The following is a 57,315-nucleotide window of genomic DNA, read 5'->3' as shown; positions in this document are numbered from 1 at the left end:
CAGGGCACCTTCACCTACGTGGGCCGCAAGGACGAAGCCACCGCGAAGTTCTATAGCGGCGACTGCGGCATCATGATGGGCTCGTCGGGGGCGCTCGCCAACGTGCAGCAATACGCGAAGTTCAAGTTCGGCACCGGCATGATGCCGTACGACCCGAGCGTGAAGGGCGCGCCGCAGAACGCGATCATCGGCGGCGCGAGTCTGTGGGTGCTGGGCGGCAAGAATCCCGAGGTTTATAAGGGCGTGGCAAAGTTCCTCGCGTATTTGAGTTCGCCGGCCGTTGCGGCGAAGTGGCACCAGGACACGGGCTATCTGCCTGTCACGAAAGCCGCGTACGAACTCACGCAGCAACAGGGCTTCTACTCGTCGCACCCCGGTGCCGATACGGCCACGAAGCAGATGCTCAACAAGCCGCCGCTGCCGTGGACCAAGGGTCTGCGTCTTGGCAACATGCCGCAGATCCGCACGATCGTGGACGAAGAACTCGAACAGGTGTGGACGGGCAGCAAGACGCCGCAGCAGGCGCTCGATTCGGCCAATTCGCGCGGCAATGAGCTGCTCAGGCGCTTCGAGCAGCAGGCGGCGCAATAACGCTCGCTCGCGCCCGCAACAAAATAGAGTGAAGTGAAGCGATGCCTCGCGAGGCATCGGGCAGCGCCCCAAAGACCTTGGTCCGGTCCTTGGGGCGCTGTGCTTTTTGGCGCGCCCCGGGTGTGTCGCGCCAATACGCGGTGAGGACTACGACGGTTTCGCGCCGCCGCCGTTGGCCGCCGCGGAGGCGGGCGGCGTCCAGCCATACCCCAGCGCCTTGTACAGGTTCACGATCTCCGCGAGTTCCTGATCCTGGAGCGCCGATTGCTGCAACTGCGCGGTGAAGAGGCTGCGTTCGGCGTCGAGCACTTCCAGATAGCTCGTGTAGCCGCCCTCGTAAAGGTCCCGCGCGAGCGACGCATATTCCGCGAGCGCTCGCACCTGGCGCGTGGTTGCGTCGAGCTGGTCGCGCGTGCGTGCCGCGCCCACGAGGGCGTTTTCGACATCGGCGAACGCCTGCTGGATCGTCTTCTGGTAGTTGAGCAGCACTTCCTGCTGCACCGCCTCGGCTTGATGCACCGAACCGGCAATCGCGCCGCCCTTGAAGATGGGTTGCGTGAGCGCGCCGGCGAACTGCCACACGCGCGCAGGCCCCAGCCACAGTCCGGAAAGCGCCGTGCTCGCCGCGCCAAACATGCCCGTGAGCGAGATATCGGGGAAATACTGCGCGCGCGCCGCGCCAATCGATGCATTGGCGGCGATCAGTGTTTGCTCGGCCTGAAGCACGTCGGGCCGGCGCTCCAGCAGCGCGGAAGGCAAGCCTGCCGGAATGGCCGGCGCGCTCAGTTCGGAAATCGTCTTGCCGCGCGCGATCGGCCCCGGATTCTGGCCGAGCAGCAGCGAAAGCGCATCCTCCTGTTGCGCGATCTGCTGCTGGATCGAATACACCGTGGCCTGCGCCGATTCGTACTCCGAACGTGCCTGGCTCAGTTGAACCTTCGACACGACGCCACCGGCGAAGCGCTCCTCGAACAGGCCCAGCGCGCCCTTGCGGCTTGCGAGCGTCGCCTGCGCGATCTGCAACTGGTTGTCGTAGTCGCGTAGTTGCAGGTAAGACGTCGCCACGTTCGCGATGATGGCGATGCGCGTCGCCTGCTGCGCGGCTTGCGTGCCGAGATACTCGGCGCGCGCGGCTTCGGTCATGCGCCGTAGCCGCCCGAACAGATCGAGCTCCCAGGAGACCATGCCGTTGAGCTGGAACTGGTTCGAGGTCACGGAAGGCAAGCCGGCATAGGGGGTGACGTGCCCGCGTGACGGATCGAAATTCGCGCTGATTTGTGGGAAGAGGCCCGTGCGCGTCACGACGTAGCGCCCGTAGAACTCCTCGACGCGCGCGGCCGCGATGGCGAGATCCTTGTTCTGCGCAATTGCCTTCTCGATGAGGTCGTTGAGCACTGGATCGTCGAACTGCGCCCACCAGTTCAGCGAGGCGTCCACCGCCTCGGCCTGCGGCGAGGCGTAGCGGTACGACGAAGGCGTTTCGACCGCCGGGCGCCGGTAGTCGGGCCCGACCGCGCAGGCGCCAAGGCATGCCGTCGCGACGAGCAGCGCGAGAGGACGCAGCGTGCAATGCAAGCGTGTGTTCATCGCTTAGCCCTCCTTTGAAGGCGTCGCGGCTTTCGCCTGTCTGCGCGCCGAAAGCGTTTCGAGGCCCCAGAAGAACATGGGGATAAAGAAGAGCGCGATCAGCGTGGCGCCGAGCATGCCGAACACCACCCCCGTGCCGAGCGAGCGGCGGCTCGCGGCCGAAGCGCCGGTAGCGACGGCAAGCGGCACGCAACCCAGGATGAACGCGAGCGAGGTCATGATGATCGGCCGCAGACGCAACTTCGCGGCATGCAGCGCCGCCTCATACGGCGACATGTTCTCCTTCTCGCGCATTTCCACGGCGAACTCGAAGATCAGAATGGCGTTCTTCGCCGCAAGCGCGATCAGCACGGTCAGGCCGATCTGGAAGTACACGTCGTCTTCCATGCCGCGCAGCAAGAGGCCTACCAGCGCGCCGAAGAGCGCGAACGGCACGGCCAGCAGCACGCCGATCGGCAGCGACCACTTCTCGTACTGCGCCGCGAGAATCAGGAACACCATGAGCAACGCGAAGCCGAACACGAGGCCCGCCGTTGATCCCGCCTTCTTCTCCTCGTAGGACTGGCCGCCCCACGAATAGCTGTAGCCTTCGCCGAGCGTTTCCTTCGCGATCTGCTCCATCGCCGCGATCGCCTCGCCCGAGCTGTGGCCCGGCGCCGCATCGCCGATGATCTTCGCCGCCGGGAAGTTGTTGAAGCGGGTCACGATGTCGGAGCCGGGCACGAAGCGGAAGGTCGTCACGGCCTTGATCGGCACCATGTCGCCGCTGCGGTTGCGAACGTAGAGCTGCTGAAGGTCGTCGGGGTTCGTGCGGTACTGCGGCTCCGCCTGCACGATCACCTGAAAGAGGCGGCTGCCCTTCGGAAACTGGCTCACGTACGAGGAACCGAACATCGTCTGGAGTGCGGAGTACACGTCCTGCACCGCCACGCCGAGCGATTCCGCGCGCTCGCGGTCCACTTCCACGAGCATCTGGCGCGAGCGCGCGTTGATGGTGGAGTTCACGCCGCGCAGCACCGGGTTCTGGCGCGCCTTGGCGATGAATTCGTGGACCTTGTCTTCGAGTTGCTGATAATTGCCGTCGCCCGTGCTTTGCAGCCAGAATTCGAAGCCGCCCGTGGTGCCGAGGCCCGGAATCGACGGCGGGTTCAGCGGCACGATCACGCCTTCCTTGAAGCCCGAGAAGGCCTTGTTGGCCGCGCGGATCAAGTCTTGCGCGCTGCCGTTCTCGCCGCGGTCCTTGAAGCTCTTGAGCGCGATGAAGAGCGTGCCGGCATTGGCCTTGTACTGCGAGTCGATCAGGCTGTAGCCAATCGGCGCGGCCACCGAACTCACGGCCGGCTGCTTCGCGAACCAGTCCTCCGCCTTCTTCGAAAGATCGCCGGTGCGGTCCAGACTCGCTGCATCGGGCAGCACGACCGCGCCGAGCAGATAGCCCTGATCCTCCACGGGCAGGAACGACGAAGGAATATGCTTGAAGAGGCCGCCCGTGGCGACGAGCATCACGGCAATCAGGCCGATGGAGAGCGCGACGCGCCGTATCGCCGTTTGCACCCAGCTTGCGTAGCCTTCGGTGAGTCGTTCGAACTTTTCGTTGAACCAGCGGAAAAAGCGGTTCTTTTTCTGCTCGCCGGGTTTGAGCAGGATGGCCGCAAGCGGGGGCGAAAGCGTGAGCGCGACGAGACCCGAGAGCACCACCGAAACCGCGATGGTCACGGCGAACTGCTTGTAAAGCTGCCCCGTGATGCCGGAAAGAAACGCCACCGGGATGAACACCGCGAGCAGCACGAGCACGATGGCGACGACCGGCCCGCTCACCTCGTCCATGGCGCGCTTGGCGGCCTCTTTGGGCGGCAGCTTGAACTCGGTCATGTTGCGCTCGACGTTCTCGAGCACGACGATCGCGTCGTCCACCACGATGCCGATGGCAAGCACCATGCCGAACAGCGTGAGCATGTTGATCGAGAAGCCGAATGCGGTCATGCCGATGAACGCGCCGATGATCGACACGGGCACGGCGAGAATCGGCACGAGCGTGGCGCGGAAGCTTTGCAGGAAGACAAAGACGACGATGATCACGAGGATCAGCGCGTCGCGCAGCGTCTTCACAACTTCCATGATCGACTCGTTCACGAACTCCGTGGTGTCGAGCGCGACTTCGTACTTGAGGCCCGGCGGGAAACTCTTGTTCAGCGACTCGAGCGTCTGTTTCACCTGCTTGGCCACTTGCAGCGCGTTCGCGCCCGGCTGCTGATACACCGCGATCAGCGTCGCCGTCCTGCCGTTGTAGCGCCCGCGCAGCGTGTAGTCCTTCGCGCCCAGCTCCGCGTGGCCGACGTCCTTCAGGCGCACGAGCGAGGCGTCGTCGGCCGTGCCCGCGCGCAGGATGATGTTGTCGAACTCGGCGGGCTCGGTGAGGTGCCCCTTCGTCGCAACCGGGAAGGTCTGGTTCACGGGCCCGTTGGTCGGCGCCTGGCCCAGGCGCCCTCCCGAGAACTGCTGGTTCTGCGCGTTGATCGCGTGCTGCACGTCGTCCACGGTGATGCCGAGCTTCGCCATGCGGTCGGGCTTGAGCCAGATGCGCATGGCGTAATCGGCCGAGCCGAGAATCGCTGACTGGTTGGCGCCGGGAATGCGCTTGAGCGCGTCGAGCACGTACACGTTCGCGTAGTTCGCCACATAGGCCTGGTTGTAGGCATTGGTGGGGGAATAAATCGCGATCACCATCATGAACGCCGACGAGCGCTGCTGCACCGACACGCCCTGCGATTTCACCGCTTCGGGCAGGCTCGGCAGCGCCAGGTTCACGCGGTTCTGCACGTCCACCTGCGCGAGCGACGGGTCGGTGCCGATGTCGAAATAGGCGGTGAGCGTCATGTCGCCCGTCGAGGAACTCGACGAGTTCATGTACATCATGTGGTCCGCGCCGTTGACCTGTTCTTCGATGGGCGCGGCCACGTTCTGCGCGACGACGTCGGCGTTCGCGCCGGGATAGGTCGTGCTGACGGTGATCTGCGGCGGCGAGATATCGGGGAACTGCGCGATTGGCAGATTGAACATCGCCACGAGACCGGCGACCACGAGGATGATCGAGATGACCGAGGCGAAGATCGGCCGGTCGATGAAGAAGTGAGAAAACTTCATCGCTCAGCCTCCCGCCGCGCGCGCGCCGGATACCGCGCTTGCCGCGCCGGCTTCCACGTTCGCCGCGGGTGCGGGCACGACATGCTCCTTCACCGGCGCGCCGGTCATGAGCCGTAGCGTGTTGTCGACGATCACGTGGTCGCCCGCGTTCAGGCCCGATTCGATCACCCACGCGTTGCCGTTCCACTGGCCCGTTTCCACGGAGCGTTGCTGCGCCCGGCCGTCCTTGTCCACGGTCCATACGAAGGGGCCACGCGGTCCTTGCTGCACGGCGTTCTGCGGCACCGCGATCGCGTTCGGGCGCACCGCGCCAATGAGCTTCACGCGCACGAACTCGCCCGGACGCAGCGACCCGGTGGCATTCGTCACCACCGCGCGAATCAGGTAGGTGCCGGTTTGCTGGCTCAGCGAGGCGTCGGTAAACGAAATATGGCCGCGCTGCGGATACACGCTGCCGTCGGCGAGCACGAGCTCCACCTCCAGTTGGCCGAGCGGGGGCAGCTTGAGCGTGCCGTTGCCCGTTTGCGTGCGCACGTTGAGCATCTCGTTTTCCGAGAGCGAGAAGTTGACCCACATGGGGTCGAGCTTTGCCACGTAGGTGAGCAGGCTGTTGGTGGCGTCGATATAGGAGCCGTCCTGCTTCTTCGCGAAGCTGGACAGGCCGGTGACGGGCGCGGTGATGGTGGTGTAGCCGAGGTTGAGCTTCGCGCTCGTGACGTTCGCGCGCGCCTGTTCGAGCGCGGCGGCGGCGGCCTGCTCCTGGCCGGTCGAGTCGTCGAGATCCTTCTGGCTCAATGCGTTTTTCGCGGCGAGCGGCCGCACGCGAGCGAGGTTGGCGCGCGCCGTGTCGAGGCGCGCCTTTTGCTGCGCGTATTCGGCCTGCGCGGCGTCGAGCGCCGCCTGGAACGGCTTGCGGTCCATCACGAACATCACGTCGCCCTGACGCACCATCGTGCCTTCCTGGTAGACGCGCTTTTCGAGGAATCCGCTCACACGCGAGCGGATTTCGACTTGCTGCGAACTCTCTGTCTGGCCGACATAGTCGAAGACCACGGGCACCTCGCGCAGCGCGACGGCCATGACATCGACGTTGGCCACGGGCAAGGCGGTTTCGGGCGCTTTTGCTTTATCGCATGCGCCAAGGCCGAGGCAGGTTGCGAGCGTGACACCGGCTAACACGTAATGAAATCGTCGGTACATTGTTTTGTTCTCGTAGGCGAAAGCCCGCGCATTGATTTCCATCCGTTCCATTGCCGGAGCGGAAGGAACGGAAACAATGCGTCGATCGCGGTGACAAGAAAAAGGAAAGGAAAAAAGCAGATCGAGAGTGCTACATCTTGAAATCAACTGCGGGACGAGTTTGTTGCGCGTCGTCATAAGCGCATCGCCATGACTGACAGGCGATGTTTAGAAAGGGCGTCATTCTGGCGGTGCCAAACCACAGTCCTTGTCGGAAATCCTTCTTTTCATCAAGAAAAGAAACGAAATGTGGCGATATGAAATCCAGCCGTGCAGGCGAGCCATTAGCCGGATTCATTGACTTCAATGGATGTGCCGGTTGATTCGAACAGATACCCCGAGGTCATTTCGTTGAACCAGTCCGCGAGTGCCCGCTTGCGAATGGTCTTGCGCAGTGCGCGAGCGGATTCTTGCGACGCGGCATCGCGTCCGTGTGCGGCAGACTCCACGCGCGCGCGGTCGTGGCAAGCAGCAACGCCGCCATCGCGTCCGGCTCCGATTCCGGGGCTCGTGGGGCTGGTAATTGCGGGTGCGCGTTCCTTTTCGAGGTCGACATGATGTGATGGGAGCTGAAAGTCGGGTTGGCGGGCCGGTATGGGTTGTCATCGAGCGCACCCCGCAGTCGATGGAGGGACCGGACGCCGCCGGAAAGGGCAGCGCCGCGTAGGGGTGCAGCGCTGCATGAAGGGGCGGCGGCCATGAACCGCCACCGCCCGCTCGCCGTGTTATTCCGGCGTCCAGAGTCTTGAAAGCGAGCCTGGAGGTGGGCTTAGAACCGGTGACGGATGCCCGCGCTCACGACCACCTGGCTCTTGCTCGACGACGGGGCGTCGGTGCCGTTGATCTGCACCGCGTTCGCGCCGACCGAGTTGTTGGCGCCGATTTGCGCGACGCTCGTGGCGTAGAGGTCGGTGCGTTTGGAGAGCGAGTAATCCGCCATCAGGCCGAACTGGTTCCAGTGCGACGAACGGTTGTTCGTGTCGCCGCTGGCCGGCGTATTGCGCAGGCCCTGCGTGTACGTGTACGACGCGCCCACGAAGAAGGCCGGCGAGAAGTTGTAGCGCCCGTTGACCTCATAGTTGTTGTAGCGCACGGAGACGTCCGCGACCTTGTCCTGAACGCGCGTTTGCGTGAACACCGTGCCGATGACGGCGGGTCCGAACGCGTAGTTCGCGCCGAGACCCCAGACACGCTGGTTCTGGAGGCCGAGAGCGCCGAGCACCACAGGCAGGCCGTTCTGCACCGCGCCGTTGGTGTTGCCCGAATTCAGACCTTGCAGTTGCAGGTACGCGGCCGCGACTTGCAAGCCGCCGTAGTTGTAGCCCGCGCCCACGCTATACGCACGGTTGTTGGCGAAGCCGCCCGCCTGATTCGAGAAGCCATACATGCCGCTCATCGAGAAGCCGGCGTAGTTCGCGCTTTGGTACTTGATCGAATTGTTGGTGCTGTAGGTGCTGTTCAGGTTGTCGGCGTCGCCGAAGTGGGCGAAGTAGGTGCCGCCCCACGAGCCCGTTGCGGAGATCGGCGCGAGGTAGTCGACCACCGAGTCGTACTGGCGGCCCAGCGTGACCGTGCCGTAGTCGGCGCTCGACAGACCGACCACGGCCTGACGATTGAAGAGCGAACTGGTGGCGGTCTTGCCGTTGGTCACATCGAAGCCGCTTTCCAGCGTGAACACGACCTTCAGGCCGCCGCCCAGGTCTTCGGCGCCACGCAGGCCCCAACGGCTTTGCTGAACGTTGCCGCCGGTCAGGCCGAACATGGCCTTGCCGTTGGCCAGACCGCCGGACGTGACGTCCGAAGCCTGGTTCGCTTCATTGCTCACATAGCTCAGTCCCGCGTCGATCAGCCCGTAGAGCGTCACGCTGCTCTGCGCGTGCGCAGCGCTGGCGAAGGCAGCGGAAGCGGCTGCGAAAATCAAGCTTGTCTTTTTCATCGGTTATTTCCCTACAGAATCTGATGGCTAATGTGAAAACTACGGCTGCGATCAGGTTGAATTCCGTTATTCCGCTGTCAGAATTCCGGTCAGAATCGCGGTATTGCCTGCGCGAACGGAATATAAAGTTTTACGGACTTCTGAACTACACCGGATAGGGAATAGGTATTTCAAATAAGCTGAAAAAAGACTGCGACATCGTAGGCAGCATGGGGGGCTGCCGGATAAATCCCTCGTATATCTCTTATTTATGACGTTTCTGATTGAAATTAACGTTGTCCTTTTGCAACATCGAATTTGTCCTAGGAGTTTTAAGTTGGTAGAAACCGCGATCGGCCAGAGTTATCTTATGCGTCTTCCGTATTTATTAAATCGTAAGTCAATAAATTTGAAGAATCATGTTGAATCAATTACAGGCAATGCGCGTTTTTCTCAAGGTTGCAGAGAACAATTCCTTCAGTCGCGCGGCGGCGAGTCTCGACTTGTCAAATGCCGCCGTGACGCGTTACGTCGCGCTTCTCGAAGCGCATCTCAATACACGCTTGATCAACCGGACCACGCGCAGCCTCTCGCTGACTGAAGACGGCCGGGCCTACGTGCAAGGCTGTCGCCAGATGCTCGAACTGATGGACTCGATCGAGTCGTCGGTGGGGGGCGGCTCGGGCGAGCCGAGCGGCACGCTCAAGCTGGTGGCGTCCGCTGCGTTTTCGCTGGTGGGATTGCCGCCGCTCGTCATGGACTACTGTCAGCGTTATCCGAAGGTGAAGCTGGATCTCACGCTGCTTCACCGTAATGTCGATCTGGTCGAGGACGGCTTCGATATCGGCATTCTGACGTCGCGTCAGGCGAGCAGCGGCTCGCTGGTGAGGCGCCCGCTCGCTTCGCTGCGCCCGGTCGTGGTGGCGTCGCCGGCGTATCTCGAAACTTACGGCGTACCCGCCGCGCCCGCGGACCTGGCGCTATGCGGGTTTCTCGCGCCGTCGCGTGAAATTCACGGGCGCGAGTGGTGCTTCGTCAATGCGCAGGGAGAGGAGGAGTCGATCAGCGTCGAGCCGCGCTGCACGGTCAACGACATGATCATGCTGCGCCAGTTGGCGCTCGTGCATATGGGACTCGCGATCCTGCCCGAGGCCTATGTGAAGGACGACCTCGAAAACCGCCTGCTTTCGCTCGTGCTGCGCGACTATGAGATCCGCGAAGGCGACAAGGAACTGGCGCTCGTTTATCCCGGAAGGCGGCACGTTTCGGCAAAGGTGCGCACGTTTGTCGACCTTGCGGTCGAGCATTTCCAGACGGCCTTCGGTTCCGCCCGCAACACCTGAAAGCGCGCCTGAAACCCGGATCTTTCGCATCGGCTTGCGCCCGCTCACGCTGTGCCGTGAGTCCATGGGCACGAGTCCCGCGTGTCGGGCATCGTGCCGCCAGGAACGAAGCGCGTGGTCAGCCAGGCGCCTTTTTAGAACCACGCATCCCGCATGTCGAGCGTCGTCCGGTCGAGCGAGGCGAGCAAATCGAATTGCGCGTTTGTCTTCGGAAGTTCCCACGCGAAAAAATACGCCGCTGCCGCCAGCTTGCCGCGGTAGAAGTCCGCCTCGTCGCCGCTGGCGTGTGCGAGCGCCGCGCGCGCGACGAGCGACTGTTCGAGCCATACCCACGCCATCACGACATGGCCGAACGCTTCCAGGTACACCGAAGCATTGGCGAGCGTCACCGCCGGATCGCCCGCGGCCCAAAGCTGCTTCGTGACCTCGGCAAGACGCCGCAGCGAGGCTTCGAGCGCACGCGCCTGGGTCGTGCATTCGGCGGCGTCATGCGCTGCGCCCGATGCATGCGCGCGTTCCAGCGTGCCCTGCACGCGTTCGACGAAGATGTTGAGCGCCGCGCCGTCCTTGATGACCACCTTGCGGCCGAGCAGGTCGAGCCCCTGAATGCCGTGCGTGCCTTCGTGAATCGGATTGAGACGGTTGTCGCGATAGAACTGCTCCACGTTGTACTCGCGCGTATAGCCGTAGCCGCCGTGCACCTGAATGGCGAGATCGTTGGCCGCGAGACACCATTGCGAGGGCCAGCTTTTCGCAATGGGCGTGAGCAGATCCAGCAGCAGCGTGAGCGACTCGCGCTCGGCGCCGCTTGCGGCGCTCGCTTCGTCCACGAGCTTCGCGCACCAGAGATTGAGCGCGAGCGCGCCTTCCACATAGCTCTTTTGCGCGAGCAGCATGCGGCGCACGTCGGCGTGTTCGACCAGCCTGACCTGTGGCGAAGCCGGGTCTTTGCCCGCCGCGCCCACGGGACGTCCTTGGGGGCGGTTGCGCGCGTAATCGAGCGCGTGCAGATAACCGGTATAGCCGAGCATCGTCGCGCCCAGCCCCACGCCAATGCGCGCCTCGTTCATCATGTGGAACATGTACGCGAGCCCGTGATGCGGCTCGCCCACGAGGTAGCCGACCGCGCCCGCGCGGCCGCCCGGCGTATGCTTCGTGCCCTCGCCGAAGTTGAGCAGGCAGTTCGTCGTGCCGCGATAGCCCATCTTGTGATTGAGGCCCGCGAGCACGACGTCGTTGTGCTCGCCGCGCGAACCGTCCTCATTCACGAGATATTTGGGCACGACGAAAAGCGAAATGCCTTTCACGCCCGCGATGAGCTTGCCGTCGGGACCGGGAATCTTGGCGAGCACGAGGTGGACGATGTTTTCGGAGAGATCGTGCTCGCCGCCCGAGATCCACATCTTGTTGCCGCGCAGCCGGTACTGCGCGCCAAGCGGCGAATCGCACTCGAAGTCGGCGCGCGTGGCGACATCCGAAAGCGACGATCCGGCCTGCGGCTCGGAAAGGCACATCGTGCCGAAATAACGGCCTTCCAGTTCGGGGCGCACGAAGGTGTCGATCTGCCTGGCGCTGCCGTGCGCGAGCAGGAGGTTCGCGTTGCCGATGGTGAGGAACGGGTAGGCGCTCGTGCCCACGTTCGCGCCCTTGAACCAGGCGAAGCCCGCTTTCTCCACGACGAGCGGCAACTGCATGCCGCCGTATGCGTAGTCCTGCCCGGCGGCCATGAGGCCGGCCTCGCTGAACGCCTTCAGCGCCGTCTTGACCTCGGGGATGATCGTGACCGTTTCGCCGTCGAAGTGCGGCTCGTGCTGGTCGTTCTTCTTGTTGTGCGGCGCGAACAGGTCGGTGGCGATTTTTTCGCAGGTGTCGAGCGCGGCGTCGAAGGTCTCGCGCGTATGGTCGGCGTAGCGGCCGATGCGCGTGAGGCTTTCGACATCGAGCCATTCGTACAGCAGGAAATTCAGATCGCGGCGGGAAAGGATCAACGACATGGCGGAACGGTCTCGCAACATGGGAAGAAGAGACGGATAGCCTACCCAAAATAGAACGAGCGTGCTATTGGTAATTTCTCCTGCCCGCGCGAGGCGCCCGGCTTTCGATTTTACGAAGAATCGCTCATGATCGGGCGTCACCCTTCCGGAAAGCGAGAATGCGATGGACCGTCTCGACGCCATGACCGTGCTGATCGCCGTGGTGGACGCCGGCAGCCTTTCGGCGGCGGCGCGCCGCCTCGGCATGCCGCTCGCCACGGTGAGCCGCAAGATCGGCGAGCTGGAGGGGCATCTCAAGACCCGCCTGCTCACGCGCACCACGCGCCAGCTCTCGCTGACCGAGGCGGGCCGGTCGTACGTGGCTGCGTGCCGGCGCATTCTCGAAGACGTGGGCGAGGCCGAGCGCGCCGCCACGGGCGAGTACAGCGAGCCGAAGGGCGAGCTGGCGATCACCGCGCCCGTGGTGTTCGGCCGCCTGCATGTGTTGCCGGTGGTGGCTGAATTCCTGGCGCGCTATCCCGAGATCGGCGTGCGGATCATGCTGGCGGACAGCATCGTGAACCTGCTGGAGGAGCATGTCGATCTGGCCGCGCGCATCGGCGAGTTGCCGGACAGCGCGCTCGTGGCGATGCGCGTGGGCGCGATACGCCGCGTGGTGTGCGCGAGCCCCGACTACCTTGCCGCGCATGGCGTGCCGGCGCATCCGCGCGATCTCGCGGCGCACGCGTGCATTACGTCGGACGGGCTCACGTCCGCGCGATCGTGGGCGTTCTGGCTGGGCAAGGAAGCGGTCTTGCTACCCGTGCGCTCGCGGCTCGTGCTCAACACGGCGGAAGCGGCCATCGACGCGGCCATGCTCGGCGTCGGGCTCACGCGCGTGCTGTCGTATCAGGTGGCGAGCGCCGTGCGCGAAGGCAAGCTCCAGGTCGTGCTCGAAGCCTTCGAGCCGCCGCCCTGGCCCGTGAGCCTCGTGCACGCGGGCCAGGCGCCGCTGCCGCTGAAGCTGCGCGCGTTTCTCGACTTCGCGGCGCCGCGCTTGGGCGCGCGCCTGGAGGGGGCGTGGCTCGCGAGTGCGAGTTCAGTCTGAGCCGCCCCAAAGCGTCACCCGTCCGGCTTCAGGGTTTGCCATTGACGTAGTGATGCGGCGACACGCCCATGACGCGCTTGAACATGGTCGAGAACGCCGTCGGGCTGCCGTAGCCCAGGTCGTACGCGACGCGCGTGACCGAGTCGCCCTGGGTCAGCCGGGCGACGGCCGCGAGCAGGCACGCCTGTTCGCGCCAGGCAACGAAGCTGGTTCCCAACTGCTCGCGGAACAGGCGCGTGAAGCTGCGCCGGCTCAGTCCCACGCGGCGGGCCGCCTCGTCGAGACCGAGTGCCGTCGAAGGCGCGGCGAGCACCTCGCGGCAGAGCGCCGCGAGCCGCGGTTCGTCCGGCAGCGGCGCATTGAGCGCGAGCGGCGGCATGGCCGCGATTTCGTCGACGAGCAAGGCCATGAGCCGCTCGGCGCGACTCATGGGCGCGTACAGCGCGGGCTGCAACACCGCCTCCGACATCAGATTTCTCAGCAGTGGCGTGGTGCCTTGCACGCAGCACTGTCGCGGCAACGCGCCCGCTTCATCGCCCGCTCTGTCGCCCGTTTCGTCGCCCGCCTTGTTGCCCGTTCCGTGCAAGCGCGTGTCGATGAACGCATTGAGCATGCGGACCTGACCGCTCATGCGCATTTCGTGCGGGACGTCGGCTGGCAGCCAGACCGCGCATTGCGAAGGCACGACCCAGTTGCCGGCCGCCGTCGACACCGTCATCGCGCCTTGCGCCGCATAGGCGAACTGGCCGCGTTCGTGCGTGTGGCGAGGGTGCACGAAGCCCGAGGGATAAATGCGCTCGGTCGCGATGACGTCGCGCGGGACTTCGTCGTAGCTCGGCGGTATGGCGGCTGGCATGGCCCGAATTGTGGCTCGATTGACCTGATCGCGAGTGCGGGGCGGAAAGCGCAAATTTAGCATGGTGGCGTTGGCGAACGGCTGCCGTTCGCCAACGGACTGCGGCCGGGAACCCGGCCGGTCGACTCACGCCACCAGGAGACGCAAATGGTTTTGCGCAACGAGCGCATGCTGGCCCGATACACACAGTGGGCGAACGAAGTGATATACGAGGTGGTCGCCGGACTGCCGCAAGAGGACATTGTGAAGACGCGCGACATGACCTTCGGCACGCTCTTGCGCGCGCTGGGGCATGGTTACGCCGTGGGAGCGATCTTCAAGGCGCACCTCGAACAGCGCGACCACGGCTTCACCGCGCGCCACATTCCCGACGAGACGACCTTCCACGAACTGCGCGCCATGCAGCGCGAGCTCGACGCGTGGTACGTGTCGTGGATCGACCGGTTGAGTGAAGTCGAGGCCGCGCAGCCGCTGCGCTTCCCGTACATCGGCGGTGGCGAGGGCGTCATGACGCGCGGGGAGATAGGGTTGCACGTGGTCAATCACTACACGTTTCACCGCGGCTTTGTCGTCGAGACGCTGCGTGGGCTGCGGCAAGCCGTTCCGGCCACGGACATTACGGTTTATCTTCGCGATCACGCGCGCCAATGAATAACGGCTCGCCGGGCCCGGAACGAGTACGGCCAGTCCCGCCACGCTGCAAACGTTTGCAAATACTTGTTCAGCAAAGGGTTTCCTGAAGTTTCCCGGAAGGCTGCCGTAAACTCGTACGCGGGTCCCGAATTTATTGGCCGGGACTGCCGCATTTACGCCTTCCACCAACTTCCATTCTCTTCATTCAAGTGTCGTTCATGCTGGCAGATTCGCCGGGCCGCTCGCAATCGCTCCAATCGTCCGGTTCGCAACAGCGCGTGGCCGTTCGCGCGCTCGACGAAGTCGCGCGCGCCGCCGACGCCGTGATGTACTCCACGCTGATTCTCTCCGCTATCGCAGCGGTTTTGATCGGCTTCTTCTATTACGAAACGCAGCTCGCGTTCGCGGGCGCCGCGTTGTGCCTCGGGGTGGGCAGCTTCGCGTTCTTCGGCGCGCGCGGCACGCGCCTTTCGTGCGTCGCGCTCACGCTCGCCAACGCCGCGCTGGTCGCGCTGCATATTCAGGCGGCGCACGGCGTCACCGAATTCCATTTCGGCGTGTTCGTGCTGCTCGGCCTGTTGCTCGTGTATCGCGACTGGCGCCCGATCGTGCTCGCCGCCGCGTTCTTCGCCGTGCATCACCTCGCCTTCGACCGGCTTCAGGCCCTGAACTTCGCCGTGTATTGCACGCACGAGGCGAACCTGCCGCGCGTGCTGCTGCATGCCGCCTACGTGGTCGCGCAGACGGCCGTCGAGATCGTGCTCGCCCATCGCCTGCGCGTGGCGGCCATCGAGGCGGCGGAGCTGGCGGATATCGTGCGGCGCGTGGTGCGCGAGCGCGAAGTGTGCCTCGCGGTGGACGGCATCGCGGCGAGCGCGCCCACGGCTGTCGCGCTCAAGGGCGCGATAGGGCAAATGGCGCGCGCCATGCAGGAGGTGAGCACGAGCACGGCGCATGTGGAGCAGGCCGCGCGCGAAATCGCCGAGGGCAACGCAAGCCTGAGCGAGCGCACCGAGCACCAGGCGGGCAGTCTGGAGGAAACGGTTGCCTCGATGGACCTGTTCACGCACACCGTGAAGGCGAGCGCGGAGCACGCCCGCGAAGCGAGCGAGTTCGCCCGCGAGGCGTCGACGGTCGCGAAGGAGGGCGACGGCGTGGTCGCGCGCATGGTGGCGACGATGGGCGCCATCGAGACCTCGGCCAAGCGCATCTTCGAGATCGTCGACGTGATCGAGGGCATCGCGTTCCAGACCAATATTCTCGCGCTCAACGCGGCGGTCGAAGCCGCGCGCGCGGGCGAGCAGGGGCGCGGCTTCGCCGTGGTCGCGAGCGAGGTGCGCAGCCTCGCGCAGCGCGCCGCCGCTGCCGCGCGCGAGATCCAGCAGCTCGTGGAGGCCTCGGCGAGCGAGGTGGGCGCGGGCACGCAACTGGCCGGCGAGGCGCGCGCCGCGATGGAAGGCGTCGTGCGCAGCATCGGCCGCGCGGCCGACATCATGGGCGAGATCACGGCGTCGAGCCACGAGCAGGCGCAGGGCATCGAGCAGGTCAACGCCATGGTCGCGCAGATGGACGACACCACGCGCCGCAACGCCGCGCTCGTGAGCGAGGCGGCCGCCGCCTCCGCGTCGCTGCATGCCACGAGCGCGAGGCTGCGAGAGGTGCTCGGCCTCGTCGCTTTGTCGTGATATCGTGGCGCGTCGCATCGGGCGAACACGTGGCTGAACAGGAGGCTTACCCGTGATGAGCGTGCTGGGCTGCATCGTCTACAGGCACAACCTGTGGCTTGTCGTCGTTGCGCTGCTGATTTGCGGCGCGGGCTCGTGGGTCACCGCGCGGCTCGTCCTGCGCGCGTTCGCCACGCGCTCGCTGCAACGCTTCGGCTGGTCGTTCATCGCGGCCGTCGTGGCCGCCGCCGATATCTGGTGCACCCATTTCGTCGCCATGCTCGGTTTCGAGCCGGGCGTGCCGATCGCCTTCGACCCCGTGCTCACCATCGCGTCGCTGCTCATCGCGCTCGTGGGCAGCATCGCGGGCTTCGTGCTCGCCACGAGCCGCGTGTCGCGCGCGGCCCCCGCGCTCGGCGGCGCGATCGTCGGGCTGGCGGTCGCGCTCATGCACTACGCGGGCATGCTCGCGTATCGCGTGGAAGGCGTCGTGATCTGGAATCGCACCTTGCTGGTGCTTTCGATCGTATTCGCGGTAGGCCTGTGCGCCCTCGCGCTGCACCGCGCCGGCGTTGCTGCCGGGGAGCCCGGCGAGGCGGCCCGTGCGCGCTCGCGCGGCAATGCGGCCGCGCTCGTCGTGGCCGGCGTGCTCGCGCTCGCCATCGCGGCGCTCCATTTCACGGGCATGACGGCATTCCAGGTCGTGCCGCTCGCGATCGACGGCCATTTCTCGAATCCCGCGGCGCTGCATGCGCTCGCGCTCGCCGTGGCCTGCATGGCGCTCGTGATCGCGGGCTCGGGCTGCGTGAGCTTTCTGCTCGACGACAGTGTGCGCGCCGAATCGGTCGAGCATCTGCGCACGATGGCGATGAGCGACATGCTCACGGGGCTGCCCAATCGGGCGAACTTCAACGCGCGCATCGACGCCGAACTGGCCCGCGCCGACGACCCGCGCAAGCTCGCGCTCATCGGTATCGACCTGAACCGCTTCAAGGAAATCAACGACCTGCACGGCCATCATGCGGGCGACGAGGTGCTGCGCATTCTCGCGAGGCGTCTGGCGAGCCTCGTGCGCGAGGACGAGTTCGTCGCGCGCGTGGGCGGCGACGAGTTCGTGGCGTTCACGCGCTTCGCGACGCGCGACGAACTGGCCGACCTGCTGGAGCGGCTCGAAACGGCGCTGTACCGGCCAATTCGCTACGACGACGCCGAAGTGATCTCGGGCGCGAGCCTGGGCGTGGCCATCTACCCGGACGACGCCACCAGCAAGACGGTGCTCATCAACAACGCCGACCTCGCCATGTACCGCGCCAAGGCGGACCTCACGCAATCGGTGTGCTTCTACGAGCCGGCGATGGACGAGATCGCGCGCGAACGCCGCTCGCTCACGCACGACCTGCGCGAGGCGCTCGCCCGCGGGCAGTTGAGCGTGCACTACCAGGTGCAGACCTCGATCACGACGGGCGACATCTGCGGTTACGAAGCGCTGCTGCGCTGGGAACACCCGCGCCTTGGCTTCATATCACCGGCGAAGTTCATACCGCTGGCCGAGGAAAACGGCCTCATTCTCGGCATCGGCGCATGGGTGCTGCGCGAAGCGTGCACGCGCGCGGTCGCGTGGTCGCCGCCGTACAAGGTGGCCGTGAATCTTTCGCCCGTGCAGTTCGCGCACGCCGACCTGCCCAAGCTCGTGGAGACCGTGCTGGTGGAAACCGGCCTCGCGCCCGAGCGGCTGGAACTGGAGCTGACCGAAACGGCGATTTTCGCGGACCGCGAGCGCTCGCTCGACGTGCTGCAACGGATCAAGGCGATTGGCGTGAATCTCGCGCTCGACGACTTCGGCACGGGTTATTCGTCGCTCGACACGCTGCGCTCGTTCCCGTTCGACAAGATCAAGCTCGATCAGTCGTTCGTGAACGAGGCCGAGACGAGCCGGCAGGCAACGGCTATCATCCGCGCGGTGCTCGCGCTCGGCAAGAGCCTCGGCATTCCGGTGCTGGCCGAAGGCATCGAGACGCAGGACCAGCTCACGCTGCTCGCGAACGAAGGCTGCGACGAGGTGCAGGGCTTCCTGCTCGGCCGCCCGGCGCCGCTCAGCCAGATCGTGGCGAGCGGCCAGCTTTCGCTGCTCGCCGACGACGAGCCGGTCGCGGACGTGGCGCGGCCCTAAGCACGCCGCGTTTCACCCCGCTTATCACGCCGCTTATTTCACTTCCTCCGCCTGCCCGTAACCCACGAAGCGCGGCGCACACTCCGGCGCCCACGCGTCACCGCTTTTCGCAAATGCCCCGCGTGCGGTGTTGTGCGCGTCGAGCGGCGCTTCGGCAAGACTCAGCACCGGCGTGACGCACGCATCGCTGCCCGCGAACAGTGCGGCCCATTCGTCGCGCGTGCGTGTGGCGATCACGCCGGCAATGCGCGCTTGCAAGCGCGGCCAGTGCGCCCGGTCGCGCTGCGGCAGATCGAGCAGATCCTCGGCGCCAATGCCTTTCATGAACGTCGCGTAGAACTGCGGCTCGATGCAGCCCACGGCAATCCAGCGATCGTCCGCGCAGCGATAGGTCCGGTAGAAGGGCGCGCCGCCGTCGAGCAGGTTCACGCCGCGCGCATCCTGCCAGTGCCCCGCCGCCTGAAAGCCGTAGATCATGCTCATGAGCATGGCCGCGCCGTCGGTCATTGCGGCGTCGACCACGCAGCCTTCGCCGCCCGCCCGCGCGCGCAGGATGGCCGCCACCACGCCGAACGCGAGCAGCATGCCGCCGCCGCCGAAGTCGCCGACCAGGTTGAGCGGCACGACCGGATCGCCGCCCGCGAGACCCACGGCGTGCAGCGCGCCCGAGATCGCGATGTAGTTGATGTCGTGACCCGCCGTGTGCGCGAGCGGCCCGGTTTGCCCCCAGCCGGTCATGCGTCCATAGACGAGCGACGCGCGCCGTGCATGGCAGACTTCGGGACCGAGCCCGAGGCGCTCCATCACGCCGGGGCGAAAGCCTTCGATCAGCGCGTCGGCGCTTGCGATCAGGTCGAGCGCGCGCGCGATGTCCTCGCCGCGCTTGAGGTCGAGCGCGACATACTCGCGCCCGCGCGCGAGCGGACCCGAGGGCGGCGGCGCGCCTTCGCGGCCGATGCAGATCACGCGCGCGCCCATTTGCGCGAGCAGCATGCCGCAGAACGGCGCGGGGCCGAGCCCCGCGAATTCCACGACGGTAACGCCTTCCAGTGGCTTGATCATGTGTGTTGTTCCATCTGCTTCGTCTTGCGTAGATTGCCGCGCCGTCACAGCGTGCGGGCGATGATTTCCTTCATGATCTCGTCGGTGCCGCCGTAGATGCGCATCACGCGCGCATCCACCCACGCGGTGCCGACCACATACTCGGACATGTAGCCGTAGCCGCCGTGCAGTTGCAGGAATTCGTCGAGCAACTGGTTTTGCAGTTCGGTGGCGTTGAGCTTGGCCATGGCGGCGTCGACGGGCGAAAGCTCGCGCTTGAGGTGCCGCGCGATGCAGTGATCGACATAGGTGCGCACCATCTCGGCTTTCGCGCGCGCATGCGCGAGCTTGAAGCGCGCGTTCTGGAAATCGAAGATCGACTGACCGAACACCTTGCGCTCGCGCGTGTAGCGGATCGTGCGCTCCAGCATGCCTTCAATCGAAGCCGCAGCGCGCACCGCGATCACGAGCCGCTCTTGTGCGAGTTCACGCATCAGGTACGAAAAGCCCTGGTTCTCCTCACCAAGACGCTGCGTGACGCTCACGCGCACGTCTTCGAAGAAAAGCTCGGACGTGTCCTGCGCCCGCAGCCCGATCTTGTCGAGCTTGCGGCCCTTGCTGAAGCCCGGCGTGCCTTCTTCGACCACGACGAGCGACACGCCCTTGCCGCCCAGTTCCGGCGCGGTCTTGCACGCCACGATCACGAGGCTGGCGTTCTGCCCGTTCGTGATGAACGTTTTCTGCCCGTTGATGATGTACTCGTTGCCTTCGCGGCGCGCGGTGGTGCGCACCGACTTGAGGTCGCTGCCGGTGCCGGGCTCGGTCATGGCGATGGCGCCGATGTGCTCGCCGCGCGCGAGCTTCGGCAGCCACTCGCGTTTTTGCTCCTCGGTGCCGTAGGCAAAGATATACGGGGCGACGATATCGGAATGCAGCGGAAAGCCAATGCCGCTCGCGTTCACGCGGGCCAGCTCCTCGATCATGATGGCCGCGTGGCCGAAGTCGCCGCCGCCGCCGCCGTATTCCTCGGGAATCGTGCAGCAGAGCAGCCCCTCTTCGCCCGCGCGCAGCCAAACGGACTTCGGCACGATGCCGTCCAGTTCCCATTGATGATGAAACGGCACGATCTCGCGTTCGACGAAGCGCCGGACCTGCTCGCGGAAAATTTCGTGGTCGTCGCGGAAAACGGTGCGCATGAGTAGTGTCTCCAGTTGCTTCTATGACTTCGTTATGCGATTCACACTGCCGGCTGGCGGTAGCGTTCCTTGAGAATGCGCCGCAGCAGCTTGCCGTTGTCGTGGCGGGGCAGCGCCTCTTCGAAATCCACGGCGCGCGGCACCTTGATATGCGAGAGCCGCTCGCGGCAGAAGGCGATGAGTTCCTCCGCGAGTTGCGGGCTTGCGCTGTCGCGCTCGCGCGGCTGCACGATCGCCATCACGGTCTCGCCGAATTCGGGATGCGGCACGCCGATCACGGCCGCGTCGGCCACGGCCGGGTGCTCGGCGAGCACGTTCTCGATCTCCTGCGGATAGACGTTCACGCCGCCGCTGATGATGAGGTCCGCGCGCCGGTCGCTCAGGTACAGGTAGCCCTCGGCGTCGACATGGCCGATATCGCCATAGGTGGCCCAGCCGTGGCGGTTGTACACGCTGCGGGTTTTCACCGGGTCGTTGTGGTACTCGAACACGGGGCCGCCCTCGAAGAACACGCGGCCGATTTCGCCCACGGGCAGTTCGTTATCCTCATCGTCGATGATATGCAGTTGGCCGTATTTCGAGCGACCCACCGAACCGCGATGCGTGAGCCATTCCTCGGAGCCGATCGCCGTGAGCCCCACGCTTTCCGAGCCCGCGTAATACTCGTAGATCACCGGGCCGAACCACGCGATCATCTGCTCCTTGATGTGCGGCGGGCAGGGCGCGGCGGCGTGGATGGCCACGCGCAGGCTGCTCACGTCGTAACGCGCGCGCGTCGCCTCGGGCAGGTTCAGCAGGCGGATGAACATGGTCGGCACCCACTGGCTGTGCGTGACGCGATGGCGCGCGAGCGCGTCGAGGGCGGACTCGGCGTCGAACTTTTGCAGCACGATGGCGCGCCCGCCCGTGTGCAGCATGCGGATCAGGTAGCGCAGCGGCGCGGCGTGGTAGAGCGGTGCGGTGCTCAGGTAGATGGAGTCGGCGTCGAAGCCGAAGGTCTTGCGCCACGAGGCCGTTTCGGTGTCGTCGTCGTCGCGCTGCTCGAACGGCACGAGCGGCTTGCGGATGCCCTTGGGCAGCCCGGTCGTGCCCGACGAATAGAGGAAGTCGCGCCCGCGCGGCCGTGGCGGCAACGGCGCGCGGCCGTCGATGTCCGCGAGCGCCGCTTCGAGCGAGGCGAAGCCGGGCAGCGCGGCGCTCGCGCCGCACAGGAAACCGGCCACGCCTTGTGCCGCGCCTTCGGCCACGAGCGCCGCGGCCAGCTCGCTCATGGCCTGCGAGACGATCAGCACGCGCGCGCCGCAGTCCTTGAGGACGTGCGCGACTTCGCGCGGCTTCAACTGGATGCTGATGGGGGTGTAGTAGAGGCCGGCGCGCTCGGCGCCGATGGCGATGACGGCCAGCGCGGGATGATTCTCGAACAGCAGCGCAATGCCGTCGCCGGGTTGCAGCCCGAGGCCGATGAGCCAGTGCGCGATGCGGTCCGCGCGTTCGTTCAGCTCGGCGTAAGTGATGACTTCGTTGAGTGCGGGAAAGCGCAGGGCTTCCCGTGTGGGTGCTTCTACGGCTAGTTCGCGGACACGCTCCACGGTCTCGTCTCCATGTCATGCGCGGCTCCAGTCATGCTGCCGAGCGCTGCCTCCACGCGCCTGACGAGCGACATCAGCCGGGGGGCGATGTCGTCGGTCAGCTGGTTGCCGCTGATATTGAAAACTGCAATCGAACAGCTAAAAACCCAATACTCGTCATCGATCGGGGCGGACAACGGAATCGCCACCGAATGAATTTCGCGTTGCATGTCGCCGTGCGAGATCGTGCAGCCGTGCGCGCGCAATTCCTGCTGCGCTTGCGCGAGGCGCTGCGCGAGCAACTCGCCCTTGGCCGGGTCGCGCGTGAGCGTCTCCTGCAAGTACTGCTCGCGTTGCTCGCCGGGCACGGTCCATAGATACGCGCGGCCCGAAGCCGTGCGCGAGAGCGAGAGCCGCGTGCCCGTTTCCGAGCGGTACACGGCGCTGCCCTCGCCCTGGATCACCTCGGCGTACGCCATGTTCAGGCGGTAGCCCACCGCGAGCGTGACCTGGCCGTGGCAGTAGTCGGCCAGCTCCTGCATCATCGGCCGCGCGATCTGCCGGATCGTCATGCGGCCCAGCGCCGGGGCCGCGAGGCTCAGCATCTCGGTGCCGAGCACGTACTTCGAGATGCGCTCCGAATAGCGCAGCAGGCCGAACTCCGCGAGCGTGTTGATGAGCCGCAGCGCCGTGGGCTTGGGCAAGCCGGTGCGCTCGACCAGATCGCGCGCCGAAAGCTCCGCATCGCCCATCGAAAAGCATTGCAGGATCCGGATGCCGCGCGCGAGCGCGCTCACTAGCTGCGAGTCGGCGGCGTCGTCGGTGCGGGAGATGGCCTGATCGTTCATTTCGGGTCCTTCGTCGGGGTAAGGGCGCGGCGCGCCGGTGCGGCTCGCGGCAAACCCCGGATTCTAGCTTTCACCTGCGCGCTGGAACAGTTTTTTAAGACGCCTGGCTCATTTTTTCGCTTCCGCGATGCGGCGCGGCCGGTTGGGGCGCGCTCGTGTCTCCTTTTTTGATCTCTCAGGTTCATGCAGTGCAATCAGTTTTGCGGATTGCGAGGAAGAAAGCAATAAAAATGATCCAATAGACTCAAAATATGTTTACCTCTATTGAAATAGTGAGCCGGCGTGGTGTATTTTGAGTCGTCGGATCCATTTTTCCTATCACTTCCCAACGTTGAGAGAACCATGACCAACAGCGCGGTAATCGTCGACGCAGTGCGCAGCCCGATGGGCCGGACCAAGGCTGGCGGTGCTTTCGTCGAGCTTCATCCCGTCGATCTGCTCTCGCAGGTCCTCAAGCAGTTGATCGTCCGCAACGACCTCGACCCCGGCAGCGTGGACGACGTCATGATCGGCTGCGTGAGCCAGGTGGGCGAGCAGGCCTCCACGCCCGGCCGCCTCGCGTGGCTCGCGGCCGGTTTTCCGCAGCACGTGCCGTCCACCACCATCGAGCGCAAGTGCGGCTCGAGCCAGCAGGCCATCCATTTCGCGGCGCAGGCGATCATGGCGGGCGTGAACGATATCGTCGTGGCGGGCGGCGTGGAGTCGATGAGCCGCGTGCCGATGGGTTCGTCGCGCATTGGCCGCGACCCGTATGGCGCGCTCTACCACGTGCGCTACCCCGAGGGCATGGTCGGGCAGGGCGTGAGCGCCGACCTCGTCGCGCAAAAGTGGGCGCTCACGCGCGCGGAACTCGACGCCTACTCGGCGCAATCGCACCGCCGCGCCGACGCCGCGCGCGCGGCCGGGCAGTTTGCGCGCGAGATCGTGGCCATCGACGTGCCGGGCACGGAGGGTGTGCGCCGCGTGGACACCGACGAAACCATCCGTGCGGGCACGACGGCCGAACGCCTCGCGGGCCTCGCGCCCTCGTTCGAGAGCGCGGAGCTGGCCGAGCGCTTTCCCGGCATCCAGTGGAACGTGACGGCGGGCAACGCCTCGCAGATCGCCGATGGCGCGTCGGCGCTGCTCATCATGAGCGAGCAGAAAGCGGCCCAGTTGGGCCTGAAGCCGCGCGCGCGCATCGTGGCGTTCGACGTGTGCGGCGACGATCCGCTCATGATGCTCACCGCGCCGATTCCCGCCACGCAACGCCTGCTGAAAAAGCGCGGCCTCACCGTGGGCGACATTTCGCACTTCGAAGTGAACGAGGCGTTCGCCGCGGTCCCGCTCGCGTGGCAAAAGTCGCTGGGCGCGGACGCCGCGCGCCTGAACCCGGCGGGCGGCGCGATCGCGCTCGGGCATCCGCTCGGCGCTTCGGGCGCGCGCCTCATGACCACGATGCTCAATTCGCTGGAATTGAGCGGCGGCCGCTACGGCTTGCAGACGATGTGCGAAGCGGGCGGCATGGCCAACGCGACGCTCATCGAGCGCCTCTGACGCGCAACCCCGAACAACGAAGGAGAAACGACCCATGAACGAACAGAACAAATTTGCAGGCACGGTGGCGGTGGTGACGGGCGGCGCGTCGGGGCTCGGCCTCGCGAGCGCGAAGCGTTTGCTCGCGAAGGGCGCGCAGGTGGTGATCGCCGACCTCGCCAGTTCGCGCGGCGCGGCCGTGGCTGACGAACTGGGCGCGCAGGCGAGCTTCGTGCCCGCCGACGTGACGAGCGCCGACGACATGAACGCTGTCTTCGAAGCGGCCACGAAGCGCGGCACGCTGCGCTCGCTCGTGCATTGCGCGGGGCGCGGCGGCGCGGTGCGCCTGATCGAAAAAGACGGCTCGCCGGGTTCGCTCGAAGCCTACGAAAACGTGGTGCGCGTGAATCTCTTCGGCACCTTCAACGCGTTGCGACTCGCGGCGGCGGCGATGGCGCGCAACGAGCCCGACGCGGGCGGCGAGCGCGGCGCGTGCGTGCTCACGGCGTCGGTGGCCGCGTACGAAGGGCAGATCGGGCAGGTGCCGTATGCGTCGTCCAAAGCCGGCGTGGTCGGCATGACGCTCGTGGCCGCGCGCGATCTCGCAAGCAAGGGCATCCGTGTCTGCACGATCGCGCCGGGCCTGTTCGACACGCCGCTGCTCGCGCGTCTGCCCGAGGAGATTCGCGATTCGCTGGGCCGCATGGTGCCGTTTCCGCCGCGTCTGGGCGAAGCCGACGAATTCGCCGCGCTCGCGCTGCACATTCTGGAGAACCCGATGCTCAACGGCGAAACGATCCGTCTGGACGGCGCGATTCGCATGCAACCGCGCTAAAGCGAGGCCGACGATGAGCGACGAGTTGCTGATCGAATACCGCGACGGTATTCAGATTCTCACGATCAACCGCCCCGAGGCGCGCAACGCCTGCACGAAAGCGGTGGCCGAGGCGATTGCCGCGGCCCTCGACGAACTGGCGCGGCGCGACGATCTGCGCCTCGCCATCATCACCGGCGCGGGCGGCACGTTTTGCGCGGGGATGGACCTGAAGGGCTTTCTCAAGGGCGAGCGGCCGAGCCTGCCGGGCCGCGGCTTCGCGGGCATCACGGAAGCGCCGCCGGGCAAGCCGCTGATTGCGGCGGTGGAGGGCTATGCGCTGGCGGGCGGCTTCGAACTCGCGCTGGCGAGCGATCTCGTCGTGGCTGCGAACAACGCGCAGTTCGGCCTGCCCGAAGTGAAGCGCGGCCTGTGCGCGGCCGCCGGCGGATTGTTGCGCCTGCAACAGCAGTTGCCCGAGCGCATCGCCATGGAACTCGTGCTCACCGGCGACATGTTCGGCGCGCAACGGGCCTACGAGTTCGGCCTCGTCAACCGCCTCACGCCGCCGGGCGAGGCGCTGGCCGGGGCGCTCGAACTCGCGCAAAAGATCGTCGCGAACGGGCCGCTCGCGGTGGCCGCGAGCAAGCGTGTGATGCGCGAGTCGCGCGACTGGACGAGCGCCGAGATGTTCACGCGCCAGCGCGAGATCACGGACCCGGTGTTCGCATCGGCCGACGCGCGCGAGGGCGCGGCCGCGTTTGCGGAAAAGCGCAAGGCGGTGTGGCAGGGGAAGTAGCGGCGAACGCGTGGGCCGCTTGCGACGGGGCGCGGCGGCCCCGTCCGTGGTGCGCCGCCTGCACGGTTGAATCACGGGTGAATCAACGTTCTCCTCAACGCGGTGAAGAACAATTCCGACTGAAGCCGCTCGCCCTGAACCTGACTGGCCACCTGTTGCGCCAGCCCGGCGGCCACGGGCCGCAACGCGCGCCCCGTGGAAAGCGCGAGCACCTGCGCCGCGCAGGCGCGCTCCAGGTAGTAGAGGTCGTCGAACGCGTAATCGATGCGCTCGCCGCACACCACGACGCCGTGATTGCCGAGAAAGCCGATATCCTTGCCGCCCAGCGCGTGCGCAATGCGCTCGCCTTCCTCGGGACCGAGCGCCAGGCCGTTATAGTCGCGGTCCAGCGCAATGCGGCCGTGATAGCGCATGGCGTTCTGCGACAAGGTCGTATCGAGCCCGCAGTCCTCCGTGAGCGTGAGCGCGGTGGCGTAGGGCATGTGGGTATGCAGCACGCACTGCTTGTTCGCGATACGGTGGATGGCGGCATGGATGAACATCGCCGTGGGCTCGACTTCGTGACGCCCCGCGATCACGCGCCCCTCGGCGTTGACGATCACGATGTCGTCGGCCTTCACCTCGCTCCACATCAGGCCGCGCGGGTTCAGCAGAAAGCGCCCCGCTTCGCCGGGCAACGCCACGCTGAAGTGGTTGCAGACCCCTTCACCGAGCCCGAAATGCGCGGCGGCGCGCAGGGCGAGCGCGAGGTCCGCGCGCAAAGGCACGATCGCCGGATCGTGGAATAGCGCTTCGTCTCCCGTCATTCCCGCGTGATGTGGCGTGTTGCTGCTCATGGGGCGTCGCTCCTTGTTTCGAATCGTGGGCCTGGCAAGGCGTCATGCCCGATCCTCGCATAGCGGCGCGATAAAAATTATCGGAAAGCGCGCGCAAAACGATGGATTTTTGCATCCACACCGGTTACGCGTCGCCCGCATCGAGCGGGACTTCGAGTCCGACCTTCACGCGGCTCATGCTCACGAGGGTCTTGAACCGCTTCACGTTATTGTTCGAAAAGAACAGTTCGCGCGTGAGTTCGGTGTACTGGTCCATGTTGCGCACCGCGAGAATCAGCACGAAATCCCACTCGCCCGCCACGTAGTAGCACTGCTGAACCTGCGGGCAGCGCGCGAACGTGCGCTTCATGGCGTCGAGCAGATCGATCTGCTCGCTCTCCACCTCGACGTTGGCCACGATCGTAATGGGGTGATCGACCTTTTCGGGCGACAGGATGGCCGCGTAACGGTCGATCACACCCTCGTCGGCGAGGCGACGCAGACGCCGGTTCACGGCGGCGGTGGAGAGGTTCACACGCACGCCGAGTTCGTTTTGCGGGGTCTGGGCGTCGCGCTGCACTTCCATCAGGAGCTTGCGGTCGAAGGAATCGAGATGTGTCGCCATTTCCATTTACACGGGAGCCTGAAAGTCGATATTTTTTTGCGTGCGGCGCTCGCATTATGAGACTTTTTCGCGGGGTCTGCGCAATATCATTTCGATATCGCAAGCCCACCGGAGCCCTTACGCATGCTGATCGCCAATCCTCGCGCCACGCGCAGTCCGTACCCCGAGACGCTGCGCGGCATCCTCAACATGAAGTCCGGCGACGAAAGCCGCGCATGGCTGGCCGGCTGGAATCTCATCAGCCCCGAGCCGACCCCGCTCTGGGAACTGGGCGGGCTGGCCGCGCAACTGGGCGTTGCCCGCGTGGGCTTGAAGGACGAATCGCTTCGTTCTCCTCTGGGCAGCTTCAAGGCGCTTGGCGCGCCCATCGCGCTGATGCGCCTCGTCATGCGCCTGTGGCCCATGCACGATATCGACGCCCGGGCGTTGATCGAGGGCCGTTACGCCGAAATGGTCGCGAACCTCACGGTCATCAGCGCGACCGACGGCAACCACGGCAAGGCGCTAGCCGCAGCGGCGCGCGCCATCGGCTGCCACTGCGTGATCGTGCTGCATGCGAACGTCAGCGCCGAGCGCGAGGCGGCAATCGCCGCCTACGGCGCGCGCATCGTGCGCATTGCGGGGAACTACGACGAGTCGGTCGAGCACGCGGCGCAACTCGCGAAGACGAACGGCTGGCACGTCGTCTCCGATACGTCATACGAAGGCTATGAAGCGATTCCGCGCGACGTCATGCAAGGATATGGGACGATTGCGGCGGAAATCATCGAGCAATCGCGCGACGCGGCGTGGACGCACGTTTTCCTCCAGGGCGGCGTGGGCGGCCTCGCGGCCGGTGTGGCCAGTTATCTCTGGGAGCATGATGGCGTGGCGCGCCCGCGCTTCATCGTGGTCGAACCGCGTCAGGCCGATTGTCTCTATCAAAGCGCCATCGCCGGTCAGGCGGCGAAGGCCACGGGTTCGGTCGATTCCGTCATGGCGGGCCTTGCGTGCGGAGAAGCGTCGCCGCTCGCGTGGAAAATTCTCGAGCCCTGCGTGGACGACTTCTTGCTGATCGACGATAACGAAGCCGTCGAAGCGATGCGCAGTCTCGCGGCGGGCACGGGCAACGACGTGCCTGTCGTGTCCGGCGAATCGGGCGCGGCGGGCCTGGCGGGCTTCGCGCGGCTGATGGGCGAGCCCGACCTCGCGCGCGCGGTCGGTCTCGACGCCAACGCGCGCGTGCTGCTCATCAGCACGGAAGGCGCCACGGCGCCGGGCGTGTACGCGCAGCTCGTGGGCGTGCCCGCGGAGGATGTGGCGGCGCATCGCGACGCGTGGCTCGGACAACTCACGCAGTAATCGAACGGATCCGAACGGCGAGCACAGAAAAGGACAACTGCATGGAAAGCACACTGCAAGGCCAGCTCAAAAGCTGGCGCCAGTATCTCCACCAGCGCCCCGAAACCGGCTTCGAGGAGGTCAATACGTCCGACTACGTGGCGAAGATACTCGAAACCCTCGGGCTGGAGGTGCATCGCGGCATAGGCGGCACCGGGCTCGTGGCGAGCCTCAAGGTGGGCGGCGGCAAGCGCGCCATCGGCCTGCGCGCCGACATGGACGCCTTGAATATCGCGGAGCATGCGCCGGGCCGCGCCCACGCTTCGCTGATCGCGGGGAAGATGCATGCGTGCGGCCACGACGGCCATATGTCGATGATCCTGGGCGCCGCGCGCCTGCTGGCCGAGCGGCGCGACTTCAACGGCACGGTGCGGTTTATTTTCCAGCCAGCCGAGGAACATGGCCGCGGCGCGAAAGCGATGATGGCCGACGGCTTGTTCGAACGCTTTCCCGTGGACGCGATTTTCGGCGCGCACAACATGCCGGGGATGCCGGCCGGCTCGTTCGCCACGCGCGCGGGCGGCATCATGGCCAGCGAAGATAATTTCGTCATCCATATCAAGGGGCGAGGCGCCCACGCCGCGCGCCCGCATATGGGCGTCGACCCGATCGTGATCGGCTCGCAAATCGTGCTCGCGCTGCAAACCATCGTCTCGCGCAATCTCGACCCGAGCCTGCAAGCCGTGATCTCGTGCACGGAGTTCATCACGGACGGCATTCGCAACGCTACGCCGTCGAACGTCGTCATCAAGGGCGACACGCGCAGCTATTCGAAGGACGTGCAGGCGCTGCTCGAAACCCGCATGCGCGAGGTGAGCGAGGGCATTTGCCGCACGCACGGCGCCGAATGCCAATTCGAATACACGCACGAGTTCGCGCCCACGGTCAATTCGGAGGCGTTCGTCGGCGTTGCGGTTCAGGCGGCGCGCAACGTGGCGGGCGAGGCGAATGTCGACGCCAACGTCGTGCCGATGATGATCTCCGAGGACTTCGGCGCGTTCTTGCAGGTGGTGCCGGGCAACTTCGTCTTTATCGGCAACGGCGAAACGCCGGAGCGCGGCGGCATCGCGCTGCATAACGCGAGCTATGACTTCAACGACGACATCCTGATGACCGGCGCGCGTTACTTCGCTGAAATCGCGCGGCTGGAATTGCCGCGCCTCGCAACGGCGGAGCGCCCATGACCACCCAGACGACACTCAAACTGAACGGCGAGTTGCTGCTGCGGCAACTGCGCGAGCTAGGCGAGATCGGCGCGGACCCCGACGCGGGCGGCCGCACGCGTATTGCGCTGAGCGACGACGAAAAGGCCGGCCGCGACCGCGTGGTCGCCTGGATGCGCGAACTCGATCTCGACGTGACGATCGATCGCATCGGCAATGTGTTCGGCACCTTGCGCGCCGACACGCAGGATGCCGACGACCGCGCGCACCGCCCGCTCATGCTCGGCTCGCACATCGACACGGTACGCAACGCCGGTGAGCTGGACGGTTGCTACGGCGTGCTGGCCGGTCTCGCCGTGGTGCGCGCCTTTCGCGAGGCCGGAGTCAAGCCGCGCCGCGCCATTACCGTTGGCGCTTTCACGAACGAAGAGGGCGTGCGCTACCAGCCCGACATGATGGGCTCGCTCGTCTACGCGGGCGGCCTCGCCGTGGACGAGGCGCTGGCGACGCGCGGCATCGACGGCACGCGTCTTGGCGACGAACTCGCGCGCATTGGTTACGCGGGCGACATGGAGCCGGGGGCGATCGTGCCGCACGAGTACGTCGAACTGCATATCGAGCAGGGGCCGATACTCGAAGCGGAGAACGTGCGAATTGGCGTGGTCGAGAATCTGCAAGGCATTTCGTGGCAGCGCGTGACCGTGCAGGGCAGCGCCAACCATGCGGGCACCACGCCCACGCATCTGCGTCACGACGCCGGCTGGGTGGCCGCCGCGGTCGCGACGTTTCTGCGCGAACTCGCGGTGCAAAGCGGCACGACGCTCGCGACCATCGGCATGCTGAACATCGAGCCTAACGTGATCAACGTGATTCCTCGCAAGGCCGTGTTCACGGTGGATTTGCGCGACCCCGACGAAGCGCGCCTGCAAGAAGCCGAGCGGCGTCTTGCGGACTTTCTCGTCGAGGCGGCGCAGCGCGAGGGCGTGAAGATCGAGACCGAGCGCCTCGTGCGTTTCGAGCCGGTGGTGTTCGACGCGGCCCTGCTCGATGTCATCGAGGCGTCGGCGGCGCGGCTGGGCTTTTCGCATCGCCGCATGACCTCGGGCGCGGGCCACGACGCCCAGATGATCGCGCGCATCGCGCCGTCCGCCATGATCTTCGTGCCGAGCCGTGGCGGCATCAGCCACAACCCGCGCGAGCATACGGACGACGATCAGCTCATCGACGGCGCGAACGTGCTACTCGACGTCGTGGTGAGGCGCGTCGCGCTTGCGTGACCGCCGGTCACGAAGCGGTCGCAACCGCTTCGTCGAGCGCGTCGAAGATGCCGACGACGCCTGCGGCGACGCTGCTCCAGCGGTCGATGGCGTGCGCGCCGACCACCTCATCCCAATAGGACTCCGATCCATACTGCAAACGTTGCGCATGCAACCGGCGCGTATGGAGCTGGAGATCGAACTCGGCGGTGATGCCCATCGCGCCCGTGAGCGCGTGCGCGCCGTTGGCCACGAGCGGCGCCGCGCGGCTGGCGCGCGCCTTCGCGATCGCGGCCGCAAGGCGCTGCTCCGAGGTGCCATGCCCCGCGCAGCCCAGTTGCGCGGCCACGCGCGTGGCGGCCACATGCTCGGCCATCACGCTCAACTGCTGTTGCACCGCCTGGAATTTACCGAGCGAGCGGCCGAACTGCTGGCGCTCGTTCACGTAGCCGAGCGTCATGTCGAACACGCGCTGCATGGCGCCCGCCATGGTCGCCGCCGTGGCGAGCGCACCCAGCTCCGCCACGCCGCGCACCGTTGACGGCAGCGCGCGCGCCGCGTGCGCGGGCCACGTGAGCGTGGCGTCGAGGCTGTCGCCGTGGGCCTGGACTTCGGCAGCGGCGAGCGAAACGAGGCTCACGCCATCGGCGGTTTCGACGATGATGGCGTCGGCAACGAGGCCGTATGGCACGAATGCCGCGCCATGCCGCGAGGCATGGGCGAGCGCAAGCGCGATGGGCCCGCGCGGCGCTTCGACGCCCGCGCGCGCGAGCAGATCGCGCGCGATCATGGTGTGCGCGGCCGGCAGCGGCAGCGCATGCGCGCCGAATGCGAACAGCGCGCCCGTCGTGGCGGCGAGGCGCAAACCCGAGCCACCCTTGTCTTCGGGCACGAGCGCGTCGAGAAAGCCGAGTGCGTCGAGCTGATCCCACAGGTCGCGGCCCGCGCCGCGTTCGCGCGCCGCCTCCACGGTGCGCACGAATTGCGGCGTGCAGCATTGCGCGAGCACGTTTTCCGCCGATTCGGTCAGCATGTCATCCATGGTGTTCTCCTCCATGTTCTTCTCCCTTTAGCGCAGTCCGAGACCGCGCGCGATCATGCCGCGCAGGATCTCGCGCGTGCCGCCGCGCAGCGAATACGACGGTGCGATTTTCGTCACGTAGTCGAGCGTGCCGGCAAGCTCGGGCGTCACGGCTTGCTGGGGATGCGCGCCGAGCGCGTCGCCGATCAGCGTGGGCACGCTTTGCTCGAAGCTCGTGCCCAGGTCCTTCACCAGCGCGGCCTGGGTGGCGGGGCTCGCGCCATCGGCAAGCTGGCCCGTCACGGCCACCGACATCGCGCGCAGCGTGGCCAGTTCGGTCACGAACGCGCCGAGCGTGCGGCGATCGCTTTCGCTCACCGGCGCTTGCTTCGTGCGCTTGGCCTCGCGCAACGTATGCGCCCATTCTTCGAGCAGCACGATGCTCGAATAGATGCGCTCGGGGCCGCTGCGTTCGAACGCGAGTTCGGCGCTCACCTGTTCCCAGCCTGCGCCTTCGGAGCCGATCAGCGCGTCGGCGGGCAATTCCACGTCGTCGAACGTGACTTCGGAGAAGTGCGCGTCGCCCGTGAGGTCGCGGATCGGCGCGACATGGACGCCAGGCAGCGAGAGGTCCACGATCAGTTGTGAGAGCCCGCGGTGCCGGTCCTCGGGCACGCCCGAGGTGCGCACGAGCGCGATCATGTAGTGCGAGTGCGGGGCGTTGGTCGTCCAGATCTTGCGGCCCGAAAGACGCCAGCCGGTGGCCGTGCGCTCGGCGCGCGTGCGCACGCTTGCGAGGTCGGAGCCCGCATTCGGCTCGCTCATGCCGATACAGAAAAACGCCTCGGCCTTGCAGATGCGCGGCAGGTAGAACGCCTTCTGCCCTGGCGTGCCGTAGCGTGCGATGAGCGGGCCGCTCTGGCGGTCGGCAATCCAGTGCGCCGAAACCGGCGCGCCGGCGGCGAGCAGTTCCTCGACAAGCACGAAGCGCGCAAACGGGCTGCGCCCGCCGCCGCCATACTCGCGCGGCAGCGTGAGGCCGACCCAGCCGCGTGCGGCGAGCTGGCGGCTGAAGTCGGCGTCGAAGCCAAGCCACGAGCGCGCGCGCACGGCGGGCGGCACGCCCTTCAGGGCATCGGCGAGGAAGGCGCGCACGGGAGCGCGCAAGGCCTCGTCTTCGGGCGGAATGGTTCTGAGTTTGAATGGATCGGTCATGGCGTGCTGCTTAGTTGGCAGTTCCAGGCAATGCGTATGGATCGGGCGCTTGCGCGCTCATTCGGGGCGGCCCGCGAGCATGCGCTTGACCGTGTACGAGAGCACGAGTTCGTCGCGCTGGTTGAGCACTTCCACGCGGCTCGTCACGACCGCGCGGTTGTGCTTGGAGGTGGGCTTCACTTCCTCGACTTCCACTACGCCGTAGATCGTGTCGTTCACCAGCACCGGCGCGTGCGCCTTCATCGAGAACTCGAGCATGGCGAGCCCGGTGCCTTGCACCATGGTCTGAAACAGCAAACCTTCGATCAGCCCGCTCGTGAGCGCGCCCGGCACGGGGCGGCCGCTCATGGCGCCGTGCTCGAAATCCGCGTCGATAAAAATCGCTTCGAGCATGCCCGTGGCAGAAATGAAATTCACGAGATCGGTTTCGGTGACCGTGCGCCGGAACGTGCGAAAGCGCTGGCCTGCCTGCAACTCTTGCCAGTAGAAGCCGCGTCCGAGCAGTTGGGCGTTTTCGTGTGTCGTCGTCATGCCTGTCTTCCTCCAGTGATGGTTGGCGCGCTGCGCCGATGTCGTGTTCCGATTCTAGAGTCGAGTTCCGATATCGGCAATGTTGTTCGAATATCGGAACAGACAAAGAGGGCGTTCTGGAGGTCATAAGTTGCTGTTTATAAAGACGAATTGGCGAAAATTTCAGATCCCAAAGGGTATACGCCAGGCGCACAATTCGTTCCGAATTTAGAATCCAGTGCTAAATTCCGAACCACGCCGAACGACCGGCACGATAACCAGAACGATTCGATAAAACCGAAGCCCAGGAGCAAAGGAGACAAGCAGGATGAACGCCAATCCCGAGATCGCGCAGGCGGGCGCGGGCGCCGAAGCGGCGCCGCGCCGCATGGCCAGTGTCATATTCGCCGGCAGCGTCGGCAACGTGGTGGAGTGGTTCGACTGGTCGGTGTACACGACCTTCGCGATCTACTTCGGCAAGCAGTTCTTTCCCGCCGATAGCGATACGGCGTCGCTGCTCGCGACCTTCGCCGTGTTCGCGGTGGGCTTTTTCATGCGGCCGCTGGGCGGCTGGGTGATCGGCGGCTTTTCCGATCGCTTCGGGCGGCGCGCCGCGCTCACGCTCACCATCATGATGATGGCGGGTTCGTCGCTCCTGATCGCGGTGTTGCCCACCTATGCCACGATCGGCGTGTTCGCGCCCGTGCTCATGACCGTGCTGCGCATGGTGCAAGGGCTTTCCGTGGGCGGCGAATATGGTGCGGCCACCACGTTCCTCGCGGAATCCGCGCCCGCGAAACGGCGCGGCCTGTACGGCAGCTTTCTGTTCTTCAGCATCGCGGCGGGCCTGCTGCTCGCTTCGGCGCTGGCCAGCGTGATGACGAACGTGATGTCGAAGGAGGCACTCATGGCATGGGGCTGGCGCATTCCGTTCTTCATTGGCGGCTGCGGCTCGCTCGCGGGCTTCTGGATGCGCCGCAACGTGGGCGAGACGCACGCGTTCGAGCAGATGCGCCGCGCAGGCCGCATCGAGCGCCGCTCGCTGTGGTGGACGTGGACGCACTATCGCACCGCCGTTCTGCGCCTCGTGGGCATCAGCGTGCTGGGCGCGTTCAGCTTCTATCTGTTCATCAGCTTCATGCCGATCTACGCGATCCGCCACGCCGGCGCCACGCCCGCCGACGCCTTCCTGGCGAGCAGCTTGAGCATCGCCATCTTCATGATCGCGCAACCGTTCTTCGGCGCGTTGTCGGACCGTTTCGGGCGCCGTCCGCAGTTGATGGTGTTCGCAGCGGCATACCTCGTGTTCCTCTATCCGGTGGTGCGCGCCATCGGCCCGAGCATCACGTCGATGCTGCTCGTGGAAAGCTTCGGTCTGCTGACCTATGGGCTGTATTCGGCCATCGCCCCGGCGATCATGGCCGAGCTCTTTTCCACGCAGGTGCGCGGCATCGGCATCGGCGCGGCGTACAACCTCGTGGTCGCGCTGCTCGGCGGCACGACGCCCTATCTCATGACGTGGCTCCAGGCGCAGCAGCGCGAGGGCTGGTTTCTCGCCTACGTGTGCGCAGGCGCGGCGGTGAGCCTGATCGCTTACTGGCGCATGCCCGAGACGAACGGCAAGCCGCTCGATTGAGCGCGCTTCGCGCCACGCGCGCAGGCAAGAACGGAAGGTGTAGTCCAGAAATCCAGGCAGAGGTTATTTCACATGCAGCAACAAACGAGGCACCCGGCGGCATCGCAATCCAGCGAAGCGCAGGCAAAGACAAGCCCGCAAGCACAGGAAGCACGAGAGGTACCCCCGCAGGGCGGCGGCCGGCGCCGCCCGCTCGAAGGCATCCGCGTGCTTGATCTTTCGCGCGTGCTGGCCGGGCCGTGGTGCACGCAGAATCTCGCGGATCTCGGCGCGCAGGTGATCAAGATCGAGCGGCCCGGCAGCGGCGACGAAACGCGTTCGTGGGGGCCGCCTTACCTGCGCGACGAAGCCGGCCGCGACACGGTGGAAAGCGCCTACTACCAGTGCGCGAACCGCGGCAAGCTCTCGATGGCCGTGGATATCGCCGCGCCCGAAGGCGCCGCGCTGATTCGCGAACTCGCGCGCCAGTGCGACGTGCTGGTGGAAAACTTCAAGGTGGGCGGCCTGAAGAAGTACGGCCTCGACTATGAAAGCCTCGCGGCGCTCAACCCGGGGCTCATCTACTGTTCGGTCACGGGCTTTGGCCAGACCGGGCCGCTCGCGCACCGCGCGGGCTACGACTTCCTGATCCAGGGCATGGGCGGTCTCATGAGCATCACGGGCGAACCCGACGGCGCGCCCGGCGGCGGCCCGGAAAAGGTGGGCGTGGCGGTCACGGACCTCATGGCCGGCATGTATGCGACAACGGGCGTGCTCGCCGCCGTGATCGAGCGCGAGCACAGCGGCCTTGGCCAGCATATCGACATCGCGCTGCTCGACTGCCAGCTCGCGATGCTCGCGAACCAGTCGATGAACTACCTGTGCACGGGCGAAGCGCCGCGCCGGCTGGGCAACGCGCATCCGAACGTCGTGCCGTACCAGACCTTCGCGGCGAGCGACGGACACCTGATTCTCGCGTGCGGCAATGACAGCCAGTTCCGCTCGCTGTGCGGCGCGATGGCAATGAACGAACTGGCGGCCGATCCGCGCTTCGCCACCAACAGCGCGCGCAGCGTGAATCGCGCGCTGCTTTTGCCGGTGCTCGAAAAGGCGTTCCTCACCCGCACGCGCGACGCCTGGATCGCCGCGCTCGAAGCGTGCGGCGTGCCGTGCGGGCCGATCAACGACGTGGCGCAGGCGTTCGGCTCCGAGCAGGCGCTCGCGCGCGAAGCGGTGCGCCGCATCGCGCATCCGCTGGCGGGCACCTCGCCCAGCGTGGCGAGTCCGCTGCGGCTTTCGGCGACTCCCGTGGAATACGACATGGCGCCGCCGCTGCTGGGCGAGCACACGCGCACGCTGCTCGACGGCCTGCTCGGCCTCGACGCCGCGCGCATCGACGCGCTGTGCGCGAGCGGCGCGGTCGGTGCAAGCGCCCAGGTGTGCGAGCGCGGCGCGCAAGAGGCGGCCGTCTGAGGGAGATCCCCTCGCGCCATCCGGGCACGCACCGGCCGCCGCGCGCGGCCCGATAACACGCATTTCGAGGGCAGGGCGACATGTATAATTTTTCGCACCGTTCAACCGTCAATCGATCCATGCCGCGCCACCCCGAAGACCGTGAGCCGGGCACCGACGCCACGACAGCGTCACCCGGCCCGCGCGCCACGACGCGTATCGTGCAGGTCCTGCGCATACTCGCCGACCACCCGCAAGGCGCCACGCTCACCGAACTCGCGGAGTTGAGCGCGACGCCGAAGACCAGCCTCCTCGCGCTGCTGCGCGCGCTCACGCACGCGCATTACCTCGCGCACAACGGCGGCAAGTACGCGCTAGGCGTGGAAGCGTTCAAGCTTGGCGCGGCCATCGTCGCCCAGCGGCGTTTTCCCGAGATCGCGCGGCCCGTGATGGAGCGCCTCGCGCTGGAGGCGGGGGAGACGATCCTGATCGGCCAGCTCGCGAGCGACCGGCCTTCCATGGTCTATGTGATGTCGGCGGAAAGCCGCAGCGCGATCCGTTTTATCGCGGGCATCGGCGAGCGGCGCGAACTGTTTTCGTCATCGGGCGGGCGCGTGCTGCTCGCGGCGATGAGCGAGGCGCAGCAGGCCGAGTATTTGCGCACGGCCGACCTGCGTGCGCACACGCCCGCCACGCGCACGCTCAAGCGCGAGCTGAAAGCCATCATCAAGGACGTGGCGGAAACCGGCGTGGCGGCCACGGTCGAGCAAAGCTCCGCCGACGTGGTGGGCTTCGCCGCGCCGATACGCGACGAGTCGGGTGCGGTGATTGCGACGCTCGTGATGGGCACGCCCGTGAGCCGCGGCGTGCCGGGCATGGAACGCTTCAAGGCGCTGATCGCGCGCGGCGCGGCGGAAGTGTCGGCGCTGCTTGGCTACGCCGGGCCGCATGCATTTGCGCTTGCAAAGCCGGTGGCTTGAGCGGGCGACGCCCTCGCGCGCGCAGGCCGGCGCGCGGCCGGCTTGCGGGGTTTGACCGGACCGCGCCTCTTCAATAGACTGAGATCCCTTTTGTGCCTTGCCAACAAAAGGGATTCCCATGCTCGGTCTATCTACGCTCGCGCTCTTTTCCGGCGCTTGCCTTGCTCTGACGATGACACCCGGCCCGGACATGCTGCTGATCGCTTCGAGGAGCGTGAGCCAGGGGCGCGCCGCGGGCTTCGCCTCGCTGGCCGGCATTCAGGCGGGCACCTACTGTCACGCGATGGCGGCCGCGTTTGGGCTCTCCGAGTTGTTTCTGGCCGTGCCGGCCGCTTACGACGCGGTTCGCTTCGCCGGCGCCGCGTATCTGCTCTACCTCGCCTGGAAAACATTCCGGGCGAATGCAACCATCGCGTCGGCCGCGACGACATCCGCTCGAAAGTCATTGGGACGGATTTTCCGGCAAGGGTTGTTGACGAATCTGCTCAATCCCAAGATGGCCCTGTTCGTGCTCGCGCTTTTTCCGCAATTCGTGCGCCCGCAAGACGGCTCCGTCGCCTTGCAGATATTGATGCTGGCCACCGTGCTCAATGCGATCGGTTTCGTTGTGAATGGCGTGGTGATCGTGGGAGCGAGCCGTGTGGTGCGTCGATTGATGGGAGGGCGGCGTCAATCGAGGCTTGCGCAGTATCTGCTTGGAACGGTGTTCGCGGGGCTCGCGATCCGGCTTGCGATGGCAAGCCGGAGATGAAACAGGGGGACGCCCGGCGATCCTGAGCGGATTGTCCTGGCAACACCGGGCCAACCGCCGCGACGCATCCACATGCAAAAAGCGGAGACCGGGTTTCAAATCCGGTCTCCGCTTTTTTGCGCTACATCTATCGAAGACGGGCTCGCTTACGCTCCAGCCGTACCGCTAGTCGCGTCGATCGCCCACTGCGGCGCATCTTGCAACGCAACCGGGCGCAGGAAGCGCTCGATCGCGGCATAACCCACCGAGGTGGTTTGCGGTTGCGTCGAAGCGGGCCACGGGCCGCCGTGCTGCTGCGCGTCGCACACGGCGACGCCGGTCGGCACGCTGCCGAACAGCACGCGCCCCGCGATGCGTTGCGCAGCGGCGGCAAGCGCGCGATTCCCGGGCGTATCGGCCTGCGCACCCCACAGCGTGACCGTGAGCGAACCTTCCACGGCGCCCAGCACGTCGAGCGTTTGCGCTTCGTCGCGCACCTTCACGATCAATGCGGCGGGGCCGAACATCTCTTCATGCAGCGCCGCGTTCGCGATGAACGTTTGCGCGTCGGTTTCGAAAAGACGGGGCGCGGGTGCGGCGGCTTCTTCGTTTTGCTCGGGCGCGGCAAGACGCACGCGCACGCCCGCCTGACTTGCGACATGCGCGCTCGCGCTTTCGAAGCCACGGCGCATGGCGGCCGTGAGCATCGCATGGGGCTTCAGCGCGGACAAGGCCTGGGCCAGCGCTTGCGCGAAACGTTCGCCGTCGGCATCGTCGCGAACGAGGATCAAGCCGGGGCTCGTGCAGAACTGACCGCAGCCCGCCGTGATGGACGCGGCAAGCGTGGCGGCGGGCGTGTCGACGCCTTCGGCGAGCGCTTGCGGGAGCACCACGAGCGGGTTGATCGAGCCGAGTTCGCCGTAGAACGGAATCGGCCGGCGGCGCGCATTGGCCGCGCGCCACAGGGCCACGCCGCCCTGGTACGAACCCGTGAACGCCACCGCCGCGACATCGGCATGGCCCACGAGATGCACGGCCGCTTCGCGCGACGCTTGATCGACGAACGCGATCACGCCTTGCGGCAGGCCCTGTTCGCGCAACACGCCGGCGGCCAGCGCATGCACGCGGCGCGAGAGTTCGGGGTGGCCCGAGTGCGGCTTGACGATCACCGTGCAACCCGCTGCGAGCGCCGACGCCGTATCGCCGCCGAGCACCGAGAACGCGAACGGGAAATTGCTCGCCGAAAACATTGCGACAGGTCCGAGCGGGATCTGCACGCGCGTGAGATGCGGGCGGCCTGCGGGCGGCGCACCGGGCACAGCCGCGTCGTCGACGTGGCGATGGGCGACGCCCGCGTCCACGCGCTCGGCAAAGCCGCGCAACTGGAACGCCGTGCGTGCGACTTCGCCGTTCAAACGCGCCGCGCCGAGCGAGGTTTCTTCATCGGCGATGGCGACGAGCTGGGCGACGTCGCGTTCGAGCGCGTCGGCGAGGCCCCGCAGCAGGGCGCTGCGCACCGCGCGCGAAGCCGCGCCGTAAGTCGCCTGGGCTTCGTGCGCGAGCGCGGCGGCTTCGTCGATGCGCGCGAACGGCGCTACGTTGTTGTCTGTTTGCATTGCGAATTCACTCCAGATTAAAGACCGCGCGCGGCCAGATTGGCATACAGCGCTCGCACGCCGAACGTCCACGGTTCGATTTCGGTGCTCAGGCGCACGGTGTTGACGATGGCGCCGAGCGGCGGCGCGCTGATCGTGACCCGGTCGCCGAGGTGATGGGTAAAGCCGCCGCCGGGCGCGTCGCGGTCCTTGATCGGCGAGAACATCGTGCCGAGGAACAGCATGAAGCCGTCGGGATACTGATGGTGGCGGCCCCATGTCTGCGAAACGAGATCGAGCGGGTCGCGGCTGATTTCCTGCATATGGCTCACGCCTTCGAGCAGGAAGTCGTCGTCCGCGCCTTCCACGCACAGTGACACGCTCGTGGCGCGAACCGAGTCGAGCGTGAACGCGTCGTCGAACACGCGGATGAACGGGCCGATGGCGCAGGAGCCGTTGTTGTCCTTGCACTTGCCGAGCAGCAGCGCGGAGCGGCCCTCGATGTCGCGCAGATTGACGTCGTTGCCGAGCGTCGCGCCCACCACGTCGCCCCGGCTGTTGACCGCGAGCACGATTTCCGGCTCGGGGTTGTTCCATGCGGAGGCCGGATGCAGACCGATATCGGCGCCGAAGCCGACCGAGGACATGGGCTGCGACTTCGAGAACACCTCGGCGTCCGGGCCGATGCCGACTTCCATGTATTGCGACCACGCGCCCCGGCGCTGAAGTTCGTCCTTCAGCTTGCTCGCGGCCTCGGAACCGGGCTTGATCTTCGAAAGATCGGTGCCGATGAGCTGGGTGATTTCGGCGCGCACGGCCTGCGCTTTGGCGGGGTCGCCGCCCGCCTGTTCTTCGATCACGCGCTCCAGCAGGCTCACCGCGAACGTCACGCCGCAGGCCTTGATGGCTTGCAGGTCGCACGGCGCGAGCAGCGAGGGGCGATCGGCGGGGCGCCTGGCCGCGAGGCTGTGCTCGATCAGCGCGCCGACCGGGCCGAGCGGCTCGCCGGGCGTATGGCGGATCACATCGAGCAGATCGTCGCGCTCGAACAGGTCGGCCGTGGTGGGCGCGACAGGCGAGATGTCGAAGACCATGCCGCCGCGAACGACGACGACGCAGGGGCCGTCACCATCCGGGGTGGGGCGCCAGACGCGGCCGACGAGCAGGGCGCGGTCGAGATCGTGCGGAAGATAGGCGGAAGCTGTGGACATGGAAGACTTTCGAGAGTGGGAGTGGCGAGTCGCATCGTAGGCCGCAAGCGCGGGTTCGTCCAAAGGAATGCTTCATCTTCCAACAGGTTGGACGAAAATATGATACCGGTATCAAAATGGCTGATCGTAGGGCTGGCGCTGCGAGCGTTACGCGTCGACGTTGGCCTCGTCGAGCATGCGCTCGGTGAGCGCCAGCGCAACTTCTCCGGCAGGCGAGAGGGTTCGCTCGGCCAGCGAGACCAGCGCGAATTCCAGACCCGTACGCGGTGCGTCGGTCAACGGCACGGCCGCGAGCGTTTTCGCCTCAAGCTCGCGCCGTGTCACCGATGCCGTTGCGAACAGCACCGCGTCGCTGGTTTCCACGTAGCCCTTGAGCACGCGCACGTCATTGCATTCGAGCTGGATCGGAATTCGCTCGTGCGAGCGGATTTTCAGCAGGCGGTGCACCGCGCTGCGCATGTATTGCGGCAACGGCACGGTCACGATCGGATAGTCGCGCAGCGCGCTCGACGGCACCGGCCCGCGTTGCATCAACGGATGGCCGGGCCGGGCAAACCAGTTGCCGTTGTGGCGCGGCAGACGCCGCACCGATAGCGATGCGTTGTCGGGCAGCACCCGGCGGTCGAGCACGAGGAAGTCCAGTTGCTCCTTGAGCAGCATGTCGATCATCACGTGCGCGTGATTGAGCTCGGCTTTCATCTGCACGTTCGGATAACCGGTGGCGAACGCCGTCAGCAGGTCGGGCAACAGCAACGCAGCGGGGTACGGTCCGAGCCCGATGCGCACCTCGCCCGCCTCGTGTGTCTTGAGCAATTCGACGTCGCGCACGAGACAGCCCGCTTCGAACAGCACGCGGCGCGCTCGCTCGATGATCAGCTTGCCCGCCTGCGTCACCGCCACGCCGCGCGTCGCGCGATCGAACAGGCGCAAACCGAGTTCTTCCTCGATGGCCTGCACACTGCGGCTGAGCGCCGGCTGGCTCAAATGGACGCGCTCGGCCGCGCGCGCAAAGCTGCCTTCTTCGGCGAGGGCGACGATATGGTTCAACCGGCGGACGCTGATTTCGACCAACGGGACGTGACTCCGGAAAAAGGTGGCGCGAGCGGCAACGCCGCAGCGTGCCGTGACACCGCAAGATAGCGAAGTTTGTGCCCCCTCGCAACGCGTGGTTTGCCCACCCGACGCAGGTTTTCGCCGGTCCGATGTGGCCCCGAAGTACATGCGCATGCTGCATCGATTGGATGCAAAGAATGCAATTGTGTAATCAAGCCGGGCGTCGTTCAATGTGCGGCACGCGGCAGCGGGAAGGCGATCGGTGTTGGCCGGCGCGACGACAATGGCCGCGAGAGGAGACACCATGGCGTTCGACGCGAGCGGTAAGGGCCGGAGATGGATCATCGTCGCCGGACTGTTTTTGTTTCTGGCGATCAATTTCGCCGACAAGTCCCTGATCGGGCTCGCCGCCGGGCCGATCATGCGAGACCTGCATCTCACCCACGCGGCGTTCGGGCGCATCGCGGCAAGCTTTTATGCGCTCTTTTCCGTTTCGGCGTTGCTGGTCGGCTTGCTGGCCAATCGCGTCAAAACGCGTTGGCTGCTGTTCGGCATGGCCGTGATCTGGTCCTTGTCACAGGCGCCGCTGCTCCTGTACGCGACGCCCGCCACGCTGCTCGCGTCGCGCATCTTGCTGGGCGCGAGCGAAGGCCCGGCTTTTCCCGTTGCCGTGCACGCGCTCTATAAGTGGTTCCCGGATCACGAGCGCATGGTGCCCTCTGCATTGCTAACGATCGGGGCCGCGTTCGGAGCGGGCTTCATCGCGCCCGGCATCACGGCGGTGATCGCCGCGTATGGCTGGCACGCCGCGTTTCAGTTGCTCGCCGTCGTCGGCCTGGTCTGGAGCGCGGCATGGCTCCGGGTCGGCCAGGAGGGGCCGCTTGGCATGCACGACGGGCAGGGCGGGCACGGCGAACATGCCACCGCCCAGGCACGCCCAGACCTTCACGCGCTGCCCGCGCGCGTCCCGCTGCGCGTGTTGCTGCTCGCGCGCACGTGCGTGGGTTGCGATCTGGGCGGGTTTGCCGCCTATGTGATGCTCACGGTCGCCACCGTCTGGCTGCCGAGCTATCTCACACGCGTTGGCGGCTATTCGATCGAGCAGGTCGGCTGGATCGTCGTGCTGCCCGCCTTTGGCCAGATGATCGCCTCACCGGCGCTGAGCGGCGGGTCGCAATGGCTCATGAAGCGCGGCATTTCCAGTCGCCATGCGCGCGGAACGCTGGGCGCGGCGGCGGTGGTCGTCTCCGGCGGCGCACTGGCGCTCATGCCGTTCGTGCCCGTTGGGCCGCTGCTCATCGCGACCGTGACGCTCGCGTTCTCGCTGGCTTCGTTCACGTTCGTGACCGGTGTCACGCTCGCGGGCGAAATCGTGCCGGGCGCGCAACGCGGCGGCGTGCTGGGCATCAACATCTGCATCACGACACTGGCGGGCCTGATCACGCCCGCGGTGATGGGATGGATCATCGACCGCGCCGCGGACGTCGTCACCGGCTATCGCCTCGGCATGATCGTGGCCGGGGGATTCTCCGTGATCGCGGGCTTGCTCGCCGCGTGGCTGATCCATCCCGACGCGGATCGGCGGCGCTTTATCGCTCGCGCCCAGGCCGCTCACCCAGCGTTGGCCGACTCGAACCGGCCCGGCTCGCAAAGCGCGCGCCACACCGTCCAGTAACGCCGCGCTTGTTTGCAAAGCGGCCGTTCAAGGCGGCATTGCCGCCCCGCCGCCTCCAACCGGAAACTGTTATGTACAACCCAACAATGAGCCTCAACGAGGCAATGCCGGAACACGTCGACGACCCGCTCACCGCGCTCGTCAGAATGGCGGCCGGGCCGCTTGCGCTCGCGCGTTATCCCGTGGTCGAAGTCATGCGCACGTGCGCGCTGCACACGCTGGCGCATTCGACGAGTCCGCTGCGCTCGCCCTTCAACACGATTCACGCGAGCGAGCGTTGCTGGACCCACGAAGATCGCGACATCGTCACGCCGGCGAACGACTTCCTCTATCTGAACGGCTGGATCGATCTTGGTGCGGGGCCCGTCGTGCTCGAGATTCCCGCCATCGAGGCGGATCGCTACTACGTGATCGAACTGCTGGACGCCTTCACGAACAACTTCGTCAATATCGGCGCACGCAAAGCGGGCGCAAACGGCGGCCGGTTCGTGCTGCACGCGCGCGGCCAGCGAGTGGATGCGCCGGGTATTCCGGTGGAATGTCCCACGGCACTCGTGTGGTTGCTTGGCCGCGTGCTGGTGCACGGCGACGACGATCTGCCGGCCGCACGGCAGGTTGCACGCGCGTTTCGTCTGCACGGGCCGCAGAGCGCAGGGCCCGCGTGCGTGAGCCGATGGCCCGAGCGCGGAGATCGCGCGCTCGACTTCTTCCAGAGCGTGTTCGACTCGCTGGCCGACTTTCCGGTGCGCGAGGACGAGGCAGCGCTCGTGAAGATGCTCGTGCGCGCGGGCTTGCGCGAACGGGGGCCGAACGACGTCACGTTGCTTCCGGCAGCGGTTCAGCATGGTTTGCGCCAGGGTTACGTGGACGCCCAACGTTTGATCGCCGCGTTCACGACGAATCGCGCCCGGCGCGGTTGGGCGTATAGCCTCGGACTCGGTCGCTATGGAAACGATCATGTGTTGCGAGCGTGCATCGCCATGAAAGGCCTGGGTGCGCTGGCCGCCGACGAAGCGGTCTACGCCACTGCCGATTTCGACGACGCGGGGCAGCTTCTTGCCGGGAGCCGTCGCTACGAACTCTATTTTCCACCGGGCCAGTTGCCGCCGGTCGATGCGCTGTGGTCGCTGTCGCTCTATGGCGAGGATCGTTTTTTCGTCGACAACCCGATCAGGCGCTATGCGATCGGTGACCGCACGCAAGGGCTTCAATACGACGCCAACGGCGGCCTGCGTATCCGGATCCAGCACGCGCCGCCGCCTTCGTCCGCGAACTGGTTGCCCGCGCCGGCGGGCGGCTTCTATCTGATCCTGCGCCTTTATCACCCGCAAACGTCTTTCCTCGAAGGGCTTTACGCGATTCCCCCGGTTCGGGCCGTGAATGACCAACCATGACTAACCATGACCAACGCCGCTTGTGAACATGAAACCCACGCCTGATTCCGATCCGCAGTTTGATGGTCTGTTCGATCTGGCCGTCGAAGCGGTGCAGTTCGCGCTGCCGCTGTACGAAATGGCGCGCATGCGCTCGGCAACCTGCCCACGTACCGACGCAGCCGGGCGTCTCGCCGGTTCCGCGGCCGACGCCTCGCAACGCTGGGCGAACCAGTGGCTCCATGTGCGCGAACTGCTCGGCCCGCAACATCGCCGGGTCGTCACGCCAAACAACGACACGCTGTACTCGAATGCATGGCTGGACCTGAGCGCGGGCCCTATCGTGATCCGCGTGCCCGCGATGCAGGCGCGGTACTACGTGCTCGGTCTGCTCGACATGTACACGAATCCGTTCGGCTGTATCGGCACGCGCACGACCGGCAACGAGGCCGGCGCGTTCCTGCTGCACGGACCGGGTTGGCGCGGCAGCGTGCCCGAGGGCATGCAACCGGTGGCGTGCCCCACGAATACAGTGTGGATCATTGGTCGCATGCTGGCGGACGGCGCAGCGGATCTCGCCGATGCCGTGCGCTTGCAGGACCAGTTGGTCATCGAGCCTGGGCCGGAAGGCAGCGCGCAGGCGCCGTGCCGGATCGACGCGGGCATGCAGCCGAACGAGAAGCCGGGCGACGCCATGCGGTTCGTCGAGGTCGTCAACGCGGTGCTGGCCGAGAATCCGCCGCCGCTTGCCGAGGGCAAACGCGTGGCAAGCTTTGAGCGGGTGGGCGTTGGCGCCCGCTGCGCCGGCAAGGCGCTCGACGCGCGGGTGCGCGAGACCCTGGCGCGCGCCATTGCGCATGTGACGGATGCGCTCTCGGGTGCGCCCGCGCTCGCGCTGGGCGGCGGGTGGGCCTTGCCGGTGGACGTGCGCGAGTCGTTCGGTGCGGACTATCGCGAACGCGCGCAGGTCGCGCTCAACTATATCGGCGCACTGGGCATCGAAGAGGCGATGTACATCACGGCTGACTTCGATTCAAGCGGGGCATGCCTCGATGGCGGCTGCACTTACGTCGTGTACTTTGCAGCGGGACAAGGGCCGCAGGTCGACGCATTCTGGTCGCTCACCGCCTACGAGAAAGCGACCTGCATGCTCGCGGAGAACGAGATAGGGCGTTATTCGCTGGGCGACCGTACACGCGGCCTGCGCCACGACGCGGACGGCGGCTTGCGCATTGCGATTTCGGCCGTGGAGCCGCACGATCCGGTTCTGCGCGCCAACTGGCTGCCTGCGCCCGCGGGCCGCTTCTATCTGGCGCTACGTCTTTATGTCCCGCGAGAAGTGCACATTTCGCGCCGGTTTGTTTATCCACCTGTCGTGCGTCAATCCGTTTGATTCGATACGGATAACGAAATAAAAACGGCGACTGCTTGCAGTCGCCGTTTTTGTTGCTTACGTGGGAACGCAGGAAATCAGAAGCGATGCGTCACGCCCAGGGCCGCCATGAACTGATTCGTGCCCGCTTCGGTTACGGAGACGCCCGGCCAGCTCACCGTGGCGGTGCCGTTGTTCTTCATGTAGCCAACGCGCGCATAGACGCTCGTGCGCTTGGACAGAAGATGGTCGATACCCGCCGCGAAGCCCGGTGTGTTGTCATGCGCGCCGCGTACGTTGCGATAGAGCGCGGCAAGCTTGATGGAATCGGCGGAACTCGCCTGAATGGTTGCGCCGAGTTCCGCGATGCTGAGCGAGTGCGCCGTGCCGAGAACCGCGGCGAGCGTATGCGGCGAGGGATTGTCGGCGCGCTGGTACGAGTAGTTGAATTGCAGGTTCACGATACCCAGCCGGTAGGCGAGCGCACCGACGAAGTGCTCGGTACCGAGCAAGGTCAGCGCGGCGGGCAGGGCGGCGATGGTCTGCGTTCCCGGCCGCTGGTTCGTATAGGCAAACCCCGCGTAGAGCGCCCCGCCCGTGTAGTTCACGCCTACGCCGAGCGTATTGCCCGTGGTCGCCGGAACCGGCGCCGTGACGGTTGCGGCGAACGAATACATCGCGTAACCCTGCAAGCCGCCGATTCGCGGCGTCTGGTAGAGCGCGCTGTTGGACAACCGACCGGGATCGTACTGCGTCGAGAGCGTATTGCGATCGACGGCGAGCACCATGGCCGAGAACGGCGACAACGTTTCGTTGACGTTGAACGGCTCAACCGGGTAGACAATGCGAAACGCCACATCGTACTGGCGGCCGAAGCTCAGCGATCCATACGTTTCGTCCTTGAGCCCGACCCACGCCTGGCGATAGAACAGCACGCTCTTGTCGATCAACAGCGAGCCGTTGTTGAGATTGAAGCCCGCTTCGACGTCGAATTGCGCGGCGAGTCCGCCACCCAGGTCTTCGTTGCCTTTGAGCCCGACCAGCGAGCCCGTCGAACCGCCGCTGTACTGGCCGATCGTATGGGCGCCGCCATTGTCGAGATACTGCAAATAGGTGTCGGCCACGCCGTATAGCGTGACGTTCGAATCGGCCGCCGCCGCACTGCCTGCGGCAATAGCCAGCGCTACACCGCACGCTCCGTGCTTGCCAACGCGCATAGTTGTCTCCTCTTGGTCTTGGTTTAATGGCATTCAAAATAGAATGACCGTGCCAATTTGAGGGACCAGGCCAGTTGTTGTCTACTGCATTGTTTTTATGGGGAGATTGCAGGTCGTGCATGGCGCCGCGCGCGCCGGAATGGGTCGCCTTCTGCGAGGCAGTTACTCGCCCAGCAAGCTCCCACCCGGCGCCACCGGCAGCGACAATTTCCCCTGATCGGTGAATCGCGTGCCGCCACCGATGCCGCCCGCGAGCCGCCCGCGAATCTCGTACGGAATGCTGCCCGCGCTCGCGCCGCCTGCGAACGCGAAGGCCTGGCGCACGGCGGAGAACGCAGGCACGGTCAGCGGCACATAGATGATCGCTTCGCCAAATCGCGGCACGACGCCGCTTTGATCGCTCACGCCGCTCGCGAAGGATTGCCCATTGAGATCCAGTTGCAGCGAGACGCCGCTATATTCGATCGGCGTATCGTTGGGATTCTGGATGCGCAGCTTCACGTTGAAGCGCATCTCCAGCCCTTCGCCTTTTAGCGGTTCGATGCCTGCCACGTTGACCCGCAGCGGGTCCTGGCCAAACCCCGCGCAGCCGCTGAGCCAGAAAACGAGGGAGAGGAGAAGGCAGAAGAGGGAGAAGAGGCGAGCTGAACGCCCCGCATGGGCAACCGGCATGGCGAGCACCTCGTTCGATGAGTCTTCGATGAGTCGGCGGGTGCCGCCAAGTGTAGCGTTTTTCGCTGCCGGGCTATCCGATGCGGGTTCGCGCGCCGGGTGGAGGCGCTCGCGTGAGCATCGAGCGCCTCCCGCGCGGCCGGTCACGCATGCCGCGAAGTGTGACCGCGCTCGCCCCAGGCGCGGGTGTCGTCGTATTCGCGCGAAATGTCCTTGTTCGTGTAGTCGCCCATACGCCAGGCGGCGAGCAGGCTGACCACCGCGCACGCGAGGATATACGCCGCGATCGCGTAGCCCGAGCGGTAGTAAGCGAACAGCGCCGTGGCGATCAACGGTGCGGGGCCGCCCGCAATCACCGAAGCCAGTTGATAGCCGAGCGACGCCCCGCTATACCGCAGCCGCCCCGTGAACGACTCGGCGATGAACGCGGCCTGTGGACCGTAAAGCATGGCGTGCGGCACGAGCGAAAGCACCACGGCCGCGAAAATCCACGCGGGATTTTTCGTGTCGACCATCGCGAAGTAGATAAAGCCGAACACGCCGACGGCCACCGCGCCGATCATGTACATGCGCTTGCGACCGATCAGGTCGGACACGTGGCCAAAGAGCGGAATGGTCACGAACTGCAACACGGCGGCGGCCAGCACGGCGGTGAGCATGAGGTCGCGCGAGACGTGCAGCGTTTTCACGCCATAGGTGAACACGAAGGCCGTGTAAATATAGAACGGCGCCTGCTCGGCCATGCGCGCGAGCGCCGAGAGCAGGATGTCCTTGGGCTGGCGGCGGATCACTTCGAGCATCGGGGTTTTCTCGATCCTGTTCTCGGCGAGGAGCTTGGCGAAGATCGGCGTTTCGAGAATGCTCAGCCGGATATAGAGCCCGATGGCGACGAGCACGATGCTCAGGAAAAACGGCACCCGCCATCCCCAGGTCAAGAAACTGCTGCCGGAGATCTCGCTCATGGCCAGCACCGCGAGATTGGCGAGAAAGAGGCCCGCCGGCACGCCGAACTGCGGCCAGGACGCGACGAAGCCGCGGTGCGAATTGGTGCGCGCCCATTCCATGGACATCAGCACCGAGCCGCCCCATTCGCCGCCCACGCCCACGCCCTGGATGAAGCGCAGCACAGTGAGCAGGACCGCGCCCCAGACGCCGATCGTCGCATAGGTCGGAACGAAGGCCACGGCGAAGGTGGCGAGGCCCATGAGCAACAGGGTGACGATCAGGGTGGCCTTGCGGCCCACGCGGTCGCCGTAGTGGCCGAAGATGGCCGCGCCAACCGGCCGGGCGACGAACCCCACGGCGTAGATCAGAAAGGCTTGCAGGGTGCCGACGAGCGGGTCGGACTCAGGAAAGTACAGCTTCGCGAAGATAAGGCCGGTGACGATACTGTAGAGGAAGAAGTCATACCATTCGATCGTCGTGCCGATGGTGCTGGCAATGACAGCGCGGCGCAACTGGCGATGGGCGTCTTCCTCCGAAAGGAGCGTGGCTCCCGACTGATCAGCATTCATTTCGCACCCCCGGAAACAAGGGCGATAGGGCTTTTCGGACAAATCGCAGGACTAGGGTTCCGGTGGCGCGCAGGCGTGCGCCAAGTCGCCGGAAAGTGGGACTGACCGGTTCAGGCAAAAGTGATTTGTCCCTTGCTGTCGCTTCATCCTGATCCGCGTGGTTGATCCATTCTTCTATCGAACGTTATATCACGTTGTGATGTGATGCGCGATCGATCGCCCAGGTAAAGTCATACGATCCGGCTCGCGCCGCTCGGCTCGGTGCACTGGTAATGCCCCGCACCACGCGCCCGGAAGCCCGGCCGGGCACGCGCGCGCGCCCTCCGGCATTGGGACAAATGCCGACTTCCAGCCAGCCGAACGCCCGCTTTTCCGAAAACGAATTGTTGGCCTCGCGTGCCTCCACCACACTGGCACCTGTCCGACGTTGGCGCCACGCACGCGCCACGCCGGAAAACTCCAAAGCAAACAAGCGCCCGCGAAGGCGAAGGAGGAGACATGAGGCGACCCAGGACGCAAGCGCGGCTTGTGCAGCACGCGCCCAACGCAACACCCGCTCGCGCGCCGCGCCGCCTGCATGGCGCGCTGGCGGCGGCGCTGACCATCGCGCTTGCGCCAACGCTTGCGCACGCCACGGAGTGGCGCGTAGGCGTGGAACTGCCGCTCACCGGCGCGCTCGCGCAGGCGGGCACCGAGATGTATCGCGGCATTCAGGTGGCGGCCGACATCTACAACCGTCGCCATCCACAGGACAAGATCACCCTCATCGCCGTCGACGACGAATCGAACCCGGCCAAGGCCGTCGCCGCCGTCGAGCAACTCGCGTCGCAGCACGTGGTGGCGATTGCGGGCGCGGCCAATTCCAACTGCGCCGGTCCCGCTTCGGAGGCGGCCAGCAAGGCGGGCCTCGTCTACGTGACGTCGGGCGGCACGAGCGACGACATGGTCACGCGCGGGCTGAAGAACTTCTTTCGCGTGAGCAATACACCCGGCTACACGAAGGGCATGGTGGGCCTCTTTGACGCACTGGGCGTGAAGTCGGTGGCGATCGTCTATTCGACGAAGGACGCGACCAGCGATCTCGCGAAGCAACTCGACACGGCGCTCAAGGCGCAGGGCGTGAAGACCACGCTGCACGCCTACGATCCCTCGATCAGCGACTTCAAGCCGCTCATCAACAAGGTGAAGTTGCAGGACAAGCCGGACGCGATGGCGATGCTCGGCTATGAAAACGACTACGTGGGCATTCTGCGCGCCGCGCGCGTGCTCAAGCCCGACCTGAAGGCGATTGCGGCGCCGTGGGCCTTTGCGAGCCCGAAGATGGCGCAGTCGTTCCCCGACCTCGTGCCGAACGTGTACGGGGCGACGGTGCTGTCGTCGCCAGCCGACTACCGCTCGGCTGACCAGCGCGACTTTTCCGATACCTATCAACGCCTCTTCAAGACCAGCTCGAATTACCAGTCGCAAACGTCGTTCGTCTACGCGCAAGTGCTGTTCGACGCGATCGCCAAGGCACAGAAGTCCGGTGCGCTCGACAAGGGTGGTCTCGCCGACACGCTGCGCGCCACGCAGCGCGACGACACCTTCCTCGGCAAGGTGAGCTTCGACGCGCGCGGCGACAACACGAACTACGTGGCGCACATGGGCCAGTTCGCGCACGACGGCAAGCTCGCGCTCGTGTGGCCCGCCAACTACGCGACGTCGAAGCCCGTGTATCCCGGCGTGCCGTGGTGAGCTGAAGCCGCGCTCGCGTGAGTGCTTATGACGTACTCCGAAGCAAACGAATAGAACAACGAAACAGCGCGAGCGCCGCGTTCGACGGCGCCGCTCCATCTCATTGAGACAAAGGTTTGGAGGTTCGATGGTTCGCAACGCTACTCGCAGCAAGCCGAGCACGGTTTTCCGCGCTTTTTTCCGAGCTTTTCCCCGCCCCTCGTGGCGCCTGAGCGCGGGCGCGGCAAGCGTGTGCGCGCTGCTCGCGCACACGCCCGCGGCGTTCGCCGACGTGCTGCCGGTGGGCGTGGAGTTGCCGCTCACGGGTTCGATGGCGCGCGCGGGCAACGCCCAGCTCGAAGGCATCAAGCTCGCCGCGGACCTCTTCAACAAGGGCGGCGGCAAGCACAAGGTCGCGCTCACCGTGATCGATGACGAGGCGCAGCCCGCGAAGGCGGTTTCGGCCGTCGAGAAGCTCGCCTCACAGGGCGTGCTCGCCATTACGGGCGGCTATGGCTCGAACTCGGTGAGCCCGGCCTCGGAAGCGGCCGACAAGGCAGGCATCGTCTATATCACCTCGGGCGCCGTGGACAGCGCGATGACCACGCGCGGCCTCAAGCGCTTCTTTCGCATCGGACCCGCTTCGGGCTACTCGAAAGCCGTGGTGGGCCAGTTGAACGCGATGGGCGTGAAGTCCGTGTCGATTCTTGCCTCGACGAAGCAGGCCACCACCGACCTGAGCAACGAAGTCTCCACGCAAATGCGCGCGCAGGGCGCGACGGTGACCGTGCACGCGTTCGACCCGACCATGACGGACTTCAAGCCGCTCGTGAACAAGGTGCGCTTGCAGGACAAGCCTGAAGTCATGCTGATGATCGGCTACGAGAACGACTATATCGGCATCCTGCGCGCGGCCAAGGTGTTGCGCCCGCAACTGAAGGCCGTGATGGGCGCGTGGTCGATCGCCACGCCCAAAATGACGGCCGAGTTTCCCGACCTCGTGAACAACGTGATCGGTTGCGCGATGCTGCCGCATCCGGCGCAGTTCGGCTCGGCCGAAGGCAAGACCTTCGTCGAAGCCTACCAGGCCGCGTTCCACAAGGAACCCGACTACGTAGCCGAGTTCGCCTACGTGCAGTCGCGCCTGCTGTTCGACGCGATGGCGCGCGCCGCCGACGCGGGCACGCTCAAGCAGGACGGCATTGCCGCCGAACTGCGCGCGAAGCCGCACGACACGCTCATCGGCAAGGTGAGCTTCGCGGCGAACGGCGACAACCCGTCGTTCCAGAACAACATGGCGCAGATTCAGGGCGACCGCATCGTGCTCGTGTGGCCGAAGGAACGCGCCACGGGCAAGCTGAACTATCCCGCGCTGCCATGGTGAGCGCTAGCGCTGCGAAGGAGGCGTCGCAATGACCGACCTGTTGCTCCAATCGCTGTATTCCGGCGTGCTCGTGGGCGGCGCGTACGCGCTCGTCGCGCTCGGGCTCGCGCTGGTGTTCGGCTCGATGCGCATCATCAACCTCGCGCACGGCGAGCTGGTGCTGCTTGCCGCCTATATCGCCTACACGTTCGAGACGAAGCTCGGCCTGAATCCCGTGCTCGCGATTCCGGTCGCGATTCCCGTGGTGTGCGCGGCCGCTGCGGCGGCGTGGTACCTCGTGAGCCGCATCAAGCGCGACCGTGAGCTGAACTCGCTGATCCTGACCTACGGTATCGGCATCGTGCTCACCAACGCCGTGCTGCTGGGCTGGGGCGCCGACGTGCGCTCGAGCGGCAACGCGTGGTTGCAGGACAGCGTGATGCTGGGCGACCTGCTTTCCATGCGCAGCGAGCTGCTTTCGTTCGGCATCAGCGTGGTGCTGATGCTCGCGTTGTGGTGGTGGCTCTCGCGCTCGTGGTATGGCCGCGCCGTGCGCGCCATTTCGAGCAACCGCGACGCCGCGCGTCTCATGGGCATCGACCCGCGCAAGACCGAGCTGATCTCCTTCGTCGTGGCGGGGCTGCTCGCTTCGTGCGCGGGGGTGTCGATCTACGCGTCGAGCGCGATCCAGCCGTCGATCGGCGAGGCGCTCACGGTGAAGGCGTTCATTATCACGGTGCTCGCGGGCGTGGGCTCGATTCCGGGCGTGCTGGCGGGCGCCATGCTGCTCGGCATTACCGAGGCGCTCACGGTCACGCTCGCCAGCTCGGCGCTTCAGGAACTCGCGGGCATGCTGCTGTTCCTGCTCGTGCTCTACGTGTTGCCGAACGGCTTGTTCGGCGTGGCGAAACGAAGGGGATGAGATCCATGCAAACGATGAAACCGGCAACCGCCTGGTCCGGCTCGCGCATCGCCGCGCTCGCCGTGGCGCTGCTCGTGCTCTATGTGGCCGTGCCGCTCGTGCTCGGCCAGAACCTCTATCTGATGAGTCTTGCCGTGGCCTCGCTCACCATTGCGGGCGTGGCGCTCGCGTGGGCGCTGCTCGGTAATCTGGGCGGCATGGTGAGCTTCGGCCATGCCGCGTTCTTCGGCGTGGGCTCGTATATTTCGGCGCTGCTCACGCTCAAGGCGGGCTGGCCCGTGTTTCCCGCCATGCTCGCGGGCGGCGTGGGCGCGGCGCTCGCCTCGCTCGCGATGGCGCCCGCGCTGCGCCTGAAGGGCCCGTACTTCGCGCTGGCCATTCTCGCTTACGCGCAGATTTTTCGCATCGTCGCGACCGAATGGTCCGGCCTCACCGGCGGCGCGAGCGGGCTCTCCAGTATTCCGGGCTTGCCGAAGCTCGCGGGCTTCGACTTCGGCAGCAAGAGTGGCGGCTATCTCGTGGTGCTCACGCTCGTGCTCGTGTTCGCCGCGATCTATGCGCGGCTGCGCGGCAGCTACGTGGGCCTTGCGCTGCGCGCGATGCACGAGTCGGAGGACGCCACACGCGTGGTGGGCGTGAACAGCGTGATGCTCAAGCTTGCCATGCTGATGCTTTCTGCCTTGATGACGGGGCTGGTGGGCGCCTTCAACGCGCATTACATCAACTTCCTAGAACCCGACTATGCGTTCAACGCGAGCTGGGCCGTGGTGCCGATCATCGCTGCGATCTGCGGCGGCTATCGCACCATTCTCGGGCCGCTGGTGGGCGCGGTGAGCGTGTATCTCGTCGATCAGCTCGTGCTCAAGAGCCTGCTGCCCACGGGCCACCAGATCGTGCTCGGCATGCTGCTCGTGGCGATGATCATCGTGAGCCCGGCTGGGCTGACCGCGCTGCGCTTCAAACGTACCCGGCGAGGTGTTTATGCAGCAAGCTGAACGAGTCGAAGGCGTGGAACAAGGGGAGCAAGCGGCGGAACTGCGCCTGCAAGACGTGTCGATCCGCTTTGGCGGCATCACGGCGGTGAACGGCGTATCGCTGTCGCTCGGCACGCGCGACGTCGTGGGACTCGTCGGGCCGAACGGCGCGGGCAAGACCACGTTATTCAACGCGATCTCCGGCCTCGTGCGGCCCACGAGCGGCTCGATCCGCTTCGGCGACGTCGATTTGCTGAAGGCGCCGCTGTATCGCCGCGCGCGCCTTGGCATCGGGCGCACGTTTCAGGTGCCGCAGCCCATGCACGAATTGACCGTGCGCGAGAACCTGATCGTCGCGCAACGCTTTGGCACCGGACGCGTGGACGAAGCTCGCATCGACGAGATCCTGGCGTTCATGGGGCTGGAAGCCAAGGCACAGCGCGAAGCGGCCACGGAACTCGCGCTGACCGAACTCAAGGCACTGGAAGTAGCGAAAGCGCTGGCCACGGGGCCGAAGCTGCTGCTGCTCGACGAAGTGCTGGGCGGCCTGGAAACGGCGACCAAGCGCCGTTTCATGCAGACGCTGCTGGCGGTTCATGAACGCTATAAGGTAGGCATCCTGATCATCGAGCACGATATCGAAACCGTGATGAACTTGTGCCGCCGCGTGTGCGTGCTCAATTTCGGCAAGCTGATTGCCGACGGACCGCCCGCCGAGGTGTTCCGCGATCCTGAAGTCGTGCGCAGCTATACGGGGGAGGCCGCCCATGCTTGAAGTCAGCAGCGCCCGCGCGGGCTACGGCGCGATCAACGTGTTGTGGGATGTCTCGCTCAATATCGCGAGCGGCGAAGTCACGACTATCGTGGGACCGAACGGCGCGGGCAAGACCACGCTGCTGCGCGCGATCATGGGGCTCGTGCCGCTGGAGCGCGGGCAGATCACCTTCGACGGCGCGCCGCTCGCGGGTGTGCCCACCTGGGACATGGCGCAACGTGGCATTGCGATGGTGCCCGAGGGACGCATGATTTTCCGCGACATGTCGATCGAAGAGAACCTCATGCTGGGTGCTTTCGCGAAAGCGCGGCGCGCCGGGGCGAAAGCGCAGCTCGATGAGGTGTACACGCTTTTTCCGCTGCTCAAGGAGCGTCGCGCGTTGGCGGCGGGGACGCTTTCAGGCGGGCAGGCGCAGATGCTCGCGTTAGGGCGCGGGCTGATGTCCTCGCCGCAGCTCATGCTGATCGATGAGCCTTCGCTTGGGCTTGCACCCGTGATGGTGCAGGAGGTGTTCGCGATTCTCGAACGCCTGAAGGCGGCGGGGCGGACCATCGTGCTGGTCGAGCAGAATACTAATATGGCGCTGCGGCTTGCTGATCAAGTGTATTTGATGCAGGGTGGGAAGGTGACGTTTGCCGCGCGGGCGAACGATGTGAATGTGGATGAGCTGCACGATATGTATTTTGCGCGTTAGCTTTTCTTTTTTGTCGTGGTTCCTGGGGGCTTTCGCGTTTCCTTGTTTTCGTGTCGGTCTGCCAGGGTTGCCCCTGTGCGGGGCGGCACGAACCTATCCGCATTTTTGTGTGCAAGGCGGTTTAACAGATCCTAACCTCGGGCGAGCGTAAAGCGCTCGCCAAACAGGATGGCAAACTGGTTCATCGCGGATTTCCAGTCGAAGGTTGCCCGTACCGACTTGGCCAGCACATTGCGCAGCGCCAGCCAGAGTAGTTTGATGGCAGCCTCGTCGGTGGGGAAGTGGCCCCGGGTCTTGATGATCTTGCGTAGCTGCATGTTCAGACTCTCAATGGCGTTGGTCGTGTACACAACCCGTCGAATCTCGGGTGGAAACACGAAGAACGGCGTGACGTGCTCCCAGGCTCGCTGCCAGCATTGCACAATC

47 protein-coding genes (1 of these 47 only partly in view) are annotated in these 57,315 nt (G+C 65.9%); 25 read left to right on the top strand and 22 right to left on the bottom strand.

The annotated features are described in order from the left end of the window. A protein-coding gene (gene ugpB, locus C7401_RS38620; RefSeq protein WP_112177338.1) for a sn-glycerol-3-phosphate ABC transporter substrate-binding protein UgpB crosses the window boundary here: on the top strand, positions 1-591 show its 3' end. 702 nt of this gene lie to the left of the window's left edge; 591 of the gene's 1,293 nt are visible here — the last part of the coding sequence; its start codon lies beyond the left edge, outside the window; it ends in the stop codon at positions 589-591. A gap of 147 nt (positions 592-738) precedes the next feature. On the opposite strand, the gene C7401_RS38615 is transcribed toward ugpB, so the two are convergent. The 4 genes from C7401_RS38615 to C7401_RS38600 all read right to left on the bottom strand — a co-directional run bounded on the left by C7401_RS38615 (position 739) and on the right by C7401_RS38600 (position 8,497). Beyond that, positions 739-2,178 (bottom strand): efflux transporter outer membrane subunit, encoded by a 1,440-nt coding sequence (locus C7401_RS38615; RefSeq protein ID WP_112177312.1) that lies wholly within the window; start codon positions 2,176-2,178, stop codon positions 739-741. A gap of 3 nt (positions 2,179-2,181) precedes the next feature. Next, positions 2,182-5,322 (bottom strand): efflux RND transporter permease subunit, encoded by a 3,141-nt coding sequence (locus tag C7401_RS38610; RefSeq protein ID WP_112177311.1) that lies wholly within the window; start codon positions 5,320-5,322, stop codon positions 2,182-2,184. Positions 5,323-5,325: 3 nt separating this feature from the next. Beyond that, entirely contained in the window at positions 5,326-6,522 is a 1,197-nt protein-coding gene (locus tag C7401_RS38605) for an efflux RND transporter periplasmic adaptor subunit (protein ID WP_112177337.1), read from the bottom strand. 808 nt (positions 6,523-7,330) lie between these two features. Continuing rightward, positions 7,331-8,497, bottom strand: coding sequence for a porin (locus C7401_RS38600; protein ID WP_112177310.1), 1,167 nt, complete (start codon positions 8,495-8,497; stop codon positions 7,331-7,333). A 398-nt stretch (positions 8,498-8,895) separates the two neighbouring features. Here C7401_RS38600 and C7401_RS38595 point away from each other — a divergent pair, with 398 nt between their 5' ends. After that, positions 8,896-9,819, top strand: a complete 924-nt coding sequence (locus C7401_RS38595) for a LysR family transcriptional regulator (protein ID WP_112177309.1) — start codon at positions 8,896-8,898, stop codon at positions 9,817-9,819. A gap of 134 nt (positions 9,820-9,953) precedes the next feature. On the opposite strand, the gene C7401_RS38590 is transcribed toward C7401_RS38595, so the two are convergent. After that, positions 9,954-11,813, bottom strand: coding sequence for an acyl-CoA dehydrogenase (locus C7401_RS38590; protein ID WP_112177308.1), 1,860 nt, complete (start codon positions 11,811-11,813; stop codon positions 9,954-9,956). Positions 11,814-11,976: 163 nt separating this feature from the next. Between C7401_RS38590 and C7401_RS38585 the strand changes: the two genes are divergently transcribed. Further along, complete coding sequence (locus C7401_RS38585; protein ID WP_112177307.1) at positions 11,977-12,900, top strand: LysR family transcriptional regulator; 924 nt, start codon at positions 11,977-11,979, stop codon at positions 12,898-12,900. 28 nt (positions 12,901-12,928) lie between these two features. Here C7401_RS38585 and C7401_RS38580 read toward each other — a convergent pair whose 3' ends face one another. Beyond that, complete coding sequence (locus tag C7401_RS38580; RefSeq protein WP_112177306.1) at positions 12,929-13,756, bottom strand: AraC family transcriptional regulator; 828 nt, start codon at positions 13,754-13,756, stop codon at positions 12,929-12,931. A gap of 147 nt (positions 13,757-13,903) precedes the next feature. Between C7401_RS38580 and C7401_RS38575 the strand changes: the two genes are divergently transcribed. From C7401_RS38575 to C7401_RS38565, 3 genes are all read left to right on the top strand, one after another. Further along, positions 13,904-14,407 (top strand): DinB family protein, encoded by a 504-nt coding sequence (locus C7401_RS38575; protein WP_112177305.1) that lies wholly within the window; start codon positions 13,904-13,906, stop codon positions 14,405-14,407. A gap of 200 nt (positions 14,408-14,607) precedes the next feature. Further along, positions 14,608-16,074, top strand: coding sequence for a methyl-accepting chemotaxis protein (locus tag C7401_RS38570; protein ID WP_112177304.1), 1,467 nt, complete (start codon positions 14,608-14,610; stop codon positions 16,072-16,074). A 55-nt stretch (positions 16,075-16,129) separates the two neighbouring features. Then, positions 16,130-18,223: a putative bifunctional diguanylate cyclase/phosphodiesterase gene (locus tag C7401_RS38565; RefSeq protein WP_220092901.1), complete on the top strand. Its 2,094-nt coding sequence runs from the start codon at positions 16,130-16,132 to the stop codon at positions 18,221-18,223. Between the two features lie 33 nt (positions 18,224-18,256). Here C7401_RS38565 and C7401_RS38560 read toward each other — a convergent pair whose 3' ends face one another. Genes C7401_RS38560 through C7401_RS38545 form a run of 4 tightly spaced genes read right to left on the bottom strand, consistent with a single transcriptional unit; the run spans position 18,257 to position 22,876 of the window. Further along, positions 18,257-19,285 (bottom strand): CaiB/BaiF CoA transferase family protein, encoded by a 1,029-nt coding sequence (locus C7401_RS38560; RefSeq protein WP_112177302.1) that lies wholly within the window; start codon positions 19,283-19,285, stop codon positions 18,257-18,259. Between the two features lie 44 nt (positions 19,286-19,329). Next, the gene (locus C7401_RS38555; protein WP_372460557.1) at positions 19,330-20,460 is read right to left on the bottom strand and encodes an acyl-CoA dehydrogenase family protein; all 1,131 of its coding nucleotides are present in this window, start codon (positions 20,458-20,460) and stop codon (positions 19,330-19,332) included. 41 nt (positions 20,461-20,501) lie between these two features. Continuing rightward, positions 20,502-22,049: an AMP-binding protein gene (locus C7401_RS38550; protein ID WP_112177300.1), complete on the bottom strand. Its 1,548-nt coding sequence runs from the start codon at positions 22,047-22,049 to the stop codon at positions 20,502-20,504. After that, the gene (locus C7401_RS38545; protein ID WP_112177299.1) at positions 22,028-22,876 is read right to left on the bottom strand and encodes an IclR family transcriptional regulator; all 849 of its coding nucleotides are present in this window, start codon (positions 22,874-22,876) and stop codon (positions 22,028-22,030) included. Before C7401_RS38545 ends, C7401_RS38550 begins: the two co-directional genes overlap by 22 nt. A 342-nt stretch (positions 22,877-23,218) precedes the next feature. On the opposite strand from C7401_RS38545, the gene C7401_RS38540 reads away from it, so the two are divergent. The 3 genes from C7401_RS38540 to C7401_RS38530 are packed head-to-tail and all read left to right on the top strand — an operon-like array spanning position 23,219 to position 26,004. After that, positions 23,219-24,412 (top strand): thiolase family protein, encoded by a 1,194-nt coding sequence (locus C7401_RS38540; RefSeq protein WP_112177298.1) that lies wholly within the window; start codon positions 23,219-23,221, stop codon positions 24,410-24,412. 34 nt (positions 24,413-24,446) lie between these two features. After that, a complete protein-coding gene (locus C7401_RS38535; protein WP_112177297.1) occupies positions 24,447-25,226 on the top strand; it encodes an SDR family NAD(P)-dependent oxidoreductase in 780 nt (259 codons plus the stop codon). Between the two features lie 13 nt (positions 25,227-25,239). Continuing rightward, positions 25,240-26,004, top strand: a complete 765-nt coding sequence (locus tag C7401_RS38530; RefSeq protein ID WP_112177296.1) for a crotonase/enoyl-CoA hydratase family protein — start codon at positions 25,240-25,242, stop codon at positions 26,002-26,004. A 71-nt stretch (positions 26,005-26,075) separates the two neighbouring features. On the opposite strand, the gene C7401_RS38525 is transcribed toward C7401_RS38530, so the two are convergent. Together C7401_RS38525 and C7401_RS38520 are read right to left on the bottom strand one after the other, a co-directional pair. Next, positions 26,076-26,810 (bottom strand): aldolase, encoded by a 735-nt coding sequence (locus tag C7401_RS38525; protein ID WP_112177336.1) that lies wholly within the window; start codon positions 26,808-26,810, stop codon positions 26,076-26,078. A 154-nt stretch (positions 26,811-26,964) separates the two neighbouring features. Then, positions 26,965-27,444 (bottom strand): Lrp/AsnC family transcriptional regulator, encoded by a 480-nt coding sequence (locus C7401_RS38520; protein ID WP_112177295.1) that lies wholly within the window; start codon positions 27,442-27,444, stop codon positions 26,965-26,967. Positions 27,445-27,567: 123 nt separating this feature from the next. On the opposite strand from C7401_RS38520, the gene C7401_RS38515 reads away from it, so the two are divergent. The 3 genes from C7401_RS38515 to C7401_RS38505 are packed head-to-tail and all read left to right on the top strand — an operon-like array spanning position 27,568 to position 31,264. Then, positions 27,568-28,785, top strand: a complete 1,218-nt coding sequence (locus C7401_RS38515) for a diaminopropionate ammonia-lyase (RefSeq protein ID WP_112177294.1) — start codon at positions 27,568-27,570, stop codon at positions 28,783-28,785. A gap of 41 nt (positions 28,786-28,826) precedes the next feature. Continuing rightward, positions 28,827-30,008: a M20 aminoacylase family protein gene (locus C7401_RS38510; RefSeq protein ID WP_112177293.1), complete on the top strand. Its 1,182-nt coding sequence runs from the start codon at positions 28,827-28,829 to the stop codon at positions 30,006-30,008. Then, the gene (locus C7401_RS38505; protein ID WP_112177292.1) at positions 30,005-31,264 is read left to right on the top strand and encodes a Zn-dependent hydrolase; all 1,260 of its coding nucleotides are present in this window, start codon (positions 30,005-30,007) and stop codon (positions 31,262-31,264) included. The genes C7401_RS38510 and C7401_RS38505 overlap by 4 nt, the downstream gene beginning before the upstream one ends. Positions 31,265-31,271: 7 nt before the next feature. Here the strand turns inward: C7401_RS38505 and C7401_RS38500 are convergent, their stop codons facing one another. The 3 genes from C7401_RS38500 to C7401_RS38490 are packed head-to-tail and all read right to left on the bottom strand — an operon-like array spanning position 31,272 to position 34,010. Beyond that, entirely contained in the window at positions 31,272-32,285 is a 1,014-nt protein-coding gene (locus C7401_RS38500) for an acyl-CoA dehydrogenase family protein (RefSeq protein WP_220092899.1), read from the bottom strand. A gap of 27 nt (positions 32,286-32,312) precedes the next feature. Beyond that, complete coding sequence (locus C7401_RS38495) at positions 32,313-33,479, bottom strand: acyl-CoA dehydrogenase family protein (RefSeq protein ID WP_112177290.1); 1,167 nt, start codon at positions 33,477-33,479, stop codon at positions 32,313-32,315. A 57-nt stretch (positions 33,480-33,536) separates the two neighbouring features. Continuing rightward, on the bottom strand, positions 33,537-34,010 hold the full coding sequence (locus tag C7401_RS38490; protein ID WP_112177289.1) for a MaoC family dehydratase: 474 nt from the start codon (positions 34,008-34,010) through the stop codon (positions 33,537-33,539). A 307-nt stretch (positions 34,011-34,317) separates the two neighbouring features. Between C7401_RS38490 and C7401_RS38485 the strand changes: the two genes are divergently transcribed. The 4 genes from C7401_RS38485 (at position 34,318) to C7401_RS38470 (ending at position 38,787) form a co-directional block, all read left to right on the top strand. After that, positions 34,318-35,625, top strand: coding sequence for an MFS transporter (locus tag C7401_RS38485; protein ID WP_112177288.1), 1,308 nt, complete (start codon positions 34,318-34,320; stop codon positions 35,623-35,625). Positions 35,626-35,832: 207 nt separating this feature from the next. Further along, positions 35,833-37,077: a CaiB/BaiF CoA transferase family protein gene (locus tag C7401_RS38480; RefSeq protein WP_258397393.1), complete on the top strand. Its 1,245-nt coding sequence runs from the start codon at positions 35,833-35,835 to the stop codon at positions 37,075-37,077. A gap of 119 nt (positions 37,078-37,196) precedes the next feature. Continuing rightward, complete coding sequence (locus C7401_RS38475; RefSeq protein WP_112177286.1) at positions 37,197-38,036, top strand: IclR family transcriptional regulator; 840 nt, start codon at positions 37,197-37,199, stop codon at positions 38,034-38,036. Between the two features lie 118 nt (positions 38,037-38,154). Continuing rightward, complete coding sequence (locus tag C7401_RS38470; RefSeq protein ID WP_112177285.1) at positions 38,155-38,787, top strand: LysE family translocator; 633 nt, start codon at positions 38,155-38,157, stop codon at positions 38,785-38,787. A gap of 146 nt (positions 38,788-38,933) precedes the next feature. Here C7401_RS38470 and C7401_RS38465 read toward each other — a convergent pair whose 3' ends face one another. The 3 genes from C7401_RS38465 to C7401_RS44670 all read right to left on the bottom strand — a co-directional run bounded on the left by C7401_RS38465 (position 38,934) and on the right by C7401_RS44670 (position 42,643). Next, positions 38,934-40,382 carry an aldehyde dehydrogenase (NADP(+)) gene (locus C7401_RS38465; protein WP_112177284.1) on the bottom strand — a complete coding sequence of 483 codons (1,449 nt, stop codon included), beginning with the start codon at positions 40,380-40,382 and terminating at the stop codon, positions 38,934-38,936. A 17-nt stretch (positions 40,383-40,399) separates the two neighbouring features. Continuing rightward, entirely contained in the window at positions 40,400-41,572 is a 1,173-nt protein-coding gene (locus tag C7401_RS38460) for a fumarylacetoacetate hydrolase family protein (RefSeq protein ID WP_112177283.1), read from the bottom strand. Between the two features lie 147 nt (positions 41,573-41,719). Next, positions 41,720-42,643 (bottom strand): LysR family transcriptional regulator, encoded by a 924-nt coding sequence (locus C7401_RS44670; protein ID WP_165841915.1) that lies wholly within the window; start codon positions 42,641-42,643, stop codon positions 41,720-41,722. A 286-nt stretch (positions 42,644-42,929) separates the two neighbouring features. Here C7401_RS44670 and C7401_RS38450 point away from each other — a divergent pair, with 286 nt between their 5' ends. The 3 genes from C7401_RS38450 to C7401_RS38440 all read left to right on the top strand — a co-directional run bounded on the left by C7401_RS38450 (position 42,930) and on the right by C7401_RS38440 (position 47,066). Next, a complete protein-coding gene (locus tag C7401_RS38450; protein WP_112177282.1) occupies positions 42,930-44,300 on the top strand; it encodes an MFS transporter in 1,371 nt (456 codons plus the stop codon). 71 nt (positions 44,301-44,371) lie between these two features. After that, the gene (locus C7401_RS38445) at positions 44,372-45,694 is read left to right on the top strand and encodes a DUF1254 domain-containing protein (RefSeq protein WP_112177281.1); all 1,323 of its coding nucleotides are present in this window, start codon (positions 44,372-44,374) and stop codon (positions 45,692-45,694) included. A gap of 28 nt (positions 45,695-45,722) precedes the next feature. Then, on the top strand, positions 45,723-47,066 hold the full coding sequence (locus C7401_RS38440) for a DUF1254 domain-containing protein (RefSeq protein ID WP_112177280.1): 1,344 nt from the start codon (positions 45,723-45,725) through the stop codon (positions 47,064-47,066). A gap of 77 nt (positions 47,067-47,143) precedes the next feature. Here C7401_RS38440 and C7401_RS38435 read toward each other — a convergent pair whose 3' ends face one another. The 3 genes from C7401_RS38435 to C7401_RS38425 form a co-directional block, all read right to left on the bottom strand. Next, positions 47,144-48,262, bottom strand: a complete 1,119-nt coding sequence (locus tag C7401_RS38435; protein WP_112177279.1) for a porin — start codon at positions 48,260-48,262, stop codon at positions 47,144-47,146. A gap of 162 nt (positions 48,263-48,424) precedes the next feature. Further along, complete coding sequence (locus tag C7401_RS38430) at positions 48,425-48,934, bottom strand: LEA/WHy family protein (protein WP_112177278.1); 510 nt, start codon at positions 48,932-48,934, stop codon at positions 48,425-48,427. A gap of 143 nt (positions 48,935-49,077) precedes the next feature. Then, positions 49,078-50,448, bottom strand: coding sequence for an MFS transporter (locus C7401_RS38425; protein WP_112177277.1), 1,371 nt, complete (start codon positions 50,446-50,448; stop codon positions 49,078-49,080). Positions 50,449-50,946: 498 nt separating this feature from the next. On the opposite strand from C7401_RS38425, the gene C7401_RS38420 reads away from it, so the two are divergent. The 6 genes from C7401_RS38420 to C7401_RS38395 all read left to right on the top strand — a co-directional run bounded on the left by C7401_RS38420 (position 50,947) and on the right by C7401_RS38395 (position 56,889). After that, a complete protein-coding gene (locus C7401_RS38420) occupies positions 50,947-52,182 on the top strand; it encodes an ABC transporter substrate-binding protein (protein ID WP_112177276.1) in 1,236 nt (411 codons plus the stop codon). 127 nt (positions 52,183-52,309) lie between these two features. After that, positions 52,310-53,545, top strand: coding sequence for an ABC transporter substrate-binding protein (locus C7401_RS38415; protein WP_112177275.1), 1,236 nt, complete (start codon positions 52,310-52,312; stop codon positions 53,543-53,545). A gap of 28 nt (positions 53,546-53,573) precedes the next feature. Beyond that, positions 53,574-54,446, top strand: a complete 873-nt coding sequence (locus tag C7401_RS38410) for a branched-chain amino acid ABC transporter permease (RefSeq protein ID WP_112177274.1) — start codon at positions 53,574-53,576, stop codon at positions 54,444-54,446. 5 nt (positions 54,447-54,451) lie between these two features. Beyond that, positions 54,452-55,441, top strand: a complete 990-nt coding sequence (locus C7401_RS38405; protein ID WP_308012646.1) for a branched-chain amino acid ABC transporter permease — start codon at positions 54,452-54,454, stop codon at positions 55,439-55,441. Next, complete coding sequence (locus C7401_RS38400; RefSeq protein WP_112177273.1) at positions 55,428-56,195, top strand: ABC transporter ATP-binding protein; 768 nt, start codon at positions 55,428-55,430, stop codon at positions 56,193-56,195. The genes C7401_RS38405 and C7401_RS38400 overlap by 14 nt, the downstream gene beginning before the upstream one ends. After that, on the top strand, positions 56,188-56,889 hold the full coding sequence (locus C7401_RS38395) for an ABC transporter ATP-binding protein (RefSeq protein ID WP_112177272.1): 702 nt from the start codon (positions 56,188-56,190) through the stop codon (positions 56,887-56,889). The genes C7401_RS38400 and C7401_RS38395 overlap by 8 nt, the downstream gene beginning before the upstream one ends. A gap of 131 nt (positions 56,890-57,020) precedes the next feature. Here C7401_RS38395 and C7401_RS38390 read toward each other — a convergent pair. Continuing rightward, on the bottom strand, positions 57,021-57,315 hold a 295-nt coding region (locus C7401_RS38390), incomplete at its 5' end, for a transposase (protein WP_146757927.1).

This window comes from Paraburkholderia unamae, from assembly GCF_003268775.1.
GTDB classification, from domain to species: domain Bacteria; phylum Pseudomonadota; class Gammaproteobacteria; order Burkholderiales; family Burkholderiaceae; genus Paraburkholderia; species Paraburkholderia unamae.
The sequence above is the reverse complement of the archived record's forward strand: the minus strand, read 5'-3'. Positions and strand labels throughout refer to the sequence as shown.

What these genes read in the sequence shown, in the direction of transcription:
- C7401_RS38615 (WP_112177312.1), bottom strand. Translation starts at nt 2,178, where the DNA reads ATGAACACACGCTTGCATTGCACGCTGCGTCCTCTCGCGCTGCTCGTC.
- C7401_RS38610 (WP_112177311.1), bottom strand. Translation starts at nt 5,322, where the DNA reads ATGAAGTTTTCTCACTTCTTCATCGACCGGCCGATCTTCGCCTCGGTC.
- C7401_RS38605 (WP_112177337.1), bottom strand. Translation starts at nt 6,522, where the DNA reads ATGTACCGACGATTTCATTACGTGTTAGCCGGTGTCACGCTCGCAACC.
- C7401_RS38600 (WP_112177310.1), bottom strand. Translation starts at nt 8,497, where the DNA reads ATGAAAAAGACAAGCTTGATTTTCGCAGCCGCTTCCGCTGCCTTCGCC.
- C7401_RS38595 (WP_112177309.1), top strand. Translation starts at nt 8,896, where the DNA reads ATGTTGAATCAATTACAGGCAATGCGCGTTTTTCTCAAGGTTGCAGAG.
- C7401_RS38590 (WP_112177308.1), bottom strand. Translation starts at nt 11,813, where the DNA reads ATGTCGTTGATCCTTTCCCGCCGCGATCTGAATTTCCTGCTGTACGAA.
- C7401_RS38585 (WP_112177307.1), top strand. Translation starts at nt 11,977, where the DNA reads ATGGACCGTCTCGACGCCATGACCGTGCTGATCGCCGTGGTGGACGCC.
- C7401_RS38580 (WP_112177306.1), bottom strand. Translation starts at nt 13,756, where the DNA reads ATGCCAGCCGCCATACCGCCGAGCTACGACGAAGTCCCGCGCGACGTC.
- C7401_RS38575 (WP_112177305.1), top strand. Translation starts at nt 13,904, where the DNA reads ATGGTTTTGCGCAACGAGCGCATGCTGGCCCGATACACACAGTGGGCG.
- C7401_RS38570 (WP_112177304.1), top strand. Translation starts at nt 14,608, where the DNA reads ATGCTGGCAGATTCGCCGGGCCGCTCGCAATCGCTCCAATCGTCCGGT.
- C7401_RS38565 (WP_220092901.1), top strand. Translation starts at nt 16,130, where the DNA reads ATGAGCGTGCTGGGCTGCATCGTCTACAGGCACAACCTGTGGCTTGTC.
- C7401_RS38560 (WP_112177302.1), bottom strand. Translation starts at nt 19,285, where the DNA reads ATGATCAAGCCACTGGAAGGCGTTACCGTCGTGGAATTCGCGGGGCTC.
- C7401_RS38555 (WP_372460557.1), bottom strand. Translation starts at nt 20,460, where the DNA reads ATGCGCACCGTTTTCCGCGACGACCACGAAATTTTCCGCGAGCAGGTC.
- C7401_RS38545 (WP_112177299.1), bottom strand. Translation starts at nt 22,876, where the DNA reads ATGAACGATCAGGCCATCTCCCGCACCGACGACGCCGCCGACTCGCAG.
- C7401_RS38540 (WP_112177298.1), top strand. Translation starts at nt 23,219, where the DNA reads ATGACCAACAGCGCGGTAATCGTCGACGCAGTGCGCAGCCCGATGGGC.
- C7401_RS38535 (WP_112177297.1), top strand. Translation starts at nt 24,447, where the DNA reads ATGAACGAACAGAACAAATTTGCAGGCACGGTGGCGGTGGTGACGGGC.
- C7401_RS38530 (WP_112177296.1), top strand. Translation starts at nt 25,240, where the DNA reads ATGAGCGACGAGTTGCTGATCGAATACCGCGACGGTATTCAGATTCTC.
- C7401_RS38525 (WP_112177336.1), bottom strand. Translation starts at nt 26,810, where the DNA reads ATGACGGGAGACGAAGCGCTATTCCACGATCCGGCGATCGTGCCTTTG.
- C7401_RS38520 (WP_112177295.1), bottom strand. Translation starts at nt 27,444, where the DNA reads ATGGCGACACATCTCGATTCCTTCGACCGCAAGCTCCTGATGGAAGTG.
- C7401_RS38515 (WP_112177294.1), top strand. Translation starts at nt 27,568, where the DNA reads ATGCTGATCGCCAATCCTCGCGCCACGCGCAGTCCGTACCCCGAGACG.
- C7401_RS38510 (WP_112177293.1), top strand. Translation starts at nt 28,827, where the DNA reads ATGGAAAGCACACTGCAAGGCCAGCTCAAAAGCTGGCGCCAGTATCTC.
- C7401_RS38505 (WP_112177292.1), top strand. Translation starts at nt 30,005, where the DNA reads ATGACCACCCAGACGACACTCAAACTGAACGGCGAGTTGCTGCTGCGG.
- C7401_RS38500 (WP_220092899.1), bottom strand. Translation starts at nt 32,285, where the DNA reads ATGGATGACATGCTGACCGAATCGGCGGAAAACGTGCTCGCGCAATGC.
- C7401_RS38495 (WP_112177290.1), bottom strand. Translation starts at nt 33,479, where the DNA reads ATGACCGATCCATTCAAACTCAGAACCATTCCGCCCGAAGACGAGGCC.
- C7401_RS38490 (WP_112177289.1), bottom strand. Translation starts at nt 34,010, where the DNA reads ATGACGACGACACACGAAAACGCCCAACTGCTCGGACGCGGCTTCTAC.
- C7401_RS38485 (WP_112177288.1), top strand. Translation starts at nt 34,318, where the DNA reads ATGAACGCCAATCCCGAGATCGCGCAGGCGGGCGCGGGCGCCGAAGCG.
- C7401_RS38475 (WP_112177286.1), top strand. Translation starts at nt 37,197, where the DNA reads ATGCCGCGCCACCCCGAAGACCGTGAGCCGGGCACCGACGCCACGACA.
- C7401_RS38470 (WP_112177285.1), top strand. Translation starts at nt 38,155, where the DNA reads ATGCTCGGTCTATCTACGCTCGCGCTCTTTTCCGGCGCTTGCCTTGCT.
- C7401_RS38465 (WP_112177284.1), bottom strand. Translation starts at nt 40,382, where the DNA reads ATGCAAACAGACAACAACGTAGCGCCGTTCGCGCGCATCGACGAAGCC.
- C7401_RS38460 (WP_112177283.1), bottom strand. Translation starts at nt 41,572, where the DNA reads ATGTCCACAGCTTCCGCCTATCTTCCGCACGATCTCGACCGCGCCCTG.
- C7401_RS38450 (WP_112177282.1), top strand. Translation starts at nt 42,930, where the DNA reads ATGGCGTTCGACGCGAGCGGTAAGGGCCGGAGATGGATCATCGTCGCC.
- C7401_RS38445 (WP_112177281.1), top strand. Translation starts at nt 44,372, where the DNA reads ATGTACAACCCAACAATGAGCCTCAACGAGGCAATGCCGGAACACGTC.
- C7401_RS38440 (WP_112177280.1), top strand. Translation starts at nt 45,723, where the DNA reads ATGAAACCCACGCCTGATTCCGATCCGCAGTTTGATGGTCTGTTCGAT.
- C7401_RS38435 (WP_112177279.1), bottom strand. Translation starts at nt 48,262, where the DNA reads ATGCGCGTTGGCAAGCACGGAGCGTGCGGTGTAGCGCTGGCTATTGCC.
- C7401_RS38430 (WP_112177278.1), bottom strand. Translation starts at nt 48,934, where the DNA reads ATGCCGGTTGCCCATGCGGGGCGTTCAGCTCGCCTCTTCTCCCTCTTC.
- C7401_RS38425 (WP_112177277.1), bottom strand. Translation starts at nt 50,448, where the DNA reads ATGAATGCTGATCAGTCGGGAGCCACGCTCCTTTCGGAGGAAGACGCC.
- C7401_RS38420 (WP_112177276.1), top strand. Translation starts at nt 50,947, where the DNA reads ATGAGGCGACCCAGGACGCAAGCGCGGCTTGTGCAGCACGCGCCCAAC.
- C7401_RS38415 (WP_112177275.1), top strand. Translation starts at nt 52,310, where the DNA reads ATGGTTCGCAACGCTACTCGCAGCAAGCCGAGCACGGTTTTCCGCGCT.
- C7401_RS38410 (WP_112177274.1), top strand. Translation starts at nt 53,574, where the DNA reads ATGACCGACCTGTTGCTCCAATCGCTGTATTCCGGCGTGCTCGTGGGC.
- C7401_RS38405 (WP_308012646.1), top strand. Translation starts at nt 54,452, where the DNA reads ATGCAAACGATGAAACCGGCAACCGCCTGGTCCGGCTCGCGCATCGCC.
- C7401_RS38400 (WP_112177273.1), top strand. Translation starts at nt 55,428, where the DNA reads ATGCAGCAAGCTGAACGAGTCGAAGGCGTGGAACAAGGGGAGCAAGCG.
- C7401_RS38395 (WP_112177272.1), top strand. Translation starts at nt 56,188, where the DNA reads ATGCTTGAAGTCAGCAGCGCCCGCGCGGGCTACGGCGCGATCAACGTG.